Annotated in this window: 57 protein-coding genes (2 of these 57 only partly in view); 39 read left to right on the plus strand and 18 right to left on the minus strand. The window is 42.9% G+C overall.

Annotated features, from left to right (window positions below):
* From R7P36_RS00295 to R7P36_RS00405, 23 genes are all read left to right on the plus strand, one after another.
* Window positions 1–341, plus strand: partial view of a hypothetical protein gene (locus R7P36_RS00295; RefSeq protein WP_257968131.1) — the 3' portion only. It extends 220 nt beyond the left edge of the window; the window shows 341 of its 561 coding nt (coding positions 221–561); its start codon lies beyond the left edge, outside the window; the stop codon is at window positions 339–341.
* Window positions 342–350: 9 nt separating this feature from the next.
* On the plus strand, window positions 351–545 hold the full coding sequence (locus tag R7P36_RS00300; protein ID WP_029860027.1) for a hypothetical protein: 195 nt from the start codon (window positions 351–353) through the stop codon (window positions 543–545).
* A gap of 123 nt (window positions 546–668) precedes the next feature.
* Window positions 669–2,429: a terminase large subunit gene (locus R7P36_RS00305; protein ID WP_023667246.1), complete on the plus strand. Its 1,761-nt coding sequence runs from the start codon at window positions 669–671 to the stop codon at window positions 2,427–2,429.
* 9 nt (window positions 2,430–2,438) lie between these two features.
* Window positions 2,439–3,764 carry a phage portal protein gene (locus R7P36_RS00310; protein WP_042763796.1) on the plus strand — a complete coding sequence of 442 codons (1,326 nt, stop codon included), beginning with the start codon at window positions 2,439–2,441 and terminating at the stop codon, window positions 3,762–3,764.
* Window positions 3,727–4,575: an HK97 family phage prohead protease gene (locus R7P36_RS00315; RefSeq protein WP_005490062.1), complete on the plus strand. Its 849-nt coding sequence runs from the start codon at window positions 3,727–3,729 to the stop codon at window positions 4,573–4,575. Before R7P36_RS00310 ends, R7P36_RS00315 begins: the two co-directional genes overlap by 38 nt.
* Before the next feature lie 94 nt (window positions 4,576–4,669).
* Window positions 4,670–5,860: a phage major capsid protein gene (locus R7P36_RS00320; RefSeq protein ID WP_140272809.1), complete on the plus strand. Its 1,191-nt coding sequence runs from the start codon at window positions 4,670–4,672 to the stop codon at window positions 5,858–5,860.
* Window positions 5,861–5,875: 15 nt separating this feature from the next.
* Complete coding sequence (locus R7P36_RS00325; RefSeq protein ID WP_065870681.1) at window positions 5,876–6,424, plus strand: head-tail connector protein; 549 nt, start codon at window positions 5,876–5,878, stop codon at window positions 6,422–6,424.
* 12 nt (window positions 6,425–6,436) lie between these two features.
* Window positions 6,437–6,781, plus strand: coding sequence for a head-tail adaptor protein (locus R7P36_RS00330; protein WP_029848884.1), 345 nt, complete (start codon window positions 6,437–6,439; stop codon window positions 6,779–6,781).
* Window positions 6,774–7,382, plus strand: coding sequence for a hypothetical protein (locus R7P36_RS00335; RefSeq protein ID WP_065870680.1), 609 nt, complete (start codon window positions 6,774–6,776; stop codon window positions 7,380–7,382). The genes R7P36_RS00330 and R7P36_RS00335 overlap by 8 nt, the downstream gene beginning before the upstream one ends.
* A 2-nt stretch (window positions 7,383–7,384) precedes the next feature.
* A complete protein-coding gene (locus tag R7P36_RS00340; RefSeq protein WP_229617673.1) occupies window positions 7,385–7,753 on the plus strand; it encodes a hypothetical protein in 369 nt (122 codons plus the stop codon).
* A gap of 12 nt (window positions 7,754–7,765) precedes the next feature.
* The gene (locus R7P36_RS00345) at window positions 7,766–8,221 is read left to right on the plus strand and encodes a hypothetical protein (protein WP_005490045.1); all 456 of its coding nucleotides are present in this window, start codon (window positions 7,766–7,768) and stop codon (window positions 8,219–8,221) included.
* Window positions 8,222–8,287: 66 nt separating this feature from the next.
* Entirely contained in the window at window positions 8,288–8,623 is a 336-nt protein-coding gene (locus R7P36_RS00350; RefSeq protein WP_318121970.1) for a hypothetical protein, read from the plus strand.
* 44 nt (window positions 8,624–8,667) lie between these two features.
* The gene (locus R7P36_RS00355) at window positions 8,668–8,961 is read left to right on the plus strand and encodes a hypothetical protein (RefSeq protein WP_005490199.1); all 294 of its coding nucleotides are present in this window, start codon (window positions 8,668–8,670) and stop codon (window positions 8,959–8,961) included.
* A gap of 15 nt (window positions 8,962–8,976) precedes the next feature.
* A complete protein-coding gene (locus R7P36_RS00360; protein WP_318121972.1) occupies window positions 8,977–11,271 on the plus strand; it encodes a phage tail tape measure protein in 2,295 nt (764 codons plus the stop codon).
* Between the two features lie 11 nt (window positions 11,272–11,282).
* Window positions 11,283–11,864 carry a hypothetical protein gene (locus R7P36_RS00365; RefSeq protein WP_029860508.1) on the plus strand — a complete coding sequence of 194 codons (582 nt, stop codon included), beginning with the start codon at window positions 11,283–11,285 and terminating at the stop codon, window positions 11,862–11,864.
* An 11-nt stretch (window positions 11,865–11,875) separates the two neighbouring features.
* Window positions 11,876–12,415: a hypothetical protein gene (locus R7P36_RS00370; RefSeq protein ID WP_005490060.1), complete on the plus strand. Its 540-nt coding sequence runs from the start codon at window positions 11,876–11,878 to the stop codon at window positions 12,413–12,415.
* A gap of 2 nt (window positions 12,416–12,417) precedes the next feature.
* The gene (locus tag R7P36_RS00375) at window positions 12,418–12,816 is read left to right on the plus strand and encodes a DUF6950 family protein (RefSeq protein WP_005490225.1); all 399 of its coding nucleotides are present in this window, start codon (window positions 12,418–12,420) and stop codon (window positions 12,814–12,816) included.
* 3 nt (window positions 12,817–12,819) lie between these two features.
* Window positions 12,820–19,026 (plus strand): fibronectin type III domain-containing protein, encoded by a 6,207-nt coding sequence (locus R7P36_RS00380; RefSeq protein WP_318121974.1) that lies wholly within the window; start codon window positions 12,820–12,822, stop codon window positions 19,024–19,026.
* Window positions 19,027–19,029: 3 nt separating this feature from the next.
* Window positions 19,030–19,404, plus strand: a complete 375-nt coding sequence (locus tag R7P36_RS00385; RefSeq protein ID WP_029848922.1) for a hypothetical protein — start codon at window positions 19,030–19,032, stop codon at window positions 19,402–19,404.
* A 15-nt stretch (window positions 19,405–19,419) separates the two neighbouring features.
* Complete coding sequence (locus R7P36_RS00390; protein WP_159408380.1) at window positions 19,420–20,427, plus strand: radical SAM protein; 1,008 nt, start codon at window positions 19,420–19,422, stop codon at window positions 20,425–20,427.
* Window positions 20,427–20,957, plus strand: coding sequence for a hypothetical protein (locus tag R7P36_RS00395; protein WP_065870674.1), 531 nt, complete (start codon window positions 20,427–20,429; stop codon window positions 20,955–20,957). The genes R7P36_RS00390 and R7P36_RS00395 overlap by 1 nt, the downstream gene beginning before the upstream one ends.
* An 8-nt stretch (window positions 20,958–20,965) precedes the next feature.
* Entirely contained in the window at window positions 20,966–21,331 is a 366-nt protein-coding gene (locus R7P36_RS00400) for a D-Ala-D-Ala carboxypeptidase family metallohydrolase (RefSeq protein WP_079380211.1), read from the plus strand.
* Between the two features lie 165 nt (window positions 21,332–21,496).
* Complete coding sequence (locus R7P36_RS00405) at window positions 21,497–22,444, plus strand: bacteriophage abortive infection AbiH family protein (RefSeq protein ID WP_318121978.1); 948 nt, start codon at window positions 21,497–21,499, stop codon at window positions 22,442–22,444.
* 69 nt (window positions 22,445–22,513) lie between these two features.
* On the opposite strand, the gene R7P36_RS00410 is transcribed toward R7P36_RS00405, so the two are convergent.
* Window positions 22,514–23,269: a hypothetical protein gene (locus R7P36_RS00410; protein ID WP_318121979.1), complete on the minus strand. Its 756-nt coding sequence runs from the start codon at window positions 23,267–23,269 to the stop codon at window positions 22,514–22,516.
* Window positions 23,266–23,781 carry a hypothetical protein gene (locus R7P36_RS00415; RefSeq protein WP_258517090.1) on the minus strand — a complete coding sequence of 172 codons (516 nt, stop codon included), beginning with the start codon at window positions 23,779–23,781 and terminating at the stop codon, window positions 23,266–23,268. The genes R7P36_RS00410 and R7P36_RS00415 overlap by 4 nt, the downstream gene beginning before the upstream one ends.
* A gap of 886 nt (window positions 23,782–24,667) precedes the next feature.
* On the opposite strand from R7P36_RS00415, the gene R7P36_RS00420 reads away from it, so the two are divergent.
* The 11 genes from R7P36_RS00420 to rmf all read left to right on the plus strand — a co-directional run bounded on the left by R7P36_RS00420 (window position 24,668) and on the right by rmf (window position 41,918).
* The gene (locus R7P36_RS00420; protein WP_153645931.1) at window positions 24,668–24,994 is read left to right on the plus strand and encodes a MarR family transcriptional regulator; all 327 of its coding nucleotides are present in this window, start codon (window positions 24,668–24,670) and stop codon (window positions 24,992–24,994) included.
* Between the two features lie 72 nt (window positions 24,995–25,066).
* Entirely contained in the window at window positions 25,067–27,694 is a 2,628-nt protein-coding gene (gene pepN, locus R7P36_RS00425; RefSeq protein ID WP_318121982.1) for an aminopeptidase N, read from the plus strand.
* Window positions 27,695–27,759: 65 nt separating this feature from the next.
* On the plus strand, window positions 27,760–27,978 hold the full coding sequence (locus R7P36_RS00430; RefSeq protein ID WP_005377440.1) for a DUF2835 domain-containing protein: 219 nt from the start codon (window positions 27,760–27,762) through the stop codon (window positions 27,976–27,978).
* A 201-nt stretch (window positions 27,979–28,179) separates the two neighbouring features.
* Entirely contained in the window at window positions 28,180–33,021 is a 4,842-nt protein-coding gene (locus tag R7P36_RS00435; protein ID WP_086046766.1) for an NAD-glutamate dehydrogenase, read from the plus strand.
* 311 nt (window positions 33,022–33,332) lie between these two features.
* Window positions 33,333–34,343 carry a quinone-dependent dihydroorotate dehydrogenase gene (gene pyrD, locus R7P36_RS00440; RefSeq protein ID WP_005377443.1) on the plus strand — a complete coding sequence of 337 codons (1,011 nt, stop codon included), beginning with the start codon at window positions 33,333–33,335 and terminating at the stop codon, window positions 34,341–34,343.
* 168 nt (window positions 34,344–34,511) lie between these two features.
* Window positions 34,512–35,054: a cell division protein ZapC gene (locus tag R7P36_RS00445; protein ID WP_005377444.1), complete on the plus strand. Its 543-nt coding sequence runs from the start codon at window positions 34,512–34,514 to the stop codon at window positions 35,052–35,054.
* Window positions 35,055–35,540: 486 nt separating this feature from the next.
* Window positions 35,541–37,661: a bifunctional 23S rRNA (guanine(2069)-N(7))-methyltransferase RlmK/23S rRNA (guanine(2445)-N(2))-methyltransferase RlmL gene (gene rlmKL / locus R7P36_RS00450; protein ID WP_318121983.1), complete on the plus strand. Its 2,121-nt coding sequence runs from the start codon at window positions 35,541–35,543 to the stop codon at window positions 37,659–37,661.
* 21 nt (window positions 37,662–37,682) lie between these two features.
* Window positions 37,683–37,925: a glutaredoxin family protein gene (locus R7P36_RS00455; RefSeq protein ID WP_017821808.1), complete on the plus strand. Its 243-nt coding sequence runs from the start codon at window positions 37,683–37,685 to the stop codon at window positions 37,923–37,925.
* Window positions 37,903–39,822, plus strand: a complete 1,920-nt coding sequence (locus R7P36_RS00460; RefSeq protein ID WP_005377449.1) for an ABC transporter ATP-binding protein — start codon at window positions 37,903–37,905, stop codon at window positions 39,820–39,822. Before R7P36_RS00455 ends, R7P36_RS00460 begins: the two co-directional genes overlap by 23 nt.
* A gap of 7 nt (window positions 39,823–39,829) precedes the next feature.
* Complete coding sequence (locus tag R7P36_RS00465; protein WP_025766617.1) at window positions 39,830–41,563, plus strand: DUF3466 family protein; 1,734 nt, start codon at window positions 39,830–39,832, stop codon at window positions 41,561–41,563.
* A 181-nt stretch (window positions 41,564–41,744) separates the two neighbouring features.
* Complete coding sequence (gene rmf, locus R7P36_RS00470) at window positions 41,745–41,918, plus strand: ribosome modulation factor (RefSeq protein ID WP_005377453.1); 174 nt, start codon at window positions 41,745–41,747, stop codon at window positions 41,916–41,918.
* A 140-nt stretch (window positions 41,919–42,058) separates the two neighbouring features.
* Here the strand turns inward: rmf and fabA are convergent, their stop codons facing one another.
* Together fabA and R7P36_RS00480 are read right to left on the minus strand one after the other, a co-directional pair.
* Complete coding sequence (fabA, locus tag R7P36_RS00475; protein WP_005390081.1) at window positions 42,059–42,577, minus strand: bifunctional 3-hydroxydecanoyl-ACP dehydratase/trans-2-decenoyl-ACP isomerase; 519 nt, start codon at window positions 42,575–42,577, stop codon at window positions 42,059–42,061.
* A 70-nt stretch (window positions 42,578–42,647) separates the two neighbouring features.
* Window positions 42,648–44,288, minus strand: coding sequence for an AAA family ATPase (locus tag R7P36_RS00480; protein ID WP_005377458.1), 1,641 nt, complete (start codon window positions 44,286–44,288; stop codon window positions 42,648–42,650).
* Between the two features lie 210 nt (window positions 44,289–44,498).
* Between R7P36_RS00480 and matP the strand changes: the two genes are divergently transcribed.
* The 4 genes from matP to R7P36_RS00500 all read left to right on the plus strand — a co-directional run bounded on the left by matP (window position 44,499) and on the right by R7P36_RS00500 (window position 46,576).
* Entirely contained in the window at window positions 44,499–44,948 is a 450-nt protein-coding gene (gene matP, locus R7P36_RS00485) for a macrodomain Ter protein MatP (protein ID WP_005396497.1), read from the plus strand.
* 15 nt (window positions 44,949–44,963) lie between these two features.
* Window positions 44,964–45,275, plus strand: a complete 312-nt coding sequence (locus R7P36_RS00490) for a DUF3634 family protein (RefSeq protein WP_213899368.1) — start codon at window positions 44,964–44,966, stop codon at window positions 45,273–45,275.
* 114 nt (window positions 45,276–45,389) lie between these two features.
* The gene (locus R7P36_RS00495) at window positions 45,390–45,713 is read left to right on the plus strand and encodes a hypothetical protein (RefSeq protein ID WP_158173897.1); all 324 of its coding nucleotides are present in this window, start codon (window positions 45,390–45,392) and stop codon (window positions 45,711–45,713) included.
* A 497-nt stretch (window positions 45,714–46,210) separates the two neighbouring features.
* Entirely contained in the window at window positions 46,211–46,576 is a 366-nt protein-coding gene (locus R7P36_RS00500) for a phage protein (protein WP_047101098.1), read from the plus strand.
* Window positions 46,577–46,603: 27 nt separating this feature from the next.
* Here R7P36_RS00500 and R7P36_RS00505 read toward each other — a convergent pair whose 3' ends face one another.
* The 12 genes from R7P36_RS00505 to R7P36_RS00560 form a co-directional block, all read right to left on the minus strand.
* Window positions 46,604–47,158: an excalibur calcium-binding domain-containing protein gene (locus R7P36_RS00505; RefSeq protein WP_152665653.1), complete on the minus strand. Its 555-nt coding sequence runs from the start codon at window positions 47,156–47,158 to the stop codon at window positions 46,604–46,606.
* A gap of 37 nt (window positions 47,159–47,195) precedes the next feature.
* Window positions 47,196–47,906, minus strand: coding sequence for a phospholipase D family protein (locus R7P36_RS00510; RefSeq protein WP_047101101.1), 711 nt, complete (start codon window positions 47,904–47,906; stop codon window positions 47,196–47,198).
* A gap of 126 nt (window positions 47,907–48,032) precedes the next feature.
* On the minus strand, window positions 48,033–48,311 hold the full coding sequence (locus tag R7P36_RS00515; RefSeq protein WP_042520887.1) for a hypothetical protein: 279 nt from the start codon (window positions 48,309–48,311) through the stop codon (window positions 48,033–48,035).
* A gap of 566 nt (window positions 48,312–48,877) precedes the next feature.
* Entirely contained in the window at window positions 48,878–49,021 is a 144-nt protein-coding gene (locus R7P36_RS00520; RefSeq protein WP_020840617.1) for a hypothetical protein, read from the minus strand.
* Window positions 49,021–50,406 (minus strand): zonular occludens toxin domain-containing protein, encoded by a 1,386-nt coding sequence (locus tag R7P36_RS00525; RefSeq protein WP_318121984.1) that lies wholly within the window; start codon window positions 50,404–50,406, stop codon window positions 49,021–49,023. Before R7P36_RS00525 ends, R7P36_RS00520 begins: the two co-directional genes overlap by 1 nt.
* 4 nt (window positions 50,407–50,410) lie before the next feature.
* Complete coding sequence (locus R7P36_RS00530) at window positions 50,411–50,755, minus strand: DUF2523 family protein (RefSeq protein ID WP_017636216.1); 345 nt, start codon at window positions 50,753–50,755, stop codon at window positions 50,411–50,413.
* A 1-nt stretch (window position 50,756) separates the two neighbouring features.
* Entirely contained in the window at window positions 50,757–52,271 is a 1,515-nt protein-coding gene (locus tag R7P36_RS00535; protein WP_140204329.1) for a hypothetical protein, read from the minus strand.
* A 169-nt stretch (window positions 52,272–52,440) separates the two neighbouring features.
* Complete coding sequence (locus tag R7P36_RS00540) at window positions 52,441–52,686, minus strand: hypothetical protein (RefSeq protein ID WP_017636218.1); 246 nt, start codon at window positions 52,684–52,686, stop codon at window positions 52,441–52,443.
* Window positions 52,687–52,691: 5 nt separating this feature from the next.
* Complete coding sequence (locus tag R7P36_RS00545; RefSeq protein WP_005477619.1) at window positions 52,692–52,922, minus strand: hypothetical protein; 231 nt, start codon at window positions 52,920–52,922, stop codon at window positions 52,692–52,694.
* A 3-nt stretch (window positions 52,923–52,925) separates the two neighbouring features.
* Complete coding sequence (locus R7P36_RS00550) at window positions 52,926–53,285, minus strand: DUF1293 family protein (protein ID WP_193291559.1); 360 nt, start codon at window positions 53,283–53,285, stop codon at window positions 52,926–52,928.
* Between the two features lie 3 nt (window positions 53,286–53,288).
* Window positions 53,289–54,437 carry a replication initiation factor domain-containing protein gene (locus R7P36_RS00555; RefSeq protein ID WP_053303057.1) on the minus strand — a complete coding sequence of 383 codons (1,149 nt, stop codon included), beginning with the start codon at window positions 54,435–54,437 and terminating at the stop codon, window positions 53,289–53,291.
* Window positions 54,421–54,636 carry a hypothetical protein gene (locus R7P36_RS00560; RefSeq protein ID WP_005477640.1) on the minus strand — a complete coding sequence of 72 codons (216 nt, stop codon included), beginning with the start codon at window positions 54,634–54,636 and terminating at the stop codon, window positions 54,421–54,423. The genes R7P36_RS00555 and R7P36_RS00560 overlap by 17 nt, the downstream gene beginning before the upstream one ends.
* 197 nt (window positions 54,637–54,833) lie before the next feature.
* Here R7P36_RS00560 and R7P36_RS00565 point away from each other — a divergent pair, with 197 nt between their 5' ends.
* Window positions 54,834–55,202 carry a DUF3693 domain-containing protein gene (locus R7P36_RS00565; protein ID WP_137282007.1) on the plus strand — a complete coding sequence of 123 codons (369 nt, stop codon included), beginning with the start codon at window positions 54,834–54,836 and terminating at the stop codon, window positions 55,200–55,202.
* A gap of 173 nt (window positions 55,203–55,375) precedes the next feature.
* Here R7P36_RS00565 and R7P36_RS00570 read toward each other — a convergent pair whose 3' ends face one another.
* Window positions 55,376–57,097, minus strand: a complete 1,722-nt coding sequence (locus tag R7P36_RS00570; RefSeq protein ID WP_005377471.1) for an ATP-binding protein — start codon at window positions 57,095–57,097, stop codon at window positions 55,376–55,378.
* On the minus strand, window positions 57,087–57,671 hold the 3' portion of the coding sequence (locus R7P36_RS00575) for an FIST signal transduction protein (RefSeq protein WP_017634895.1). The gene runs 597 nt beyond the window's last position; the window shows 585 of its 1,182 coding nt (coding positions 598–1,182); its start codon lies off the right edge, out of view — the gene reads right to left on this strand; it ends in the stop codon at window positions 57,087–57,089. The genes R7P36_RS00570 and R7P36_RS00575 overlap by 11 nt, the downstream gene beginning before the upstream one ends.

Raw genomic sequence — 57,671 nt, forward strand, 5'->3', positions numbered from 1 at the left:
CTGCTCTCTGTGTAGCCTTTTTAGGTCTACCTTTGCCTATCTTCATTGGCGTTCTATTGGCTGTCACATTTGGTGGTCTCGCTGATGTGCTCGTGTTCAAGCGTATGGGTGAGTTCTTTACGTCTCCCATTAAGCGCATGGCGGTGAGTAACGCTGCTGCTACTTTGCTAGGTTCGGGGATTGTGTTCTTAGTGGCTTTCACAGACCTCATTTTCCCAAACAACGAACTAGCTAAACCATATCTACACGCTGTCACTGGATGGTTGACTCAATCGACCTTCATTTGGGCTTCAAGCCTCGTGATTGCGGCAATGCTTAACAAACTTAAACGTAAACAATAAAGGCTCGTTATGACTCTTCAAGAACTGGTACTAGAACAATTCCCTTCATTAGAAATGGACGGTATTCGTCATTTACCGCTATGTGACATTTTCACGATCACCTACAAGGGGCACTTGATAGGTTACTTCAATCCAAGACACAACGAATTACGTCTAGATCGTGATGAAATCAACAAGCTAACAGGAGGTGAGAACGGTGTGTAACTGCTCTGCTTTCTGTTCTTGTGAGTGTCTATGTGGTGCTTGGGACGATGTGCCATGTTCTTGTTGGGATTTCGAAGACCTTTATACGGATGAGGATGATGATTTAGAAGAATAAGGAGGTCTATGAACCCAACTAAAGCTCAAATTGAGCGTGTCCGTAAAGAGTTGGTAAACCATAACCTCACTGATGATGATCAAACCTACGAACAAGTCCACAAATACGCTGACGATATTCTATCCGGCAAAATCAAAGCGTGTAAGCAGGTAAGAAAAGCTGCTGAACGTCACTTCAAAGATATGTATCGGTCACTTTATGACCCTTCCTATCCATATCGTTTTGATCCCGTAAAGGCTCAACGAGTCATTGACTTCTACAAGTTCATTAAACACACGAAAGGTAAACTTGCACGTACTGTCATGAAGCTCATGCCTTGGCAGCAATTTTGTGTAGGTTCGATCATTGGGTGGGTTTACAAAGATACCGGCTTTCGACGTTTCAAACAGGCTAACATTTGGGTAGCCCGTAAGAATGGTAAGTCAACTCTCGCTTCAGGACTCGCATTGTACTTCCTCATCGGTGACGGTGAGACAGGTGCGGAAATCTACTCAATCGCTGTTAAGAAAGACCAGGCTAAGATCGTCTTTGATGATGCTGTCAGGATGCTCTCGATGTCTGAACTGAAGGAAGTCCTTACAGTAAAGCGTGACTCTATCGCGTTCGAGGCTGAGTTTGCTAAGTTCGTACCTCTCGCTTCAGACTCTAACTCGCTCGATGGTCTTAACACGCACTGCTTCATTGCAGACGAACTTCACTCATGGAAAGACCGTAACCTTTGGGGCGTAATGGAGACCTCAACGGGTGCTCGTGAGCAACCTATGGCGTTCTCTATCAGTACGGCAGGTTGGATCTTAGACGGTATCGGTAAGGAACTGTTTGATGATGGCGTGACCATCCTTGAGAACTACGGTCTAGAAGAGAACGTCTTCACCATGAACTACACACTAGATGATGGTGACAAGTTCAATGATCGTAATTGCTGGATAAAAGCAAACCCTTGTCTTGGTGTTTCCGTTAAGGAAGAAGATATTGAGCGTCTATGTCGTAAGGCTGAACGTATGTCTTCAGAACGGGCAAACTTCCTAACCAAGCGTTTGAACGTATGGGTAAACAACGCTGAAGCATGGCTGAACCTCGATAAGCTCTACCAATGTGCAGATGAGAACGCACGTTTAGAGGACTTTGAAGGTCGTGATTGTATTATCGGTGTGGACTTTGCCGATTACCTTGACTTGACCTCCGTTTGTTATCTGTTCGTCAACAATGACGGTACGTTTAACGTCTTCTATGAGAACTTCTTACCTCACTCCGCAATGGATAAGGTATCTGAGCAAATGAGACAGCGTTACTTGCGTCTCGATGATGAAGGTTATCTGAATATCCTCAACGTTGAATCAATGGATTATACAACGCTTGCAAGTGTTCTAACTGAAGCGTCCAAAAGGTTCAACGTCCAGACAATCGCCTATGACCCTTACCATATGACCGCTATTGCTACTCAGTTAGAAAAGCAGCGTCTTCCTATGGTCTCTATCACTCAATCTAAAGCCAACCTCTCGGAAGCTTCCAAGCTCCTAGAGCGTTACATCTATGACGGCTCCTTTATCTACAACGGTGATAAAACCTTTGAGTGGGCTGCGTCTTGTGCGGTGGTTAAAACAGATGACCGTTCGAATATTCAGGTGTTCCGTGAAAATCACAACACACAAAAGATAGACCCTGTGATTGCTACGATCATTGCTCTCTCAATGGCTGAGATTCAAGAGAAACCTAAAAAGTCTCCGTACTCAGGTAGAAGCGGAAGAGGTCTAATTGTACTTGGCTAAGGAGGTTGAATGGGTTTATTCAGCAGACTCTTTAAGGGTTCGCCTAAACCAGAAAGTAAATCCGTTAACCCCTATATTGACGCTCAACTAAGGAACGATGGTTCCCGTCATGCAGGAGTTAACGTCACTTATACAAGTGCCATGAGACAAGCTGATGTCTATACATGCGTTCGCATCCTCAGTGAGTCCATTGGCATGATTCCAATGAAACTATACAAGCAAAAGAGTGGGGTGTTTGAAGAGGTCTCTCAGAACACTCGTGACTACAGAATCTTTTGCCAAAACCCTAACGGGTACATGACTTCGCAGGAACTAAACGAGCATCTAGTAACTGCTTTGATGTTGAGAGGTCATGCTTTCCTTGAAGTTGTTCGTAACTCTCTGAACGGTGTTAGTGAACTTCTACCTATGCGTTATCTCGATCAAGTCAGCCTCAGTATGACCAATGAAGGTCTTCCTGTTGCTCGATGGGTTGATCATAAAGGTAATGGACAGGTCTCATACGCTCCGTTCAACGAGGAAGGGCTGCTGGACATTAAGCTTCAGTCCCTTAACGGCTTTCAAGGTATCTCTCCAATTGCTCTTATGGCTGAACAAATCGGTACGGCTATAGCAGCACAACGCCACGAGGCGAAAATCTTTGAGAATGGTACACGCCTAAGCGGTGTTCTCTCTACTGAAGACTCTTTAGACGATGAGGCTATTGAACGTCTTCAAGCGAGTTGGAACGGTGCTTATGGAGGTACGGACAACGCAGGTAAGGTAGCCGTGTTAGAGCATGGTCTGACTTACACAAACATCACCATGACTAACCAAGACGCTCAACTTTTAGAAATGCTTGGGTTCAGTCGTGAACAGATTGCTGCTGCGTTCCGTGTTCCTGTCCATATGCTCAATGACACTTCAGCACAGACGATGAATAACGTCGAACAGAATAACCTTCATTTCTTGAAGAACACCTTAATGCCGATCATCACAAAGTTAGAGAACGCTTACAACAAGCTGTTGCCTTCTAACATGGTCGTTCGCTTCGACACTCGGCAGTTCGTAAGGGGTGATATTCGTACTCAAGCTGAAGTAGCGGAGATCTTAATCAAGAACCGCATCATTAGTCATGAAGAGTCTCGTGAAATGTTTGACTTAGCTCCTGCAAACGAGAAGGAACTGTTCGTTATCCAATCGAACAACTACGTGTGGGGTACTAGAGAAGACTCACAGAAGTTAGCTGAAAGGTTAATGAACCCTCCTAAAGAACAACCAAAACAACAACAAGAAGAAACAGAAGGAGTTAATACCAGTGCTGAAGAAGAGCAAGGTAAAGACTCTTCAGTTTGATGTTGATGAATTAAGTAACGAAGGTGTTATTTCTGGTGTTCTTAATTACTTCGGTAATAAAGACCATGCAGGTGACATAACTCTCAAAGGTGCGTTTAAGCACAGTATCAAGATGATTGAAGAGAGTGGTCGTCACCTTGTCATGCTGTGGCAACACGATCCAGAAAAACCTATTGGCATTTGGAAAAATCTTCGTGAAACCTCGCGAGGTCTTGAGGGTGAAGGTCACATCAACCTTGAGACTGAACTAGGTCGTGAAGCCTACGCTCTAGCCAAACAGGGCGCACTTTCGGGTATTAGCATCGGGTATTGGGTAATTGATGAAGAATACGACTCGAAGACAAAAACAAACTATCTAAAAGAACTAGAACTTCGTGAAACTTCTCTAGTTACCTTCCCTTGTAATGAATTAGCACGAATTGAAGAGGTGAAGAAGATGAAATTAGACGAGAAGGGTTTACCAAGTGACGAAGAACTAAAATCGTTCCTAGTTAGCTGCGGTACAAGTGAAGAATTAGCTATGGCAATCGTAGCTAAGTACATGCCTGATTACGTCTCCCCTGAAGAAGAAGCACAGCGTAAAGCTGAAGCTAAAGAAGAAGTAAAAACTACTCTCGAAAGTCTGTGTGAAAAACACGGCTTGTCCCTAAAAGAAGCTCTAGACGCGATTGAAGGTGTTGATGAGGTTCGTGACTCAGATGTGATTGCTAAAGAAGAACAAGAAGACGAAGAGCAAGAACAGAAAGAAGAAGAACCAGAAGAAGACGCTGAAGAAAAGAGCGATTCCCTAGACGATTTCTTTACTAAATAAACCTCCCTTCCCATAGGAAGGAAAGCCTCACTTGGTGCTCTTTAAGGAGGGCGCTAAGGGATTCTTATAACTATAACAAGAGGACAGAATTTATATGAAATTTGATATTAAATCTATTGAGGAAATCACCAACACTGCTGAAATGAAGCAAGTAATGACTGAACTTGCTCACGCTCTGGCAGACGTTGAAGCTAAAGCTCGCGATGCGAAACCTGCTGAACAACTAGAAGCAGAAAAGAAAGCAGAACGCCGCGAAGTTGTCCGTAAATTCCTAAACTCTGCTCCTGCTAAAGCAAGCCTAGAGACCTACGTTAAGCAGCTTGATCTAACCTCTGCGTCTAACACCATCGAAGAGGAAATGTCTAAGGAGATCATCAAGCTTGCTGTAGCGAATGATGTCTTCCTATCTGAAATTGGCTCACAGACTGTATCGAGCACAGACTTCCGTCAACTTGTGCTGAAGAACCGTCCTGATGTTCAGCAAACAGGTGAACAGGATGGTGTGACAACGCCAGTATCAAACACTGGTACGCAAACCTACGTAGAAGTGTCTGCGCTGTTCGCTAAGATCTTCGCAATGCCTGTAATGACTCACGAAATCCTACGCGATTCTCACATCGACGTAGAGGGTGAGTTGATGGCTCTGATTGCTGAAGAGTGGACATTCAAGCTGATCGACATGCTTCTAAACGGTGACGGTCAGAAAGCTAACGGTATTCAAAACCTACGTGGTCTTCTTAACTTCCGTGTAGACCGCGCTAACTCTTTCGCTGAGTCTCTAAAAGCAGACGGTGATCGTAACCCTGATTACTACCAAGTGATCAAGACAGGTGTTGATGGTGCTTTCGGTGCAACTACTGAAGCTATCGAAGACTACTTCATCGACCTACAAGCGTCTCTACCTCAGAAGTACCAATCTTCAGCTAAGTGGTACATGAGCCTGAAGACGTTCAGCGAATTGAAGAAGCTACGCACTGAGCAAGGCTTCCCGATCATCGAGTTCGGTAAGTTCTCTATGTCAGGTGCAGCTTGGGGTGAAGGTTACATCCTGCTAGGTCGTCCTATCGTGATCGTGGATCAGCTACCTGTTTCTGGCTCTAACGCTACGCCAGTTATCTACGGTGATCTGAAGTCTGCGTTCAAGCTAGTTCCTCTAGCTGGCTCTGAGCACTTCCTGATTGACGACATCACAACTAAAGGTGCTCGTACAATCTACCTAGATCAACGCTTCGGTGAAATCGTAGGTAACTCAGACGCTATCCGTATCGCTCTGCAAGCTCTGTAATCGTGAGGTGCGATTATGGGTTATTCAGTTCTTAATCGCATTAACGAAGGAGTTGTAACTTACGAGCAAGCTGCTGCTCATCTAAGGGTATGGGACGAAGAAGATCGTCCCTATATTGAGTCCCTAATCGACGCAGCAATTTCCTCGGCAGAATCCTATATGAAACGCTTCATAGGGGAAACATGGGTATCCTTTACGCTTTCTAGCTTCTCACAAAGGCTACCCTTTCCTGACCCTTCGGAAGTCTATGATGTTCTCTACTTAGACAATGAAAACAACTTACGGGCAATTCCTGTAACTGATTTCTTCCTAGATCGTCTACGTAATCGGATCATCTATACGGGTTCCGTGAGTCAGAACGAAATGCAAAGCATTGAGGTAGTGGCTACTTTCGGTTGGGGTGCTGACAAAGTACCTCCTAGCGTTAAGCACGCTATCTTGATGTTGGTTGCAACTCTATACGAAATGCGTGAAGACGCTACGGTTGGTCAAGGTGTGACAGTTACTAAAGTACCTGTTACGCACCAATACCTTTTAAATCCTTATAGACATTATTCGGTTTAAAGGGGGTAGCAAATGAGACGAGGTGCGCTAAGGCATCGACTGCAAGTTTATGTTCCTACCTCATACGTCTTTGGTGGTGAGGTGGCTGAATGGTCTCTCTTAGGTAAACCGTTAGCTTCAGTGCGAGTCCTTGAGGTCTCAGAGACAACAAGCGGCACGAGCATTCAAGGTGTAGAAACGGTTGAGTTTACTGTTCCGTACTCAAAGAAACTTGAAGATAACCCTCACGATGTGGTGATTGTCCATCGAGGTGATGAGTATGACGTAACAGGTATCCGTAACGTTGGTTATCGTGACCGTGAACTTCGTATTCAAGCGAAGCGTTATGAGGGCACTAAGAGAGTGCCTAGTGTCTAAATATGGTTTAGTTACCTTTGACCTCTCATTTAACGGTGAAACCAACTTATCAGCCATAGAAGACGAAATGGTTAAGCTCTTTGGTGAGGTCGGTGCGGCTTATAAGAAGAAGAAAAACCACTCACTGACCGTTATCCAAGGTGCTCTTAAAGATGCACATCAAGTTATCTACAGGGAGTGTCTAGTACGCGCTCCCACTATACGCGCTGATGTTCTAGCAAATGAGTCTGTAGAAATGCGTGACGTTCATCTAGGCGATCCTAAATACATGGTCGAGCGTTCAGCTCACGGTAAGAAGTGGCTTAAAGACGGTATTGTTGCTCGAAGGATAGTTACCTTCAAGTATCCAGTATCCCGTTACGCTGCTGCTGTTGAATATGGTCGTCAAGAGTTCATGCAGGTTGTTAAGAAAGCTCCTTATGGAATTACAAAAGGGGAGACGGATTTCTGGCTTCGTAAAGTAGGAGCAATGGAAGCTCAACCTTTCTTAATACCGTCACAGAGAGACAAAGCAGATCAAGCGTTAAATATATTCGCATCGTCTTTATCTAATCGTTGGTTAAAGGTTCTAAGGAGACTCGAAAGAAAAAATAAGAGGTAAAGGTGGAATTAGAAATTATCAACTTCCTTAAACCCCACTTAAATAATATGGAAGGTTACATCACTCGGAAACCTGAAGGTGTTTCCATTCCTTTCTTCGTTATTGATTTGTCCGTTTCTCGTGGTGAATCTTTATATGGAAATAACGGCAAACCTCTAGGTTATGACTATGACCTACGAATTAATGTGGTTGATACCCGTTATATGTCTATTCGCTCTCTTAGAGATACTTTAATTCAAGTGCTAGACGGTTTTACTGGGAATATCGGTGGGGTAGATATTATTGACTGTCAATTAACAGATAGCACTTTAGGAATGAATTTAGATAAAAGCTATGAGGGTGTTCTTTTCTTCACAATAAAAACAAAATAAGGAGAAAAATAAATGTCAGGTATCGGTCGTGGTACTCGTGGTATTGACACGAAACTTTTATACAACCTAACAGCAGGTACTACTTCAGCTTCAGGTTTTACGCTTGAAGTTGGTGATATTACAAGTATCGGTGAGTTAAGTGATTCAGCGAGTACGTCAGAAGTAACCGTGTACGGTGAAGGTTACACAAACACATTCACAACGGTTAAGAACGTTGGACAGGTAGACCTAGAGTTTCTAGCAAACACGGAAGATGCAGGTCAGACCGCACTAGAAACACTATACGAAAACCAAGAGACGGCTTCTTTTGATATTCGTCTAATTCAAGGTGATCGCCAAACAGATTACATGTTTAACGGTCAGGTAAGTAAATTCGGTATTACTTCATCTGCTGATGATGTAGTGCGTTACTCAGTGTCTCTAGTAGTTCACGGTAAGGTGACTAAAGAGAATAAAGCGTCTGCTTAATCTTTAGGTTAATTAATTTTAGGGACTACTTAATGTAGTCCTTTTTTTATGTCACAAGGGGAAATAATGAATCGAAAAGAATTACTAAAACTTCTAACTAATAAACCTATTGAATTTGAAGTAGAAGGTTACGGTAAATATTTCGTTAAAGGCATGAACACAATGGATTATCTTTTTGCGGCTGCTCAAAGTGAAGCTGATGAAAACGGTGAAATGAATCAAGAAGGCTTTTTCGCTGCTTTAGTCGTTCGTTGTGTTCTTGATGAAAATAAAAAGCGTCTATTTAAAGACGAAGATATTGAAGTAGTGAAAGAAGCTGATATTTCATTTGTGCTTCCTTTGGCTTTGAAGGTTCAAGAATTATCTAATTTCACAAGCGGTGAAGAAGTAAAAAAGGGCTAGAAGACCTCCGTAATGACCCCTTCGAGGTCTTTTGTTTAGAATTAATGCTTTATTGGGGGCTAACCTACGAACAATTCAATGAACAGCCTCTAGCGTTAATCTACAGGTTATTCCTTCTAAACCAAATCAAACCTTTCCTTCCTAGTAACTCATGGATTCAAGCAGGAACAATCGCAGCAGCCACTTACAACTCAATGGCTGGACGCAAAGGTAAAGCTCTAGGTTATGACGATATTTTCCCATTCATGCGTGAAGACAACGCAGGGGATATTAGGGAAGGTCACGACGAAGCCTCACAGCAAGCACTACATCAAAAGTTAAACGCAATGTTTGGTTAATAAGAAGGAGGCTTGATGGCAGGAAGAAACGTTACTATCGGTAACGTCAACATTGCCATGAGTGCCAACGCAGCCAAACTAATCCAACAGACAGAACAAGCGCAGAAAAGCTTTAAAGCCTCTCTCAAGAAGATGATGAAGAATATCTCATGCTTCAACAGTAAGGTTGGGACTATGGCAGGTTCAATCCGTAACCTGTCAGGTTCTTTAACTCGCTTAGGTCTTGTTGGTACTGGTACAACGGCTGCGTTAGGTACGCTTGGTTATACGCTTTATGAGAACCAACGTGAAATGCAACGTATGGCTACAACGGCAGGGATGACCGTTGAGGAATACTCAAAGCTAACTCACGTTACAAACAGCTTAGGTCTTGAGAACGAGTACCTAGCTGATGCCCTAAAGGACTTGAACGTTCGTGTGGTTGACGCTGCTTCAGGCGGTGGTGCTCTAGTCGATTTCTTTCTGAGTATCGGTGAGAGTGCTGAAGATTGGATGAAGCTAGACCCTGTTCAACAGTTCTCTAGGTTCCAAGAAACGATCTCTCGCATGGATGCCAGCACAGCTAAGTTTTGGGCTGATGAGGTCAACGACAGTATGTATCGACTGTCTACAACGATGTCACGTAGCGGTAGGACGCTTTCAGACTTCGTTAATGAAGCTGACAGTTTAGGCGCAGGTACAAGTGGTAAGTACATCGGACGTGTGAACGAAATGTATGAGTCGTTCCATCGTTTGAACATTATCGTTCGTGAGATTGCCTACACGACAATGGCTCTCTTCAGTAAGACCTTAACGTCCGTCTTTGATGAAGCGGTACGTACCTTCAAGGGTATGGTCGATGAGGGCGAGACAGCAGGTGGTGTGATCTTCAAGCTGAGTAAGCAGATCGCAACGAATATCTTAGAGGTTATTCAGACCGCTACTGTTCAGATTCAGAAGTTTGTTTACAAGGTGATGCTTCTTCTAGGGAAGATTGATTCTAGCTTCCTAAGTGACCTTAAAGATCAAGCTCTAATTGATTTGATTGAGGTTGAGAAGAAAATCTCAGATATTGAGGAAAGAATCACTCAAAGTAAAAAGTCCTCTGGTTTACGTTCAAGTGCTATTTTCGGTCTTGACGTTGAGAACCTTAACGAAAAATTAGACGACTTAAAACGTAAGAGAGACGAATTAAATAAAGAGGTCAATTCTGGTTATATTTCAGGTCTAATTGAAGAGATTAGCAGCGTTAGTTATACCGTACCGAAAGAAGCTACTACAGAAATAAACAATCAATCGGAAGCTCGTCAGGTATTAAACGATAATATTCGTGAAGGTGTTGCCATTATTGAGCAACTGAAAGAAACACAGGATTTAAGCTCAAAGGCAGCTTTAAGAGAACTTCAAGTTCAGAAAGCAAAAATTAAAGCAGCTAAAGAATATTACGAAACTATTAAGCTGACTGATGGTAATAGGGAAGCTCTACAGCAGCGTATTAAAGACGCGAACAATGCTTTAAAGTCAATTTCCGAGACAGAGAAACAGCTTAAAAAGAAAATAGCTGATGAGGAAAGAGAACAAGAGCGTAAAGATAAAGACGAAAAACTAAAAGATGAACGCTCTTATTTAAATGCTCGTCTCCGTATGGCTAAAGAGTTTTATAACAACTCTCGAATGGAAGCCAAATATAACTACGAGTTACAGAAGTTAGATTACGACGAACAGCTAAAGAATGAGTTAATTACTAAAGAAGAACACTCAAAATTACTTGAGAACTTAGCGTTACAGCGCGCTCATAACGAAATCGCTATTGAGACAACTAAGTACGCACAAGTTCTTGATGGTATGAGTTACTTCTTCAATGAAAGTAAAACAATGGCTAAGGCAGCGTTCGCTCTAACTAAAGGTGTAGCTCTTAGTGAAACTCTTATTGCTCAGTATCAAGCGGTTGCTCAAGTTTGGGCTTCTAAAGCCACTTGGTACGAGAAGGTGTTCCAATCGGCTCAAGCTGCGGCTGCTGTAGGTTCAGCTATAGCAGGCATCCAAGGCGTACAAGGTCAGTTCCACAATGGCGGTCAGATTCCACGTGACGGTACTTACTACATGGAAGGTGGTGAGATCGTTATCCCTAAAGACCGTGTAGGCGAGTACATCGACGCTGTAAACAAACAAAACGAAGGTCAGGGCGGTGGGACGATTATCAACTCCACGATCAACATGGGTGCAAACCTCGTGGATGAGAAAGTCATGGCTCAAGCCTTGGCAAAACAGCAATCAACTATCGCCGCTCTCGTGAGAAAAGAACAGAAGAAACGTCCACTACGTAACTAGGAGGTCTATTCATGGTGAAGACCATTCCTACGCAGTTGATGATCACTGATGTTTCAATCACTAACTATCATCGGGTTTATTCCACTGAGTCTATTTCGGGTATCCAATATCGAAGAGATTCAGGCGTTCAGTGGTTTAAAGGAAGTATCACGCTGCGTGCTTATGGCTATGAGAACGTGAGGCGTTTAAACGGTTTTCTAGCCAGCCTTAAAGGGAAACTTAACGAGTTCGCACTTCCTCTAGGGGGTGCTTACTCAAATCCTCAACTAGCGGTAGAGCCTTACCTCAACGGTAATCACTCAACGGGCAATACCACAATTTCATTCACATACAACGGCACTGCTATCACAGCAGGCTCAGTCTTCAATTTACCTAACGATTCAAAGCTATACACGGTTGTGGAAGACGTAGGGGGTGACGGTAACTACACGATCATTCCTGCGTTACGCACTGACCATGTGAACCTCGAACAAGCAAACTTCAAAGCTCCCATTATCACAGCGTTATTAGACGGGAACGAAACAACGATTGAACACGAGGGCAACGGTCAGCTCGCCTCCGCAACTATTTCTTGGTCTGAATCATTGAAATAAGGAGTAACTATATGTCACAGCAGCAGATCTTACTTGTAGAGCTACGTTACAAAGATCACTCTAATGGGGAAATCACGCCAGTAAGACTCACAAGCGCACCTTTCGATGTAGAACATGCAGGTGTTACGTGGTCTGCTGCGGGTGATCTCCTTTCTATAGGTAAGACAGAAAGTACGTATGAATTAATTACTGATGGTCTTGAAATAACGCTATCAGGTATTAACCAAGCGTACCAAGCAATTATTGAACGTCATGGTTTTCGTAACGCTCCTGTTGACGTTTTACTAGCAACGTTACCAGAAAATACAAACGTAGTTAGTTCAGCTAAATATTATCATCGTGGATTCGCAATGACTCCCGTAACTGAATTTGATGAGTCTACAGGTTCTATTACCGTTGCTTTTGAAACTCAATCAGCGTTTAAAAACCTAGAACTAAATAACCAATTAATGACTACTTCATTAGCTCATCACCAATCTTTACATCCTAACGATAAATTCTTCCAGTACACAGCAGATACCTCACTAGGTGAAGAGAATTGGAGAGATTAATAATGTTTGAAAAAGCTAAGGAAATAATCGAAGAACATAAAGGCAAAGAACATATTAGAGGTGAGAGGGATTGTAACCTTCTCATCCTTAAATTATTCGATGAAGAAAACTACAACAAAATGAAAGGTCGATATACGACTATTAGAGGCGGTGTAAGAGTCTCTAAGAAAGTATATGGCGTTCGCTCAATGCTTGAATATTTACAGAAAAACGAAAGCTTCAAAGAAATACCTCAAGGCTATCAAAGACCTCTAGACGTAATAGCGTTTAAAGGTCAGCACAACTTATATATCAGCTTAGGTAATAAATGGTTTGGCGTAATTGAAGGTGACGTTTTTGGTTTTGTTTCTCCTGAGTTTTATTCGAAGGAGGACTACTTAGTTTATAGAAAGGAGATTTAATTAGTGGCAACAGTAACAGCAGTAGCAGCTTGGATTTCTGTGGCTGTCTCGGTTGGTACGGCGGTGTACGCAATGACGATGACACCGGACTTAGACAAGAAAAGTAGTAACGCAGGTACGAAGATCACAAAGAACGGTACACAGTCACCTCGAAATCGCGTGTACGGTACGGCAATCGTAGGTTGTACCTCTGTTTACTCTAACGTTCTAGACCGTGACAGATCTTACCGCCTTGATGTTTTCTCAGTGGGCGGTATCGGTGAGCTAACACTACACAATGTTTGGATTGATGATGTTCGTATGTTTGAACAAAACCTTTCCTACAATTCATCACCTTACGATGCCTCTTCAGGTATCTTCAACTCTGGACAGATGCGTCCCCGTTACCGTAAATCTGATAAATTCCAGATGCAATGGCGTTCAGGTCACGAGAATCAAGTAGCCGCTCAACTAGCGGTGGATAACAGTGACGGTGAATGGACGACAGATCATAAAGGTTCAAAAGTACCTCATATCGTAATCTTTGCGGATTACACCACAGACCAAGATTACGTCTTCTTCAGTGACCGCTACAACATTACTGCACTTGTGACAGGCGGTGCGGTTTACGATCCCCGTGAAGCAGATAACGACTTCGAAGTCCCTACAACATGGACAGGTAAAAGCTCTAACGTAGCTCTAGCGGTTTATGACTATCTGACTTCCACATACTACGGTATGGGTATTAAGCCAGAATACATTGACGAAGCTTCGTTCGCTTACGCTGCGAGTTTCTGTGATGCTAACGGTCTTGAAATCAATTCAGCGATTCGTGCAGATGATTCATTCGCTGAAATCCTTCAGGACATGCTTATTTGTTGTGGCGGTTCGTTGGTTATCTCGAACGGTAAAATCAAGTTTTTAGTAGAGGAACAGGAGCTAGTAACTCTATACGACTTAAACGACGACTTAATCGTTAAGGACTCGTTGCGTGTGAGTCCAGCAGCTACTTCAGATTACTACAACGTAGTTAGTACCACGTTCAAATCAGAGATTAACCGAGATAACGACGACGACTTCATTATCCCTGCTGATGTCACTACAGACGAAAGGGTTCTTCAAGATGGCGAGGTGATCACCAAGTCTATCAAGATGCCTTACTCTCGTGACGCTTTCGAAAGTGAGGGTGGTGTTGTTAACAACGGTGTTAAGTACATTACCAACGTTATCTATAACAAGGCTAACTTCCAATCAACAGTAACCTTTGATCTAGACCTCCACGATTTCCCTATGTTAGAGCCGTTGAGCGTTATCTCGATTACTAACGAGGCTTACGGTTTTGATAAGAAGAAGTTCCGTGTGTTGTCTCTAGAGATCTCTACTGATTCTGACCGATTCAACATTGCGAGAATCAATGCGATTGAATACGACGATTCAATCTATACAGGTACTTTAGGAGGTGCTACAAGCCTACCAAGACCTCGACCATTAGATGAAATCCAGCCACCTAAGAACCTCACGTTCAACCTAGAGGCGTTCGTTATTTCTGGTTATGGTCTTTTACGTTGGGAACACGGTTCATTCACTCCAAGCACTGCTTACGATATTGAATACCGCCTTGCAACACAGACTGAATGGACTCGTTATCGTTCAGCGCATAAAGGTGACAATATCGCTATGTATGACCTAAAGGGTGATACTTACGATTTCCGTGTAAGAACATACGATATGGTTCTAGGCACGTCAGAGTGGGTTGAGTTGTCTTCTATTGAAGTTGCTCCTAACTACACATTACCTGCTGTTACAAACCTAAAGGTTGATACATCAACGCCTCACTTCCGTTTCACTTGGGACGATATGAGTGATGTGACAGTAGACAACATGCCAGACCCAACGTCACCTACAAGCGGTGGTTCTACTGGTCGTGTTGCTGATATTTTCAAACACTACAGAGTCCAGCTACACGTTGACGGTGTTCTCTACGTGAACGAGACGTTAACCACTAACCAGTTCACTTTCTTCTATGAAGACAACAAGGCGTTGTTTGGTACGGCTAAACGTGAGGTCACTCTTACGGTAGTCATGGTGGACAAGTACGGTGTTACTTCAGCTCAGAATAGCTTGGTTGCCTCTAACGATCAGTTGGGAGTGGCTACAGGTATCAAGACGACTAACACTAATGGTAACGCTACGATTGAGTGGGAGCCTCGTAACGAACCAGACTTTGAAGGTACGTTAATCTTCGTGTCCTCAGTTAGTGGGTTTACTCCTAGCGATTCAAACCTACACGCTGTTCTAGGTAAAGAGTCTTTCTACGTTTACAACTTCGACTCTGAAGATAAGAGTGATCGCTACATGCGTATTGCTCACTTCGATACGATGGGGCGTGACTCAGTTACTTATAGTCCTGAGATTGTCCTTTCGTTTAACGGTGCAATGGACGCTAAGTTAATCCGTCTAATCTCTGAGTCTCAAGTATTCGCTATTGATAAGTATGGTACGCCTTCGCGTGATTCCATTAAGTTCACAGCGTCTACTCAAAACACAACAGGGGATGTTACATGGACAGTTAACCCTTCAGTGGCTCTTACCACTACTGCTAACCCTAACGAGCGTGTCTTGTCTTACTCAAACATGGGTAATCACGAGCAAGTAACGGTTACAGTTAGTTGTGACGGTGTAACTGATGTGGTATCCGTCTATAAGGTTCGTGATGGTCAAGACGGTAAGGACGGACAGGACGGTCAAAACGGACAGAATGGTCAAGACGGTAAAGACGGTGACACTATCTATGAGCAATACCGTTACGGTCAGGTGGTTACTCCTGATGCCTCATGGACACAGTGGGGTGAAGATATGCGCTCTACTGATATTTATCGTCAAACACGTTTAGTGACTAATGGCGTAGGAGGCAATCCTGGTAATGTCCATCGTATCTCCGGTATTGACGGTAATAATGGTCAGGATGGTGAGCGCGTCTTTGTGATCTACCATAAGAATCCTGTAGGTCTAGCTAACCGTCCATCAACGCCTACAGACAATTGGGCTAACGAAGGTTGGAGTGAAGACTCTCAAGACGCTCACTGGATGAGTCAGAAAGTAGCTAAAGCCATTGATGAAGAGTTAACGTTCTGGTCTTTCCCGATTGCCTTAACGGGTGATAAAGGTGAGGACGGTGTGGTCGATTACGATCAGGTTAACCAGACCATTAGTGATGAAGTCTCACAGCTAATGCCTCTAACCTTAGTAGCTCGTAACGGCTTAGCGGCAGGTAACGCAGTAGAGGTAAAAGGCTTAACAGTAACCAAGACCGAGGGTGGTAGCTCTAACGGCTCTCCTGTACACACTGTAGAGCAATACGCAGGCGGTGTGGCTTTCAGTCTTAAACTCGAAGATGCAGACCTCTACGGTAACTTTGGTTTGTGTGACGATCAGCGTATCACAGGCGATAACATAGGTGTTCTGAACGCTCATTTCCGAGTAGAAAGTGACGGTAAGGTTTACTGTCGTCAATTCGCTACGACTTACTTTACGACTACTTGGGCGGCAGGTGACGTAATCACTCTTATCTATAACGGTAAGACTATGATTTGGAAAATCAATGGAGTTGAAATTTATCGTCGTGATTACTCCTTTAGTGAGCCTCTAGGTGGATCTATTTGGCTTGGTAGACTGACTGCTAAGGTGAGTGGTATTTCTTTAGTTCCTCTAGAGGGTGCTGCTATCTTGGCTGATGAGGCTCGTGCAGGTGCTATTGTAGATGCTATCAGTGATCCTCGACTATCTAACGAAGGTCTTACTGCTCCTACAACGGGTTTATTCGCTAACCCTCGGTTCTACATGGATGCTAAAGACGGTCGTCCTCTAGGTGCTTATGCTTGTTACGGTGACGCTACGCCTAGCAGCATTACGCGATCTGATGACTCAACACATCCAGAAGCCTTAGTGATTTATAGCTCTAGCGATACATCTACAGCAGGTGCGCTTACCGCGTTCCCTGTAAACCCTAACCAACGTTATAAGATCCGATTACGTTGGCGTTCAGGTGCTAATAATGGTTCTGGCGTTTACTTCCGTGTAGCAGAGTTAGATAGTGAATTACCTGCAACGGCTAAGTTCATTTCAGGTAACGAGGTGTTTGAATCTGGCGGTGTACAGGGGACACGACAGCTTACAGGTTTCTATGAGAACCAAGCATTGTCTACCGCGTGGGTTGATCAGGAGTTCACTTACACACCTACAAGCACAGCTAAATGGGCTTCTCTCATGTTCCTTAACTGGACAGGTAACACGGGAACCCTACGAATCGCTGAGTGTACTATCACTCCGATTACAGGTGCGTTAGCTAGTAAGGACAGCCTAACGGCAGCAGAGGTAGGTGCGGAGACTCCTGAAGGTGCTCAATCAAAAGTGGACTCTCGTATCCCTGCGTCACAGGCTGAAAAGCTAGGTAATATCACGGGTTCTAGTGGTCTCTCTTTCTATAAAAAGATTGTTGTAAATGGGGACGCTGATACCTATTACCCTGTGATCGTTCATGGAGGGCACCAAGACGTACTACGTACAATTAAAATCTGGCGTAGGTACAACGAAACTGCTCCTGATACATGGAACACATCGACCCATAAAGGTGCCTTGATGTTCACGTGGTTAGGTAACTTTGGTGGTTGGGGTGGTGCTCGTTACCGCTCAACAATCCTAGAGTACGGTGAGGCTTATTCCAACATGATCGCCCACTGTTACCGCTACAATCATTCACAAGCAATGGTGTTCTTCCTGCGTGGAGGTGGTGCGGTTTATCATATGGGTTCAGATCAGTCCCTTGGTGGTGTTGAGCGCGAGAACCCTTCAGGCGGTGGTTCTGGTATCTACTACAGCAGTAGTATCAAAAGCTTTGTCTCTTCATACTCAAGCAGTAGTGATGTATATGCTCCGGCTCCTATGTCTTCTCCTGATTTGGACGCTCTACGTGACCAAATGAAGACACAAAACTCGCTAGGTCAATACATCAAGAACCTAAATGCAGATAACATCACGGCAGGTAAGGTATCTGCTCAGTACGTACAAGCTGATGTTTACGATGGTACGCTGGTTAACGCCTCGAACATTAACGTAGGTCAGCTAAACGCTAAGCACATCAACACGGAAACCTTCACGGGAACCAGTGCGTTATTCGGTGCGGAAGTGCAGGGTGGTACGATTACTGGTGCAGTAGTACGTACTTCATCTTCGGGTGCTCGTGCAGAAATGCGTGAGACAGGCTACAAGTTCGCTGCGTATGACGATAACGGAAACCCTACGTTCTACGTAGAGAATGACGGTTCGGTTGTCATGAAGGCAGGTCGTATTGAATCCGATGTTCTAGATACTATCGGTAGCTCTTCTAACATCGTTTCTTGGGTTGGTGAAACAGCACGAGGCGGTGAGATCAAGATAGATAGAAGCAACATAATCAACAACACGGTTGAATACTTCCCTCTACCTGCGTTCATCACTACTGGTGAAGTAGGTCTTCTAACAGCTCGCTTGTTTAGTTCTGAAGGTCTATTGATCCAAAACGAACAATCAGCGAACTGGGGTGAACCTGCTCCTGCTCAGAAGACACTAGCATCTACAGACAGTCCACGTATCCACTTGGTTAACACTAATGATGGTGTAATAACTGACTTAGGTTACATGCAGATCAGCTACACGACTCAATCAGGTAACGGTACTTACAACGAGAAGTACAACACTGGTACTTATGGTTGGCGTAAAACCTACGCGCACTTCTACCTAGAGAGTGTACCTGCTGATTTCAAAGTGAGTGGTGGTACAAACCTTCAAAACTACAAAGTTCGTGTTCTTACTTCCCATATGGAAACAGGTGATACTTTACGCGCACAAGCGGCAACATTCGATGTCCTTGAGTACGTAGAGGAAGCTGTAGGTGGTCGTTATCTTCCTCACAGCTATAAAGTTGTTTGGGAAGGTTACGCTACCACTGTAACTAACGAATGGGGAGAAGGTCTGTACCTAATCATAGGTATGGATAAAGGCGATTGGCGTAGATGGGGCTTTGTGTTTGTAGCTGATAAGAACGAGAACGTAGACCTATACGCTTACGAAGATGAAGCAAGGACGATCTTCGCAACGTACAGTGCAGCTTACGTTGAGTATCGCTATGACACAAATATCTTCCGTAACTCTGAAGGTTACGTTTGTAAAATCCTGAAACTAACAGGGAGATAATTAATGGCAGACACGTATGAATCTCTTCTAAACAAGGAGGTTCATACTGTCTACTTCTCAAAGGCTAATCCTGTCGAATATCAAATCTATCCCGTTCCTTCAAACTTGGATGATTGGTACATCTATGAAACTACTAGCCTCAAAGAAGTAGGCGGTATGATGTATGACCCCTCAACGGGTACTTTAGTACCTGCTCAACCTTCTATAGAGGATACGCTACGTTGGCGCAAAGAAGCCTACGAACAAGAAGCTGACCCTCTATATCTCGATGCTCAATTCGATATAGCTACAGGTCGTAAGACAGAGGAAGAGGCTCTACAGCCTTGGATCGCTAAAGTAGCTGAAATCAAAGAAAGATACCCTCTACCAAACGAATAATTAAAGGAGGTCGTCTTGTATTACGACAACGTATCTTACCAAGTTCAAGTGACTAACGATTGTTTCTTGGCTTGTGACTACTGCATGACAGCAGAAACCAACATGAGAAAACAAGTAGCCTCAACGGATACCGTTAAGAGACTGCTCAACGCCTCTCTAGGTTTTCGTTCTGTCTACATGGTGTTTCTAGGTGGTGAGCCTCTAATGGCTGGCAAGGGATGGTTTGAAGAAGCCTTCTCACATATCAACCAACAAGAACACCTTTTGGTTAACTCTCGAATCTACACGAATGGACTTCTACTCGATGATGAATGGGTTGATCTCTTCAAGCGTAATAAGTGCCAGATTGTTTTTAGTTACGATGGTCTAGGTAACGGAAAGAAAGGAAGCAAGCGCGCCTTAGAGAAGCTTACTACTTATTCTGATGCAATCACCTATGCCTCTATGACAATGAGTGAGAGTAACTATAAGAGTCTCATTGATTGCTATAAGCAGGTCTCAGAAGCAGGTGTTAAACGCTTTGCTGTTCAGTTCGATATTTACGCGAACAGTGAGTTAATGACTTTGTTTGGTCGTGAGGTTTGTAAGCTGTTTGAGTACATCGAGGCTAATCCTAATGGTGCTAAGTTCTCAACGTACAATGACGCTCGTTTCGTTATGACAGGTAAGGGAAGACCTCTATCTAACGAGTTCGATCTGACAGTCATTAACAACGACTACTGTATCAATGCAGACGGTAACATCACTCTAGGTGTTCCCGATTGTTTAGACCCTGAGTGGCAGCTAGGAAACGTTAAGGACTTAAAGCACGTTAACGATCTGCTTTTCAGTGACGTTATGCGTCAAGTTAATCGTGACTATATCGAATCACTAAACCTAATTGGTGATCTCGCTAAGGTGAATCACTTGACTCATGGGGGCGGCTTCTTCTTTGACAAGAAGGGAATCATGCCAATGAATCGTCCCAACATTCCTAAGCTTCATTGTTACCGTGAAATCCTTCGATACTTCGGGGAGGTCTAATGGCAAACATCCTAGCTATTCGTCAATTTGAAGAAGGTCAGGCTATTGGCAGTGAATGGCTCAGTAAGGATTACAGAGTCGAATTAGCCACTGAATCTGACCTCGAAATCGCTGATTCACTCTACGAATCAATCAAGAATCTACCTATGGGAGAGAGCTACTTTAGAGATTACATCAATCACGTGAAGAGTATCAGTGGAGACCCTTTCTGTGACGTTAAGTATCTCATCAAGAAATCAGATGGAAACATCGTAGGTTATCTAGGTCTCGATACCAACAAGAGAACCATCAACGATTTCGCCCATATCCCTCTCATAGAAGACTATGACCCATTAATCACTCTATACATCAAGCAATGGCTAAAGATCCATCCAGACTACGACAAGGTTTATTTCGTGATGCGTTATGGACGCACAAAGACTTCACCAATAGATAAACACTTAGGGGTAGTGATGGTTGGTTGTATCAATCCAGATATGCCAGATGAGCATGGTAGCCACTGCTATTACATGCGTACAGAAACACGCTAAGGAGGTTTATGTCACGTTGGAAAAACTTTTCTGACAACGAATTGAAATGCCGTTGTGGTTGCGGTCAAACTAACCCAAACCCTGAGTTCATCGAGTTGATGAACATCGTCCAGTTCATGAGGGACTTCCTCAAAGTACCTCTTCCAGTATCCTCCGCTTATCGCTGCGAAAACCATCCAATAGAACGAAAGAAAGTAAAAGCAGGTTGGCACAACAAAGCAGCTATTGATCTCAAAGTATCACGTGAGGTTGCTCATAAGGTCTTAGAGCTGGCAATGAAACTAGGCATTAAAGGTATTGGTGTGAATCAGAAAGGTGATCACCGATTCATTCATTTAGATATGCGTCCTGATCGTATGATTTGGTCGTACTAGTTCGACTTGATAGTCAACTTTTTGCAATAGTGTAGCGTTGTTTTATACTGAAATTCAGATTCATTTAATCAAGTTATGAATCGGATGGAAGTGGAAAATGACGCTACTAAAAAGAAAGTATGTTAAGCGTTAAACGTTTATATTTATAAGAATAATGAGGCAATAATGCAACGTCTTTATGTTATCGGGAATGGCTTTGATATACATCACGAGCTTCCTACTAAGTACCTGCTTTTTAAAGATTACTTAAAAGAAAACAACAGAGTCTCTTATGATAATTTTATTAATAACTTCTTTAGTTATGATAGAGATGAAGACCTTTGGAATCACTTCGAAGAAAGCCTTTCTAACTTAGATTCTGAAAAAGTAATTGACGATCTTAGTGACTATTTACCTTTCTTTAGTGCTGACTTTAAAGATAGAGATACGGGTGCTTTTGATATTGAAATCAATAACTTTGTGAATTCAATAACCTCCAAATTAAAGACGAGCTTTATAGAGTTTATTAAAGATGCTGATACTAAAGGGGAGCAAGAGAAAAAAATAAATATAATTATCAAAGATTCTAAGTTTATAAGCTTCAACTATACTTCGACCTTAGAAAAATTATATTCTGTCAACGAGGCGGATATTCTTTATATACACGGTAATGTACATAAGGACAATGAAGATATTGTATTAGGTCATGGCGTAAACCCTTCTGAAATAGAGTTCAGTAATTATGCTTCCAACATGGATAATAATGGGGTTTTTGTTGAGGATGGTTGGCTTTCTTGCGAGTCGGATCTTACTATGACGGCTTACAATGATGGTGCGCAGACCTTAAGAGAGTACTATTTATCTTCATTCAAAAACACAGAAAAAATATTGGAAGAGAATGAAGACTTCTTCAACTCACTCCACAGTGTTGAAAAGGTTTATGTATTAGGTCATAGCCTGTCTGATGTGGATTTACCTTACTTTATTAGGTTGGCGAAAAGCTTACCTAGAGCAGCTAAGTGGGCTGTGTCATATTTTACTGAAGACGAAAAAACAACTAACTTCTTCAAGGTGATAGATTTGGGAGTTGAAAAAGATAACATTGAGATGATCAGAATAAGCGATTTGATATAGATACATATCAACCGAGCGCGAGCCACTACACATTGGTATTATAGGGAGTCATAATGACTCCCTTTTTTATCACGCTTTGATTTCCTTGAGTCTTCTACATACCGTTGATTGGCTAATGCCTAGTTCCTTAGCGATTAAACGTTGAGACATACCAGACTCAGACAACTCACGAATCCTACAATCCTCCTGATTCACTGATTCAGCCTCTACGACTCGTTCAGTTCTCGTCTCGATCACCTCTTCGTATTCCCTCACAGTTTCTTTCTTAAACTCCATCGACAAGAGGAAGAAAGCACACACATCAACTACTACAGCAATCAAGATATAAAGCCAGTTACTAGCCGCTACGACACTCACTCCGGTTACTTGAGAGATTGTCTGTACCATCCCATAAGAAGCACTTAGGGTAGGCTTTTCAAGCACCAATAAGTCACGCTGTAACGTTTCAATTTCATCGTTAAGAGTAAGAGACTTAGTGATGTATCCTTCAGAGATATAAGCCGTTCTCGCTGCTTCTAGAGCCTCTATGTTACTCTTTAAGGTCTTCACCTTATTCTCGTATTGTTCAACCGTGTTTTGTGTGTCCTGCATACCGTTCTGAAGAGAACCGATAGATGCACCGATTGATACGACGCTAAGAACAACGCAAAGGAAAGCTCCCGTGATTGTCTTAGAGAGGAACGCTGAGTATTTCGTTACCTCAATAACTAAGGCGGTTAAACCAAACACTACAGCCATGTAACCGTGACCTAGTGAAGACAAGATCATAACGGACAACACAACGGAAATCATACAGGCTAGGGCAGAGGTCATTTTGATGATCATAGAGAGTCCTCCCCATAACCGTCCTCCCCATAGAAGCTCATAGGGATACCTTCTTCAGCTAACATTTCGTTGATAGCTAGGTCGTGGTAGTAAGACTCTTCAGCGTTAAACTCTACGCCTTCCTCAACGTTTTCTACAGGCTCTTTACCTGCGTTTACAGCGATGTTTAGGAACTTTTGGAATACTGCTTTAACCTTATCACAAGCCTTTGTAGAAGCGTCTAGAGAGGCTTTACGTAGTTCTTCTAGTTTCTCTAGGTTCACATAGTAAAGGTTCGCACCTTTGAAGCCTTGGTTGTAAGCAATTGAGATTAGACCTAGTGACTCAAGCTTACGTAGAGCGTTCTGGATAGTACGACGAGTGTAACCTTGCTTGTCTGCAAAGAAGTTGATGAATTGCTGGATAGATTGGCTAAAGCATTCTAGACCGAACTTAGTCTTGAAGTGGTTGTCTAGGAATTGGATTTGTTCGAATACTGCTGATTCTGATGGTGTTAGTTGAGTTAGACGCATGGTGTGTGTATCCCATAACGAAGAAAGGCACTGACTAGGGGTATCTCAATCAGAGTCACATACACACACAACTCTCCGTGGTATTGGTTATTTCCACGTGTCACCCTAATACAGTGCCTTCCAGAAATCCTACTACAAGAGGGTTGATAGCCCACTCATAGATAAATTTCTCAATTCGTGAATGAACATGATTAGCTCACTCACTGTGTGTATGTCTTTAGATGCGAGTTATTATACGAATATGAGAAGAAAAAACAATAGAAAAACCTGTCCCTTATTAAAAAATTATATGTTTATTTCTTTGTGTTTTGTTTTTTATGTTTTCTCTTTAAGGGGCGCAATTCACGGAAAACCTATGTGTTATCAGTTAACGATGCTGAATTAATCCAAACTTATTCAAGAAGAATCCACAGTGTTACACACAAAGTTATCCACAAATGCAAGTGCGCTATTATTAACTAATTTGATAACAACTGTATGCATTTTATTCAGATAGTGAATTTTAGAAATTGCTTAATTTTAGACTAGTTGCACCAAAAGTGTGATCTCTGTCTCAATGCTATTTCTTGCGTATGTATATTTGATCACTTAGCATCCATACGATCTCTTTGAGGACTTGTCTTAAAAGGTTGTATAATGTTAAATAACGACGTAACGGAACTTGTTGTAGAGACCATCCTTCCTCAGTGTGAAAAAGAAGAACTATTAGGTATTGAGTCTCTAAATGTGGTTAGGTTTTGGTATTTTGTACCAAACGATTTGAAAGAATTTTTCGTAGATTTATGGCAACTTGGGATAGTCGAGTGCCTTATACACTTTAAAGGTTCTTTGTTCGCAGGATGCTCACACAAAGAACTAGATAGGTTTGATACTGAAGGACAATTAGATGCAAGTAGAATTAAACAGAGGATTAAAGCTTTCAGCAGTTCTTAGAGAATATATTCCTGATTCTACTCCTAACGGTTTAGCTATTTTCATTGTAATAGCTCAGAAAGAAGGTTTGGCTGCTGGGGACTTGGTAACTGAACTTGATATGCCTAAATCAACTATAAGCAGAAACTTGAGAAAGCTAGGTGATCGCTTCTCGCCAAAACAAGCGGGTTTAGACCTCATTAGATTAGAACACGACGAATCAGACTACAGGGTTCGTAGGGCATACCTCACGAAACGAGGAAAAGAGTTCTTGTCAGCAATCAAATTAGCGTTAGCATAACTACACGAGGGGGCTTCATGCTCCCTCTTTTTTATTTTCATAAAGTCACAGATACACACTCAAAGGGATAAAATGGAATTAAATACACCCCAAACGTTATACCGTCACGATTATAAGAAACCAGACTATACCATCGAGGCTATAGACCTTACGGTTGATATTCGCGAGGACTACACGGAAGTAACCTCTAAGTTAGACGTAAAGCTAAACAATAAGGAAGGTAAAGGTCTTCCTCCATTGGTTCTAGATGGAGTCGAGTTAGAGCTATTGTCCGTTGAGTTAGACGGAGAGAAGCTAGACGAAACTCGCTACGAACTAGGTAAAGAAACCTTAAAGCTTCAACCTACAAGTGATCTCTTCACGGTAACTACAGTTGTACGTATAGACCCAAATAACAACACATCATTAGATGGTCTTTACCTAGCGGAAGGCGTTTACTGTACTCAATGTGAAGCTGAAGGTTTTAGAAAGATAACTTACTTCCTAGACCGTCCAGACGTTCTCGCTACGTACACTTGTACAATCATTGCGGATAAAGAGAAGTTTCCTGTTCTACTAAGTAACGGTAATCCTAAAGGGGAAGCCGATCTAGAAGGTGGACGACACAGCGTTACCTATCATGATCACGTTAAGAAACCTTCTTACTTGTTCGCATTGGTAGCAGGTGATCTAGCTGCTCTAGAAGATACGTTCGTTACTATGAGTGGTCGTGAAGTTGCCTTGAAGATATTCGGTACGCCTGAAGCAGTAGAGAAAAGCCACCATGCTATGAACTGTCTGAAAGCAGCAATGAAGTGGGACGAAGATAGGTTCGGTCTAGAGTACGATCTTGACTCCTATTTTTTACTAATTGTTGATTTCTTCAACATGGGTGCAATGGAAAACAAAGGCTTGAACATTTTTAACTCAAAATATGTGCTGGCGAACGATCAAACTGCGACAGATCGTGATTATTTAGGCATCGAAGCTGTGATCGGTCATGAGTACTTCCACAATTGGACTGGAAACCGTGTCACTTGTCGTGACTGGTTCCAACTAAGTCTAAAAGAAGGCTTAACCGTATTCCGTGACCAAGAATTCTCTTCTGACTTAGGCTCTCGTGCTGATAACCGTATTGATAACGTACGTATTATTCGTGGTCCTCAATTTGCGGAAGATGCAAGCCCAATGTCTCACCCGATTCGTCCTGACAAAGTCATTGAGATGAATAACTTCTACACGCTAACGGTGTATGAAAAGGGCAGCGAAGTTATTCGTATGTACCATACACTCCTTGGCGAAGAGGGCTTCCAAAGAGGAATGAAACTTTATTTTGAACGTCACGATGGTACCGCCGCGACGTGTGAAGACTTTGTTTCTGCAATGGAAGATGCCACCGGTGTTGATTTAAAACAGTTCCGTCTGTGGTACAGCCAATCGGGTACACCAACGCTGCGCGTAAATAGCGAATACAACGCTGATGCAAAAACTTACGCACTAACGGTAGAGCAATTTACGGAGCCGACGCAAGACCAAGCAGAAAAACAAGCGCTGCATATCCCGTTCGATATCGAGTTGTATGATTCGAAAGGTCAAGTTATCCCATTGATGAGTAACGGTGAATCTGTTCATAACGTGCTGGATATTAAACAAGATAAGCAAACGTTCGTATTTGAAAATGTCGAAGAACAGCCAGTGCCATCTTTGTTGCGTGAATTCTCGGCACCAGTCAAATTAGAATACGATTACAGCGATGACGAGTTAGTCTTCTTGATGAAGCACGCAACGAACGATTTTGCTCGATGGGACGCTAGCCAAATGCTATTGGCTAAATACATTCGTCAGAATGTGAAAAACGTTCAAGCGGGACAAGAAGTATCGCTTTCTGAAGGTGTGATAGATGCTTTCCGCGGTGTGCTGTTGGATGAAACGCTTGAGCCAGCTTTCATTGCTCAAGTTTTCTCTATGCCTTCAATCAATGAGATTACTGGTTGGTACCAGCAAATTGATATCGATGCCGTAGACAAAGTGCTAAACAGCATTACAGTGTCACTTTCCAACGAGTTAGAAGATGAGCTAAGTGCGACTTATCACACGCTTAAGCAAACAGAGTATACGATCGACCATGCTGCTATTGGCAAGCGTGCTTTACGTAACCGTTGCCTTCAGTACCTTGCACATACGGAAAAAGGTAATGATTTAGTCAACGCGCAGTACGCATCTGCAAATAACATGACAGATACGATTGCTGCGATGAGTGCTGCAAATAACGCTCAGCTAGAGTGTCGTGAAGCACTTATGGCTGATTACAGCGATAAATGGAAGCACGATGGTTTGGTTATGGATAAGTGGTTTGCACTGCAAGGTAGCAATCCTGCAGAGGATGCTCTTGAAAAAGTAAAAGCAACCATGAACCACGAAGCATTTAGTTTGAAAAATCCGAACCGTACGCGCAGCTTAATTGGCTCGTTCTTAAGTGCGAACCCTGTACGTTTCCATGATAAATCCGGTGTAGGTTACCAGTTTGCCGGTGAAATTCTTCGCCAACTAAATGATTCGAACCCACAAGTAGCTTCTCGAATGATTGATCCTTTGCTTAAGTTCCGTAAATACGATGAAGCTCGCCAAGCAATGATTCGTGCAGAACTTGAAAAGCTCAAAGCAATGGATAATCTTGCTAAAGATCTATTCGAAAAAGTGACTAAAGCACTAGACGAATAGTAAACAACACAATAGGGTGGTCATTAAGGCCACCTTATTTGTTTATGTCACTTAGTTTTCACTTCATGAACTATTACTACTTCAATCTCAACATTTCATATCAAACGTTTTTATCTCATTATTCTGGTGCGGCAAGTGTTGTTCAAGTTGTCACACACAACGGTTTGCGTTTGCAGTTACCCGCCGCGAGATTTAGACCATTTCTTAGTCAATTGGGCGTTAGAGGCCAGTTTAGACTAACAACTGACCAAAATAATAAGTTTCTTAAGTTAGAAACTCTGTGATGTATTGTATTTGCAGAGAGTTAAATAGGAATCTTAGTCACAGAATCGGACATTTCACCTCTTACCACTACGATTAGTTGTTAAACATTTGTAATTATGCTTTTACAATGGGCACATGCATTACCTATGCTTAGTTTCTAAGGTAACAACCTAGCTACTAAGTCCCCCTACAAAACAACAATTCTAATGTGGAGTGTGAATATGACCGCGCGTGAAAATGTAGTGCCGGTTCTGCTTGAAAAGGTTTACCAACTGATTCAAGACAAACTCGAGCTTTCTCACCAAACGCTTGTAACTAAACTTGCTCAACACTTATTCAGTAACATTGCTGATGATGATCTAATTCAGCGAAACGAATCCGACCTTTATGGTGCTGTCGTTAGCCTTTGGCACCATATCAATGAAAAAAAACCAGAAGAGATTTCGGTTCGAGTATTTAACCCGACCGTAAGTCGTCAAGGCTGGCAATCCACACACACAATCGTAGAAATTGTTGTTCCAGATAGTCCATTCTTAGTGGACTCAGTCAAAATGGCTTTAGCACGTTTGGATCTTGTTTGTCACCTAATGTTGAATAACCCAACACAGATTCAGCGTGATAAAAAAGGCCAAGTTACAGACGTAAACGGTGAGGGTGGTGTTCTTCAATCACTTTTCCACATAGAGGTAGACCGCCTTACTAGTAAAGACGAGATGCAAGCGCTTAAAGAAGAGCTGTTAAGAATTCTATCTGATACTCGCTTAGTCGTTGATGACTGGAAGCAGATGGTTGATAAGCTTAAGTTTGTTACTGATGAACTTGAGAAAAATAAAGATCGTGTTTCTATCCAAACGGATCGTATGGATGAAACGATCGCATTTCTTCGTTGGCTAGAAGATCATAACTTTACCTTTATGGGTTATAAAGATTATGACTTAAAAGAGGTCAATGGTGATACCGAACTTGTTCCTGCTAAAGAAAAAGGACTAGGTCTGTTTGCTGATGACAAGCGCGTGCGTAGCGTCAAGCTCTCTGAATTATCAGATTCAGCGCGATTAGAAGCGAAAAAACCATACGCTCTGATCATCACCAAAGGTAACAAAGCATCTCGTATCCACCGTCCGGCTTATACTGATTACATCGGTATTAAGAAGTTTGATGAAAACGGTAAAGTAATAGGTGAGCATCGCTTTACTGGTTTATATACCTCCGCCGTTTACAACCAAGCGGTACAAAGTATTCCTTTGATCCGCGAAAAAGTTGACCGTATCCTTGAAGCAAGTGGATACCGTCACGGATCATACTCATACAAAGCATTGCACAATATCTTAGAAAACTACCCACGCGACGAGTTGCTTCAAGCTAATGAAGAAGAGCTGCTTGAGGTAGGAATGGGTGTTGTACAAATGCAAGATCGTGACTTGCTGCGTTTGTTTGTTCGTAAAGACCCATTTGGTCGTTTCTTCAGTTGCATGGTTTATGTCACTAAAGATCGTTACAACACAGAATTGCGTCGTCAAACTCAACGCATTCTTAAGCAGTACTTTGGTTGCGAGCAAGAGGTTGAATTTACAACGTACTTCTCAGAAAGCCCACTAGCGAGAACACATTACATTGTTCGTGTAGACAATAACAACATTGACGTAGACGTGAAAAAGATCGAGCAAAATCTAATGGAAGTTTCTACCTCTTGGGATGACAGACTAAAAGAATCCATCATTGCTAACTTTGGTGAAAGCAAAGGCCTTCCTCTTTCAAAAGAATATATGAGTGCGTTCCCTCGCTCATACAAAGAGGACATGATGCCAGGTTCTGCGGTTGCAGATATCGAGCGCTTAGAAGCGTTAAGTGATGATAATAAACTTGGCATGTTGTTCTACCGACCTCAAGAAGAGGGTGCAGATTCCAAAGCTGTCCGCTTAAAGTTATACCATCGCGATGAACCAATTCACCTTTCTGACGTAATGCCGATGTTGGAAAACCTTGGTTTGCGTGTGATTGGCGAATCGCCATATGAGATCGAGAAAAACAACGGGCAGACTTTCTGGATCCTTGACTTCTCTATGCTGCATAAGAGCGAGAAAACCGTTGACCTTCGTGAAGCTCGTGATCGTTTCCAACAAGCATTTGCTGCCATTTGGGCGGGTAATCTTGAAAGTGATGGTTTCAACCGATTGTTATTAGGTGCGTCTTTATCTGGCCGTGAGATTTCCATTCTTCGCGCTTACGCACGATACATGCGCCAAGTCGGCTTCCCATTCAGTCAGCAGTACATCGAAGACACGCTAAGCCACTACCCAGACTTAGCGACAGGTCTAGTCAAGCTGTTCACCAAGCGATTTGATCCGAAACACAAAGGCAGCGAGAAAGGCCAAAACGATCTAATTAAAAAGCTAACAGAGCAGTTGGATCGTGTAGAGAGCTTGGATGATGATCGTATTATTCGTCGTTATATTGAAATGATCATGGCGACGCTTCGTACCAACTACTACCAAGTAGACGAGAATAAGCAGCCTAAGCCTTGGTTATCTTTGAAAATGAAGCCAAGCGATATTCCTGAGATTCCGCAGCCTGTACCTGCATTCGAGATCTTTGTTTACGCACCAGATATTGAAGGTGTTCACCTTCGTGGTGGAAAAGTGGCTCGTGGTGGTTTGCGTTGGTCAGATCGTCAAGAAGACTTCCGTACGGAGATTCTTGGCTTAGTAAAAGCGCAACAGGTTAAGAACACTGTAATTGTACCAGTTGGTGCAAAAGGCGGCTTCGTTTGTAAACGCCAGCCATCTCTCACCACTCGTGATGAAATTTTTGCGGAAGGTCAGCGTTGTTACAAACGCTTTATCCGTGCACTGCTAGATGTGTCAGATAACATCATTGAAGGAGAGGTGGTACCACCACAAAACGTTGTTCGTCACGATGAAGATGACCCATATCTAGTAGTGGCTGCCGATAAAGGCACAGCAACCTTCTCAGATTTGGCAAACTCTGTTTCTGCAGAATACAACTTCTGGCTAGGTGACGCATTCGCTTCAGGTGGTTCAAACGGTTACGATCACAAAGCAATGGGTATCACCGCAAAAGGTGGTTGGGAATCTGTTAAACGTCACTTCCGTGAAATGGGCATCAACTGTCAGACCACTGATTTTACTGCAATCGGTGTAGGTGATATGGCAGGTGACGTGTTCGGTAACGGTATGCTGTTATCGAAGCATATTCGATTGCAAGCTGCGTTTAACCACATGCATATCTTTATTGATCCAAATCCAGATTCAGCCAGCAGCTGGGAAGAGCGTAACCGCTTGTTTAATCTGCCAAGATCAAGCTGGGAAGATTACAACAAAGACTTGATCTCTCAAGGTGGTGGCATCTTCTCTCGTCGATCAAAATCGATCCAGTTGACGCCAGAAATTCAGAAAATGTTAGGTACGAAGAAAGCATCTTTAGCGCCTAACGATCTGATAAAGATGATCTTGAAAATGAAAGTCGATCTGCTTTGGAATGGTGGTATCGGCACTTACGTTAAATCATCAACAGAAACTCATACAGATGTTGGCGACCGTGCTAACGACATGCTGCGCATTGACGGCCGTGACTTAAGAGCCAAAGTGGTTGGCGAAGGTGGTAACTTGGGTATGACTCAGCTTGGTCGTATCGAATACGCACTAACTGGCGGTCGAGTGAACACGGACTTCGTTGATAACGTAGGTGGCGTTGACTGTTCGGATAATGAAGTCAACATCAAGATCTTCCTCAATGGACTGGTTTCAAATGGCGATCTTACGGTTAAGCAACGTAACCAAATTCTAGAGTCTATGGAAGACGAAGTGGGTGAAATTGTCTTGGATGATGCTTACCGTCAGTCGGAGTCGATCTCTGTTACTGAACAGCAAGGTGTTGGCATTGTTAAGGAGCAAATTCGATTCATCCACACTATGGAGAAAGCAGGGTACTTGGATCGTGCTCTCGAATACATCCCTGATGATGAAACGCTAATCGAGCGTGAAAAACAGGGACTAGGTCTGACTCGCCCTGAGCTATCAGTGTTAGTTGCCTACGGTAAAATGGTACTTAAACAGCAACTTGTTACGGATGAAATCGCAAATGATGAATTCCATGCAAAACAACTTGTTGAATATTTTCCAAGTGCGTTACGACGTAACTATAAAGATCAAATGGTTAATCACCCACTGCGAGCTGAAATTATCGCTACAGCATTGGCTAACCAGATGGTTAATGAAATGGGCTGTAACTTCGTTACTCGTTTGCAAGAAGAAACTGGTGCAAGTGTTGTCGATATTGCCAACGCTTACAGTGCAGCTAGAGAAATCTTTGATTTAGAAGCAATCCTCAAGCAAACTCGCAAACTTGATAACGTTGCGACAGCGCAAGCTCAATACGAAATTATGTTTTACGTGCGCCGAGCACTGCGTCGAATTGCACGCTGGTTGCTTCGTAACCGTAGCGGCAAATGCACGGTCGGTGAGTTGATTGCTATCTACAAGCAAGATGTCAATGTTATCACTGAAACCCTAGACACTATGTTAGTTGAGTCTGAAGTTGAAGAACACAATGAGTTGGCTCAAGGTTGGATAGAGAAAGGGGTTGAAGAGAAACTCGCTCACCAAGTTGCCCGCTTATCAAGCTTACAATCTGCACTGGATATTTCATCAGTAGCAAGTGAAACAGGTAAAACGGTTGAGCAAGCATCGAAACTCTACTTTAACTTGGGTGACCGTTTATCGTTGCATTGGTTCTTGAAGCAAATTAATAGCCAAGCCGTTGATAACAACTGGCAAGCACTTGCTAGAGCGGCATTCCGTGAAGATCTGGACTGGCAACAACGTCAACTTACCGCTCAGGTACTGACTTGTGGCTGCTCAACCGAAGAGCTTGACGTGATGGCTGCGCTAGAAGATTGGATTGAAACTAACGAGCAATCGTTGCACCGCTGGGAGAGTATCTTAAACGAGTTCAAAGTTGGCTCAGTACACGAATTTGCTAAGTTCTCTGTAGCACTTCGAGAGCTAGTACTTTTAAACCTCAACTGCTCATCGAAAGAGTAGTGGAATAATCAAGTCATAAGTAAAAGCCTCGTTATTTAACGGGGCTTTTTATTATCTATTATTCACATTTGGAACGAAAATAGTTACATTGTCACATTGAGTTGAAATTAAAACAGAGTGAAATCGATTGCTTTTAAGCGGTTAGTTACGATTTTTATCGCAGAAACTTGATTGTAATTGTTTGTTTTATATTTGAAAATCTTATAAAGATATAGGTTTTTACTTATTACGTTCATTTTCATTGAAATACGATGAAAAACGGTAAATAATATTGTCCCGTTTATACGGGGCTTTTTTCTTTCGGAGGCACAATGCTTTACCGTCTAGCCAGAACTGGCTTTTTCCAACTCGATGCCGAGAAGGCACATGATCTTGCAATCAAGAACTTCCAACGCTTTAACGGCACACCACTTGATCTCTTTTACCGCCAACAGTTACCAACTCGTCCAGTTGAGTGTATGGGTCTAACATTCCGTAACCCTGTTGGTCTTGCGGCTGGTTTAGATAAAAACGGCGAATGTATTGAAGCATTTGATGCCATGGGCTTTGGCTTTGTCGAAGTCGGCACTGTAACGCCACGACCACAACCAGGTAATGATAAACCACGCCTATTCCGTTTAGTGGAAGCAGAAGGGATCATCAACCGCATGGGCTTTAATAACCTAGGCGTTGATAATTTGATCGAGAATGTTAAACGAGCAAAATTCAATTGTGTTCTCGGAATTAACATCGGTAAAAATAAAGATACGCCAATTGAGAAAGGGGCAGAGGACTACCTGATTTGTATGGAAAAAGTGTATGAGTATGCTGGCTATATTGCAGTAAACATCTCATCGCCAAACACTCCAGGTCTTCGTTCACTTCAATATGGTGAAGCGCTTGATGAACTGCTTTCCGAATTAAAGGCGAAACAAGCGGAGTTATCAGAGAAATACAACAAGTATGTCCCGTTAGCATTAAAGATTGCGCCAGATTTAAGTGACGATGAAATCTGCCAAATCTGCGATTCTTTATTGAAAAACAATATAGATGGTGTGATCGCGACTAACACAACTTTGGATCGCACGATCGTAGAAGGGATGAGACACGCCAATGAGGCAGGTGGCTTGAGTGGTCGCCCTGTGCAATCACGCTCTACGGAGGTCGTACGTAAGCTTCATGAAGAGCTTGGAGACAAACTTCCAATTATCGGTGTTGGTGGTGTAGATTCCTATGTTGCAGCCAAAGAAAAGATCATGGCAGGCGCTAAACTTGTTCAAGTCTACACTGGCTTTATTTACCACGGCCCTGGTCTCGTACGTGATATTGTTAAGAATCTTTAACATATACATCAAAAACTACTGAAAAATCAGTACCTGTTACATAAAAAAGAGGACTTTGTTTCCTCTTTTTTTTTATCCGTTCGTTTGTAGAATTTAAAAATCACGAGTAGGTAATTAAGCGTCTTACCTCTTTACCACTGATTTAACTAGTCAAGAGAGAACGGAATAATGCTTAAACCCAGCGACAAATGGAATTGGTATTTTGACGAGCAAAAAGCTTGCTTAATGCTGGATCTGGGGGAGGAAATGATTTTCCAAACCAATCTATCCCGAAAATTGTTGGTTAACTGTGCCTTCTCAAACAGTGAATTTACCGTTGATGACGCCAGCGCATTTCAAACGTTTAATGAGCGCATTCGCTGTCTCGATATCAGTGAATATCGCCAAGCTGAATTAACACTGTATTGTGTTGCTGCAAAGCGTTTTCATAAACCTGTACAGCCTAAGAGCTGGTTCTTCGATGCACAGTCCTCTGATTATGAACCTCAAGAAGGGGACATGGTCTTTCTCACAAATCAATATTCTGATGGTATGTTCATCGTTCTAGAACCAGGCGAAACATCGAGCTTATGTGCTTATGTTAACCAAGAAGCCTTTGTTCTTGATGGCAATAAGGCGCTTCAATTTGGGCAGCCGATTAAAGTAATGCATGATCGCATGGCTTGTGCAAACCACCTCTTTGCAATGACCCCTATGGCAATGGTGGGTTAAAGCTGTTTAATTTTTCTTTATTTCGTTCCTTTGTTTGCCTTAATCGACCTTATTGGGTCGATTTTTTTTGTCCTTTCCTCTGACACTCCAATCCGAAAGACCATGAAACTGTTTGTTTTCTATGCATGCAAACATGAAGCTGGTCACTTTTATTTTACTTATTTCAATTTGATTACTCCTTTAATTAGGCAACCTATCGCCTAAAACAACCCTATTTATTCCCCTATAAAGGGTATTTGTAAGTAATTTACACCAACCAACCCCGACTGGTATATACCAAAATGCATGTAAATAAGTATTCACTTCTTCTAAAGGAAACAAAATATGTTCATGAATGAAAAACATTCAAACTAAAGATGTTGAAAGTTTTAGATCATTTGAGTGGTGATGATTTGAACTAACGGGTGGGAAAATACCTTTAAAAACGAGGCATTGATCGTAAAGTCAGGTATAATTGAAGCCATTTTTTATCAGCGAAAGAACACTATGAATCAATATCTCGCGGTAACTTCAAATGGCATGGAAAATTTGCTTGTTGAAGAACTGACTAAACTAGGCATTGAAAATGCGAAACCAGTACAGGCAGGCGTAAAATTTAAAGCGACAAACGAACAGGTTTATCGCTGTTGTTTGTGGAGCCGTTTAGCGTCTCGATTTGTACGTGTTTTATCTGAGTTCACGTGTAACAACGACATGGACTTGTATCTATCCACTTCCACTATTAACTGGGTTAACCCATTTCATAGCTCTAAACGCTTTGTTGTGGACTTTAACGGCACAAACCGTGAGATTAGAAATAGCCAATACGGGGCTATGAAGGTCAAAGATGGCATCGTAGATTGCTTTGAGAATAAAGGCTTGCCACGTCCTAATATCAGCAAAGAACGCCCAGATATTCGTATTCACGTTCGTTTGCACAAAGATAAAGCGTTGCTTGGGATAGACATGGTAGGTAGTGGTCTTCATCAGCGTGGTTATCGACCAGAATCGGGTCGTGCGCCATTACGTGAAACGCTTGCTTCTGCGATTATCATGCGTTGTGGCTGGGATGGGCATCAACCACTACTCGATCCAATGTGTGGTTCTGGTACTTTGCTTATTGAAGCGGCAATGATGGCAGCCAACATGGCACCTGGCGTTAAGCGCAAACAATGGGGCTTCGAAGTTTTGGAAGACTTTGAACCGGAGACCTGGGCTGAGATTAAATCAGAGGCTAATGTTCAAGCTAGACGAGGTGTCAGGAAAGTTGACGCTAAGTTTTTTGGATTCGATAACGACCCCAAAGTATTAAAAGTCGCTCAAGAAAACGCCCGCAGAGCAGGTGTTGAAGAGTTGATTGAGTTTGCGCAAGGTGATGCTGCAACTATTACTCGTCCCGCAGGATTTGAACACGGTGTTATCGTTTCAAACCCACCTTACGGTGAGCGTCTAGGAACTGAGCCGGGGCTGATTGCGCTCTATACCGCATTCGGTGGACAGCTAAAATCTGAGTTTGGCGGATGTAAAGCATCTATCTTCTCTAGCTCAGACGAGCTCTTGAGTTGCCTTCGTATGCGCGCTGATAAACAGTTTAAATTGAACAATGGTGCGTTACCGTGTCACCAAAAGAACTACAGCATTGCCGAGCGCAACGCTGATGAAGTGAAAGGTGCAGATACTAACATTCAAATCGCACCAGACTTCTCAAACCGTTTGAAGAAAAACATTGGCAAGATTGGCAAGTGGGCGCGTAAAGAGAAACTAGACTGCTATCGTATCTACGATGCAGACCTTCCAGAATACAACGTAGCGATCGACGTGTACGGCGATCAAATTGTGATTCAAGAGTACGCAGCACCTAAGAACATCCCTGAAGAAAAAGCCAAGCGTCGTCTAACGGACATTATCCGTGCGACGATTCAGGTGACCGGTGTCGAAGCGAACAAAGTTGTACTGAAAGTTCGTGAGAAGCAGAAAGGTCGAAGCCAGTACCAAAAATTAGGTCAGGTATCAGAGACGCTCGAAGTAAACGAGTACGGTGTGAAGCTGATCGTGAACCTTCATGACTACCTAGACACAGGCCTGTTCTTGGATCATAAGATCACTCGTCGTCGTCTTGGCGAAATGGCACAGGGTAAAGATTTCCTTAACTTGTTTGCTTACACTGGTAGTGCAACAGTGCACGCTGCAGTTGGTGGTGCGCGTTCCACTACAACTGTCGATATGTCAAACACCTACTTGAACTGGGCGAAAGACAATATGCAGCTTAATGGCTGTGTAGGGCGCCAACATAAATATGAACAAGCGGACTGTTTGCAATGGCTAGAAAACGCAAAAAGTGAGTACGACTTGATCTTTATTGACCCACCTACGTTCTCTAACTCTAAGCGTATGGAAACATCATTCGATGTACAACGTGACCACATTAAGCTAATGAAGAACCTCAAACGTTTACTGAGAAGTGAAGGCACAATCGTATTTTCAAATAACAAACGTCACTTCAAGATGGATGAAGAATCACTCGCTGAATTGGGTTTGAAGGCTCAGAATATTTCTTCTCAAACGTTACCATTAGATTTTGCGCGTAATAAACAGATTCATAACTGTTGGCTAGTAACGCACGCGTAGTATAAACAAAAGGATTAATACGTGCTGATATTGTATAGCACGGAGGGATGCCATCTTTGTGAGATGGCATTTGCTCTAGTAGACCAAGTCGGTTTGGCCGAGCAAACAGATATCATCGATATTGCGTTCGATGATGTACTATTTTCTCGTTACGGCGTCACAATACCCGTATTAAAATATCAAGATTCTGAGTTGAACTGGCCGTTTGACTTAGAACAACTCACACATTGGTTGGATAATAATGGCATTACTTACCATTCATAACGCACAACTTGCATTTGGTGACCACCCATTGCTAGACAAAGCGGAGTTCGCTCTTCAAGAAAACGAACGCGTTTGTTTAGTTGGTCGTAACGGAGCAGGTAAGTCCACGTTAATGAAAGTGCTTGCCGGCGACATTTTGTTGGATGATGGCAAGATTCAAATAACTCAAGACGTAGTAGTTTCTCGGCTTGAACAAGATCCACCGCGCAATCAAGAGGGTACGGTTTACGAATACGTATCTGGCGGTTTGGCTGAAATCGGCGAACAATTGAAGATCTATCACGATCTTCTCGATCTTGTTGCTCAAGACCCAAGTGAGAAGAACATTAACCGTTTGGCGAAAGTTCAAGAGCAACTTGATCATTCTAACGCTTGGCGCTTTGATGACCGTGTTAAGAACGTACTTGGCGCTTTAAAACTAAGCCCAGAAACCAAACTGACCGATCTATCCGGTGGCTGGCAACGTAAAGCTGCTTTAGCTCGTGCGCTGGTTTGTGATCCTGATGTATTGCTTCTTGATGAACCAACAAACCATCTCGATGTGACAACGATCGAATGGTTAGAGAACTTCTTAAAAGACTTCAAAGGCTCGATCATCTTTATTTCTCACGACCGTGCATTCATCAAGTCGATGGCGACACGCATCGTTGACTTAGATCGCGGTCAATTAGCTTCTTTCCCTGGTAATTACGAACAGTATTTGAATGACAAAGAAGAAATGCTTCGCGTCGAAGAAATGCAAAATGCTGAGTTCGATAAGAAACTAGCGCAGGAAGAAGTGTGGATTCGTCAAGGCATTAAAGCACGTCGTACTCGTAATGAAGGCCGTGTTCGAGCCCTTAAAAAACTTCGTGAAGAGCGTCGTGACCGTCGTGAAGTTCAAGGGAAAGTTAACCTAAACATCGATGATGCTTCTCGTTCAGGTAAGATTGTATTTGAAGCAGAAAATGTATCTTTTGCTTACGAAGGCAAGACAATTGTCGACGACTTTAGCTTTAACATCATGCGTGGTGACCGTATTGCACTTATCGGACCAAATGGCTGCGGTAAGAGTACGGTACTTAAATTGCTACTAGGGCAATTGGAAGCGCAGTCTGGTCGTTTACACTGCGGAACAAAATTAGAAGTCGCGTACTTTGATCAGTACCGAGAGATTTTGGATCCAGAAAAGACAGTGATCGATAACTTAGCGGATGGGAAACAAGAAGTAATGGTTGGGGGACGTCAGCGTCATGCGCTGAGTTATCTTCAAGACTTCTTATTTGCACCTAAGCGCGCCAGAACCCCGGTTAAGGCACTTTCTGGTGGTGAGAAAAACCGATTATTGCTAGCCCGTATCTTGTTGAAACCAAACAACTTACTTATTCTTGATGAACCAACTAACGATTTGGATATCGAAACGTTGGAACTTTTAGAAGAAATGCTTGCCAATTATCAGGGTACATTATTGTTAGTGAGTCACGACCGTGAGTTCGTAGACAACACAGTAACAACCAGCTGGATTTTTGAGGGTAACGGTATAATCGAAGAGTTCGTTGGTGGTTATCATGATGCTAAACAGCAGCGTGACCAAGTTCTTGCTTCGCGCAGTCAGGTTGAAAAACCAACAAAGAAAGAGAAAGTGGTTGAGGAAACTCCCAAAACTACGCAACCTAAGAACAATTCGAAGAAGTTATCGTATAAGCTGCAAAGAGAATTAGAGGCTCTACCAGCTAAACTTGAACAATTAGAGTCGGATATCGAGAGCCTTCAGGAGCAAGTGAACGATCCAGAGTTCTTTGCTAAACCTGTAGAGCAAACTCAGCCGGTATTGGAACAGCTTGCTGCATTAGAGCAGGAGTTGGAAATCGCATTCGAGAGATGGGAAGAACTCGAAGCAATGCAACAGGATAGTTAAGAATTCAATGAATTGTAGTAATAAATTCAAATTGACCGCCATTGCAATGATGGTTGGTACCACAATGAACGCACAGGCGGCATTGTATCAAGTTGTTGAGGTTTCACCTCAGGATCATGGTTCAAACGGTGACTACCAAACGGCTTACGGGGTTGCAATTCAACAGGGCAATGCAGGTACAGATCCTTCAACAGGTTCACCTTTCGCTCTAGGCTGCTTTGATGCAGCAGCAAACTGCACGCCAGAGCAGTTTAAACTTGCAATGGAAACTCGCACTACACCGATTTCAGCGACACAAGCCGTGGATGGGAACAGCTATCGTGAAGAAATCCCATTCGGATTAGACGCTGGCTTTTATTACATCCAAGAACTCAAAGACTTTGAGCGTTACTGTTACAACCAGCTTCGCTATTCCACCTGTGACTCATGGGCTTCAGTAAACTGGACGCCGTGGAATAAAGAACGTAGTAAAGACTTTACTTCTAATGCGTTAGCGTTCATAGAAGAAGATTCTGCTGCTTATAAAAATGAATATAACAATGTTATCAACCAGCTTACCGAGGATGGTGCAGCTGTCGGTAATCAGAGTAAAGTTAGCACAGAAAATACTTCTACATTAGAAACACGAAATACCGTAGTTGCACCAGTAGAGCCAAATATTCTTACTGGCGATGGTGACGCAAGTGTTGTGCAAAGCCATGCTTGGAGCACAGACGGCAATTTTACTGTTGGCAGTGTTTCTCGAACAGCAAGCAATACCAATGGATCTCACCACACATCAAAAGCAGCGATTTGGGATCAAAGCGGAACCGTCAGTGAATTGGCTTGGCCAAGTGGCACATCTAAAGATGGAGAAAGGTTAGCTCAAGGGAGCATGCGTGACCTTGTCACTGATGGAACTACGGTCTATGGCGTAGGTTACAACACTTACAGTGATGATAACTACCTGAATGCGACTGTTTTTGTCGGAACTCTAGAAGCCGAAGGTAGCGTTGAAAACGCAACTTGGAAAAACAAAGTTGTTGTAGGAGCTAGACAGCGCGAGGGTGATGATACGGTTCATACAAACTCACGATTAACCGACGTTAACTCTAATTTTGTTGCTATTGGTGAAGCAAAACGTTCGGGCGGATACTTAATGCCAACGGGCTCTGCTCCGAATCGTCTCTTTATCGTAGATGATGTTCGTAAGGATTCTATTAGCGCTTTTTACCCAACTACTGGCATTTTCTTTAGCGGTGCGGGCGGTAAGATGGGCGGTATCAACTCTTACAATGAAATCGTCGGGCAACTTGATGCAGAAACGACTCGTGAAGACGATGGCAAGCCACGTCGTAAGCGCGGTTTTATCTATCCATATAGCCTAGGTGGCGAGACTAGTGAACGTGCTGCAACATTGTTTAATGGAAAAGCTTGGTTCCTAGACAGTTTGACTAATGGCGGTGATTACTCTGAACAAAACAATCAGTTCCGTATTATCGACGCAACTGATATCAATGATGCAGGTGTGATCTCTGGTACAGCTATGAAATGTGCAGGTGGTTATAGCACAACAGCAAACAATGCGACATGTAGCTCTGAAGAGCAAATTGTAGCAGTCAAACTAGTACCTATTGCTGACGCAACTAAGGACGACATCGTATCTCGAAGCATTGACTCAACGACGACAGAGCGTCAAGGTGCAGGCCTTGGTTGGTTAGCTTTGACCATGCTTGGATTGTTTGGGTTCCGTAGAAAATAGTTAAAAATCGTCAGTAATTTTTAAATCAAGCAGATGCTCACACATTTGAGTCTCTGCTTTTTTTATGCCTTGAGAAATTGCCTACTTTGATCGATTCTTATAAGTGGAGTCATAAAAACTCCATCAAAGTTTCACAATAACAGCTGTACGTTAGTAAATGGACCTGTATGAGGAATTAACTATGAAGAGACAAAAGCGTGATCGCCTAGAACGAGCTCAATCTCAAGGCTACAAAGCTGGGTTGAATGGAAGGTCTCAAGAGGCTTGCCCATATCAACAAGTTGATGCTCGGTCGTATTGGTTAGGTGGTTGGCGTGATGCCAGAGATGAAAGACAATCTGGTCTCTACAAATAAACTCTCCACATACAAAAAGAAGGATTCGAAAGGGCTCTACGGAGCCTTTTCTACATTATAGGGACATAGGGAAGTAGGTTAACACTCAACAACAAAAAGGCTCCTAAATAGGAGCCTTAATAAATCGATTAAAATCGTGATTAGAAGCTTGAAGTGTCTTGGAACAAGCCAACTTTCAAATCTTTTGCTACGTAGATTTCTTTGCCGTCCACACATACACGACCGTCGGCCAAACCCATCACAAGTTTACGGTTTACAACGCGTTTCATGTGGATTTCGTACGTCACTTTTTTCGCTGTTGGCAGGATCTGACCTGTAAACTTCACTTCGCCAACACCCAGAGCACGACCTTTTCCTTTGCCACCAACCCAGCCAAGGAAGAAACCAACAAGTTGCCACATCGCATCAAGGCCAAGACAACCCGGCATTACTGGGTCGCCAGGGAAGTGGCAGTCAAAGAACCACAAATCTGGAGTAATATCCAATTCCGCCAAGATCAAACCTTTACCAAAATCGCCTTCAGTCTCAGACATTTTAGTAACACGATCCATCATTAGCATGTTTGGCGCAGGAAGCTGAGGGTAACCAGGCCCAAACAGTTCGCCTTGGCTAGAAGCAAGTAGATCGTCACGGTTATAAGAATCACGTTTGTTTTGCATTATCAATTACTCCAATTTTTGATAGCTGCATCTTAGTGAACACGTGTACGCTAAACAACTCCGATCAGTACTAGACAAACCAGTTTTTGATGCGCTGCACAATTCCTTCTGGATGCTCATGTCTTTCAAAGTTTTCAATACGTTCCGCTATTTTGCCAATAATGCTATCGTCTTCACCTCTAAAAGGTTTATTCATTACAATCGGAATAGCTTCATCTACGGTAGAAACGGACCAAATATGGAACTCACCATTTTTAATGCTTTCTATTACATCTTTATGTAATGCAAGGTGTTTAAGGTTTGATTTTGGCATCACAACACCTTGATTTCCTGTAAAACCTTGATGTTTACAAACCTGATAAAAGCCTTCAATTTTTTCGTTCAAGCCACCGACGGCTTGCACTCGACCAAACTGATCAACAGCTCCTGTAACCGCAACTTGTTGATTAATTGGAGATTCAGATAAAGCACTCACCAAGCAACAAAGTTCTGCAAGAGATGCGCTGTCACCATCAACTTCACTATAAGACTGTTCAAATACGATGGAGGCAGAGTAAGGCAGTGGTTCATCCAGTTTCAGAGCAGAGCTCAAGAAAGCTTGCATAATCATCATGCCTTTTGCATGTAGATTGCCTCCAAGCTCAGCTTTGCGCTCAACATCGGAAACATCGCCATCACCAAAATGAATTACACAAGATATTCGTGCAGGCTCACCATAGCTGACAGGGTGCCCAGCCATATCAATAACGGTTAGGCCATTGATTTGACCAACTTGTTCCCCAGTTGTCTCAATGATGACTTGTCCATCTAAAATATCGTACACGGCACGCTGAGGAAGGTAAGATTCTCGGTAATACTTGTCGTCAATCGCTTTATCTAACGACTTGTAATCTAATGCGTGACCATCACTGAACTGGCTGGCAAGCGTTAGAAGTTGAGAGTGCCACATTACTCCTAAAGGCAGATAATGTTGATCTTCAGTAAATCTCATACCGGCTAGCAACAATCTTCTAAAACCACATTCAGTTAAGTGAGGCAGCTGATATTGAGAACATATCCAGTTCACCAAACCAAAGTAATCTGTCAAATTCTGCTCTGACAGATGAATATCTTCTTCAACTTCCGTATACATGGCAAAGCCAGAACAGAAGTCTTCATCGATGTATTCTAGCTCTGCTAACTGACTTCTTTCTCCTGTTACAATCAGTTTTACATCATAAGCTTTAGCTTGCGGTACTGAAGTAGGTAAACGAGTAGGGCTTAGGTTCAGTGGCTCGATAAGGTTTTGTTGAATTGCAGACTTTATATTTGGCCAAAGCCCTGGGTTAGCCAAAATTAGATTAGCCGGTACTATTAAGTAACCGTTATCTGCCTGTGAAATTAAACCAGGTTGGAAGGCAATATCACCACTTACATCAACACTGTAACGGTCAAATAAACGTTTGGCATCAAGTGATTCCGAAAAAACTATCGCAGCGTTAGACTGGCTCTGAAGAGCTTTACTGATGAACTCTCTATATACAGAATTATCTACGCAGTTAATGAGTAGTACTCGCGTCAATCCGGAAATTTTTGAAAAACGAGATATCGTTGCCGACATTCTCGGTTGGAGATCAGTAAAAGACTTCTTTGGTAACGAAGGTGCAGACTTTAAAAGTGCTTCGTACTGCTCAAGTGAAGGTGTTACGTCTTGCCAATTAAGTTGGTTCATTAAAATTCATCGTGATTCAATCTTGCCGACATTATAACGAAACGGACTATAACACCCTAGCACCAATTTGGTTTGCTCTCGGCATTCAACTCTCAATGAACAATACTTAGACAAATGAGTGATCAACATCGATACTTCTAAGAGTTTTATTTGCCCAAGTAAACCATCTGGGTTACGCTGTCACTAGGTTATGTCTATGGGTCGGAACAAATGAAATATCAACAGCTTGAGAATCTAGAATGTGGGTGGAAATGGAAGTATCTCATCAAAAAATGGAAAGATGGTGAAGCGATTACCCGACATATTGATACAAGCGAAGCAGATGCAGCGGTCGCAGAACTAAAACGCCTTGAACACGAGCCTACACTTGTCTTGGCTTGGATAGAAAACCACATGTCAGAAGAGTTAGATAATAAACTCAAGCAGGCTATCCGAGCAAAACGGAAACGTCACTTCAATGCAGAGCAAGTCCATACAAAGAAGAAATCCATTGATTTAGATTACCGAGTTTGGGAAAAGCTTTCTAGTAGAGCGAATGAACTTGGTTGTACGTTATCTGACGCAATTGAATATTTGCTTTCCGAAGCGTCGAGAAGTGAAAAAGCGAGTCAAAAAGTTACCTCAATTAAAGAGGATTTGAGTAAATTGCTATCTAGCTAGGATAGGGAGTGCCAAATGTTATATGTAATCTTAATTGCAGCCATCGTGATCTTTTGGTTGATCGCAGTCGATAGGCCGGTGTTAAAAGTAAAGTTCGATAATGGCCATATTAGTAACGTAAAAGGGCATCTACCTCCTTCTTTCAAACACAACTTACAGGATATTAGTGAGCATAACCCGTTTACTGGTGAAATGAAGGTGTATAGCCAACGAACAGGAATGCGCTTAAGCTTTTCCAAAGGCATTCCCAAAAAAGTTCAACAGAGGATTCGTAACGTTTTTCCGCACCAGGGCTTCAAAGTAAACAAAGGCAAGAAGCGCGCTTAATTACATATCAGTTACTTCATCATGTTAAATGGGACGCAATGTGGCGTCCCATTTTCGTATCTACAGAAAAATTACTTATCATTGAACAATCAACAACATAAACGGACCAAAACGATGAGATACGTTGTAACTTTAATGATATTGATCTTTGCAAGTAATTCAGTTTTTGCTGACGATTCAGAAACGAACCTGTTGGCTAAAAAGATTAAGACTAAGCTTCAAAAGAAAGTAGACAATAAGTTTGATGGCTATCAAGGTTATTGTGACGTCATGATAGAAATGGAGCACAAAAGTAAAAACGCAGTAATAAAAAGAGTAACCAGTAGTGGTGACCAAAAAGTGTGTAGGTACGTTAAGTCCAACTTGAAGAAAGGAAAACGCTATCGTTACAAATTCCCCGAAAAGTACATTCGCCTCCATATAACCACAGGCTTATAAATGTTTCAGAACGCCTTGATTAAGAGCGAGTGAACTGAGCTCGTGATTTTTGGCAGATTTCGTTGCGGAGCGATTAGAACGAGGCGAGTATGAAAGGCTTTTTTGTTTGGTAGCGCTTAAGTTAGTAATCGTGATGCCATTGAATGGCAAATTCAGTGAGTTGGCCATCATCACCATACATAGATTGATTCAGGTACTTACGGAAGAACACGCCAGTAAGTCGAGGACTACGCGCGCATCAATTTTCAATAAGAGATTTGATTTGCTTCGTAAGCATAACCACAAACAAAACTAGCGATTGCAAGTCCACAGGAACCTCGGTTAAAGCCTCAAAAGCCAACAATGTTGTTAATCTTAGGATGACATTTTAAAGTGTCTAAAACCGGACATTATTGCTTTGAGTTTACACTCTCCTCAGTGCGCATTATGGGCGCTTATGTTGAATACGATTGCATATGCGTATCCTATAAAATGTCTCTCTTTTGAGGGGCAATTCAATGAAGTATCACGAAATGACTAAAAACTATATTTTTCGTGAATTTGAATGTGGTTTAACCGTCGAAGAAGCTGCCAAACTTTGTTTGAAAACTGTGAGGACGGTCAAGGAATGGGACAAGGGGAAATCCATTCCTCCAGAGTGTAAGCGCTTGATGAGGATGAATAAGGGTAGGGAATTGAGCTCTTGTGAAGATTGGGAAAACTTCGTAATGAGGCATGATCGATTAGAGCTTCCAACAGGGCAGCTGGTTACTGCGCAGCAAGTTTTGGTTGGAGTCGCCTTATTAGAGTTAGGTGCATCAAATGATATTGGTATTGCGCATCAGATTCTGAAGTATGCGAGAGTATTAAAGAAAATCATATAAAAAAAGGCTCCAAATGGAGCCTTGTAATCAACGACAACGTGTATAACCACTGACATAAGTACCATTTTTTCTTCGATACCCACGAACATAATGACAGTTAGTACCTTTTACTTTTCTGCTATTGGTATCTGTTGAATAATATGAGCTCCAAAGGTTTGACTCACAAGGCTTCCCATCTGAGTCTCCATCTAGGTAAGTATGGCCTGAATGAAATAATGACTGTGCCATCGCTTTTGTTAATTGCTCACATTTATATCTTACTTTGTATGAAGCTTTGTCTAGGTAATCAACACTGGCTGCACGATCATCATACATATATGTTTTATTACCAATAGGACTATAACCATCAACATCGATAAACTTACAATCTTTGCCACCGATTGAAGAGCATTTATCAATGGCTGTTGTAATGGCTGTTTCGACATTGGGATTCGATGAGGAATATGCGATAACGCCATTAGAGCCAACAGCTATGGACTTATGGCCAGGTAGATCCTTATATTCACTGAAGTTAGTGGAGGTGCAACCTATCAAGCTAAGGGCGGCAGCTAAACTTAACATAGCTCTTATTTTAATCTTCACGTTTGCTGTACTCACTTTAAAATATTGAACCAAATAGTTACGATACTTCCAAGGACTCTGGCCAGACAAAATATGGACCGAAACGTTTACTGTATTTAAACTCACCACCTGAGGATTTACCTTCATCGGTTAATGAGTGCTTTCCGTCATCTAACGTTAAGTATCCTTTATTAACACACAAGCTGAGAAACTCATCTGTTTTAAGTTTGTGCTTTTTAGCTAACTTAGAGGAGCTGAGTTTAATTAGTTCATTATCTGTAACAGGCTTTTCAGTAAGTTCCGTATCTAAATTAGCAGCTTGAACTTTCTCTAACGAGATTCTAACTTCATCACTAATACGAATGATACGTTGAGCTTCCTCGTACGAATCTTTGTAGACATTGGGGTCTTCGTCACGGTCAATGAAGATACCCATTTCATTATTGTTTACTTGGCTAAACTCATAGAGGTTTAAACTTGTAATGATACAAGCACTTTCATTCATGTAGCACTTTGCATGGAGGTTTTTGCAAAAACTGGTACGCACAAAGGAGAGACCTTTTAGCCAGTTAATCTCATCAGGTTGTAGTTCGCTTTTGCCATAAACAATTCGAATGTCTATCTTTAATCGGTCTTTGTCTTCCAAAAGCTCTCGAATACGATCATTAAGCTTAAGAAATGGGCTGATGAGGATTAGCCTTTCAGAAGCGTTCTTTATCAGTTCTTCGAGGTAGTAGTTTGTTGCACTTGTATTTAAAAACTTAGCCATTTCATATCCTTGACATATAAAACCTAGCGCACATAGGCTACGACTAAGAAAATACTGAATCAAGTAGCAAAGATAAAAAACGCGTGGTCAAATGCCGCGCGTTGCGAATCACTCTTGAACAGTTAGTCAAGCGATCTTTTCAAAACCTGTTGTTCGTAAGTAGTCCCAGTAGTTTTGATGTATTGAAATACTTACTTGTCGTAGTTGTTCAATGTCAACTCCCTCAGCTAACTTGATGATCACACTATTATTTTCAACGACAGCACTTTCAACAATATCTAGCTGATTAAAATCATCAGCGAAAGCAGCTACATACATTTGGTAATCTTCTGGTTCCGGCATAAACGGACACTGTGCATTCACATCATCTTCAGTAATTTCTTTCAAACCTAATCTATATTTCATTATTACTCCTTAATTACCTAAAGGTCATCTAACGCTTGTTATACGACTATTAGTTTCCTGTTATGCGCACATTGTGCAGTTTCCTTGCAATATGCTCAACAGATGGCTTCATAGTTTCAATAAGATAAATTAATTGCATAAGTGTTTTGTTATTTATTATAGCCTAATCAAGATTTAATCGAACCGTTGAAGCATGGTGGAATTTACCCCCGTAATACAGATTCGGGGGTTTGACCTCCCGCCGCACGTCGCGCAATCGTCCTAGCCCGTCCTCACTTGCTCCGCGCGTCCGTCGGAGAGAACCCAGAAAAGAAGAGTAAGCATTGCTCGACACTCGCAAAGCTTTGATGTTGTGAGTATGCAGCGTTCCGGTAGGTTAACGCGCCTTTGGTGTGGATAGTCTCTGCGAGGCTGGTCTAGCAGGAAGGAGGGCGGCAGCATCCAAGTAGCTTTGGGCTGCTAACCGCGCCGATTAAGTAATGAGGCTAGGTTTTGCTAAGGTGGGCGGCTTGGTGCCTCGTCGTCGCTCCGCAACTCCTTATCCCTGCGGGGCTGGCACCGTGCCTTTAATTGAAGTAGTCGACCAGTTTCCCTAGGAGGTATCTCGCAAGGTCATACACGAGCACCACTATGACTGCATTCACTATCGAGAGATGATCAAACAACTCGATGATTTCAACGAGCTGTCCATGCGTTACGTATTCATTCATTAGGTTTCGTCTCCACTAAACAAACCGCCAACGGGTTTGAGTTCAATATCTTGCTCTTGCCGTTGTGCATATTGCTCATACGGCGAACACGTGACATAGAAATTGGATGCGCCGCGAGACAGCTGGACGAGGCAATCGTCCAGATATTCCATCTTGACGCCCAACTTATTTAGGAATCCGTCATCGAGGTAAGTCACACCACGCGGTGTGACAACCTCAAAATGCACGTTGACGTGTATCGAGGTGGCTTTATGCCAACGTTCCACGGCAGAAACATAGATACTTTCTGAGTTCGCCAGTGGGAACCAAGCAGGAACGGTGCCTACGTCATGATAAGACTCATTCCCGCAACCAGAACCCGTACAGCCAGAACCACTAGAACCTATGACAGAACCAGGCGAACCACTTTGACCAGGACGTGCTTGACCTTGCGAAGTCGAAACGCCACTTTGCTGCGAAGTTTGATGAAGCTGCGTTCCTTCCGCAGTTGTCGTCTCAGAATCAGAAACCATACCAATAAGCGCATAAACTAAGTACCCAAATGAAAGCACGACCAGTGCCATAGCTGCTAAGAATTTCGGGTTAAGAAAGATGTTCTTTCCAAGCCCCGACTTGGTGATTTGCCCCGTGACGGTCGAGGCGTAGAGTAGGTGGACATCAAGCGGCACCTTGAGGTTATAAACCACATCGTCTTTGCTTGGTTTGGTGACCGTTCGAGTTGGGTCATGCTCCAAAATGCGCGGTTTCCGGTTGGAAAAGAAGATCCCATCTTTACCCTTATGTTGCTTGGCCAACTCCGCAACACCTTTTAACTCTTTCGGGATTTGAGCAAAGTCAGGCGTGAGCAACACAATGTCCCAGTTGTAGTGCCGGTGCTCCATAAAGGCGTTGTTAAAGTTCTCGGGATAGATGATGCGTCCTTGCTCATCAAAACGTGTGCGTTGGCAATCATCTATCTCGCCATTGTCCAAGCTGGATGTATCAATCGTTAGCCAACGAGAGTGAAAAAGCTCGGAGAATCCTTCCGGTAAGTGAGGCTCAAAATCAGTAAAAGGGCGCTTGTGTATGTTCGCCATTTTGAAACCTGCATTGACCGAGAAGATTTGCTGACACTCATCAATGAGGATGAACGCCCCAATGGGCGCCCAACAGAAAAAGTATTTCCAAAGCTCGAAGCCTTCAGGATTGCGAGAGCTAATGCGAATGAGCCGAGCTGTATCAGGAAACTTCTCACCAAGGCGTTGTTCAATCACTTCAAGTGGTTGCATGCCATGAATGTTGGTAATGCAAATTCGACCTTCACGCAGTGCAGGCAATAAGTCAAACCACACGGCGCAAGCCGATTTGTAAGAGCCACCGTGACCGTATCGAAATGAAGTAGCCATTCAATCACCAGTTAAAGAAACGCATAACTAAAGACGTAGCGAACGCATCAAAGATGACACGTAGCCCAGAGGTGACGCCGTATTCGGTCAAGATATAACGGACATCAGAGGGAAGCGCATTAAAGCGGTCTTCGACAAGCGTATAGACGCCATATTCTTCGAGCAGCAGCTGCGCAATCTTGAGTGCGATTTGTATCGAGGCAATCTTGATATCGAACCATACTGAGATAAGCCACATCGCGCCGTATTCAAACACGTTCTTTATCCATTCAATCGCCACATCAAAGAAGTCGAGAAAGGTTTGCCCAATGTTGGCAATAAACTCTAATGCTGAGTAGATGTATTCCATGTTATTTACTCCGATTACCAAACAGAACCCAAAGGGCGATTAAGGCACAAATGAACAGCACGACAGGGCGCACATACCCCGATACCGCATCAAAACGCTGTAGTCCTGATTCAACGGTTGCGCCTTTGATGTTAAAAGACTTGTCGCTTAATGTGCCGTTATTGAAGTTGGTGCCGATAGTGATTAAGCCTTTGATGTCGTCCACATAGCCTTGGATGTATTCGGCTTTTTCATCTATCGTGGTTTGCAGGATGGCAAAGTCTTCTGCCGTGAAGATTTCGCCAGTGATAGCGGTGCCCGTAGGTGTACCAAACTCAGAGCCTGTCAATAGACCCTCAATCGCATTTAAGCTGCTATCGAGTTCGCCCACGGAATCACCAAGCCCTTTTAAATCGTTACGAATACCAATGGTGGCGTTGGTATTGTTGTTCACCGCCGTAGTGATGTCGCCGTTGGCCTGTTGGATGAGTGCCTTGGTGTTTTTATAAATCTTGTTGTCATTGATTTGCTGCTCTTGAATGGCTTGAGTGTTATCAACCAAAGAGCCTTTCACATCAATGACCGCGTTGGTGATGTCCGCGTGTGACTGGTTGATATCGACGTTAAGATCATGAATGCCTTTGTTCACATCCACGTTAAGCCCTTTAATAGCAGAAAGGACTGCCGTGTCTGTCGATTCATCCGTATCAGGGTCTTCTACGTCCGGTTTATCATCAACGACACCGGGATTGACCGTGTTGGTTGAATCATCGGGTAGGACACTTGGGTCTTCAATCTCGCCTGTTGGGTCGTCAGGGTCATGGGTTGGGTCTTCCGGTTCATCGGGTGGAATGATGGGTTCATCCGGTCCCTTATCGCCCCAAAACAAAGTACCACCTTCACACTGACGACCAGTGAACGCGAACTTGAGAGAACATTGAGAGTCGGGCGTGTACTGTCCATCAGGAACGCCAGTACAAATAATGGTAGATTCGTTTTTGGTCATTTCGCATCGAGTGGCACCGTAGTCACCGTAGCAAGCGCCCGTCACCAGTTCGCCGTAAACCGCAGGGTGCCAATGCAATTTCACTGTATCACCAATGGACTGTTTGAACTGGCAAGCATCCATACATGAGCCGTCTGGGTTTTCGCCAAGTTCACATTCAGGAACGATAGGTTCACAGGTGTAACCATCACCATCCTCTACTTTTTCATGGTCTGCTGGACACTTAGCGGTACGATGAAGAAACGTTGCAGCGTGATACCTCGGGTAACTGGGACTGGTTGTGTTACAAATAATCATCAAAGCGAATTTACTACTCTCTATAGAGCATGATGTCGTATAGAAGTCTTTGTAGTTAACAAACTTATTTTCATAACAAGAAACATACGAGTAAGGGTTAACCCTTTTACCCAAGGACAAGTTACAGTTAGGATAAGCGGCAACATCGCTAGCGCTGTAAGTTGGTTGAACTGCGCTTGCATTAAGTGATAAGAACAAGCACGAAAACAAAAGTAAAAAGAGTGACTTATTCACATTTGCACCATTAAAAAAGGGAGCCGAAGCTCCCTTTATCCGTTGATTAGTGAGTATTGATGCCACTCACAAAGCCGTGGAGGAATGCCCCCGCAAAGGCAACACCTAGAACGATAGCGAGAACATCTCCAAGTAAATTACCCGATAAAGGAGGCATAGAGGTGAACCGTTAGCGACGCAAGAAGCCAACAACCATGGTCACACCAAAGCCCAGCGCAGCCATACCAATCAGACCCGCAACAACCAGTGATACGTTAGCTTGACCACCGGATACCGCAGAGTTGATTGCGCCCGTGATATCGACTTCAGCGAACGCCGGAGAGACAGACGCAGCCATCAGTGCAGCGCCAGCTGCGGTCTTTTTGTTTACTACTGCGTGTTTTACGTTATTTACAACAAGTTCTAGTTTTTTCATAAGATTTACCTTTTACTCATAAGGCGAACAACACGACCCACCCAGTGACCAACGACCATGTTGATCAAGAGCACGCCACTGACATACAGGAACAAGTCTCCGTTAAATAGGACTGGCTCCTTATATTCTTGGTAGTCCACCGCCGAAATCAGCACGTATTCTTGGCAATCCGCAACAGGCGTTTTCGTTGCTTTCAAATTGCCATACTGGTTAACGACAGTGACGCATACAGACATTTTTTAGCCTTGAACGGGTTTCATTGAAGCCTCGAAGTGCTTCTTAATTTCTTGGTCGACTGGAATAAGCTCAGTCACGATAGCGCCCGCCAATGGATCGTCTGGATTAATCTCCAAGCGCAATTGGTATTCACGGCGAGGAACGAGAGCACCAGTGCGCTCAAGAAGCAGGGCATATTCATGGTCAATCATCAAAGGTTGATCCCATTGGGGATTCACATCACCGGATTCACCGATAGTGCGGCGTTTGAATTTCTCCGAGTTGATTTCACGTAGAGGTCGTGACACGTTCAGTTGAGCACTGTCACCACGTGCTGAGTTCCAAGTGATATCCATGCCAAGTACAAAAACGGATTTAGCCATTTGTTAAGTCTCCAATATGTGAGTCACCAACTTGCCGTAGGTATCGGGGAAGGTGAATTTCGTTCCATCACGGACAAGGGAACCAACGACGGTTTCAATGTCGCCCTCATGGAATTCGATAAGTGAATTAAGGATTTTCCCGTACTGGCGGCGCATCCAGTGCGCAGAGGCCAACAGGTCTAACGCCGCGCGTTTCGTCGGGACGGGTTTGGTATTGAATTTCTTTGCAGTAGAAATCGAGGCGGCGAAATCATTGAGCGCGGCATACGCGCCAGCCGGATTCAGCAACACATCAACATTCCATTTTTTAAGCTCGACCTCAGAGCGATACCAGACAAGGCCAGTGTTCGCGAGTTTCTGCTCAAGAGCCTTGTTGTAGATACGCCAGTAAATGCGCGAAGTACGCGAACCAATTGAGTATTGTTCTTTGGTGTAAATCGGTTTCCCATCTTTGCCGATACTGGCAATGGTCATATCTTCATGAAGCACAGGACCACGACCACGTTCAGCCGTTCTGAAACAGTCGTCACGCCACGCCTTGTAAGCGTATTCGCAATCAAAAATGCCGTCGTAATCGTCATAGGCCAAGTCAACACGCGCCAGAGTTTGCACACCAAGTACATTGGTCAGCCAGTCATGCAGCGACCACGTAGGACGACGGGCAAATACATGCTTGCATCCCGTTCCGTTGATTTGGAAATGCACCGTGTCATTGTTACCGCCGATACCAACGAAGCCGCAGAAGTCCTCACCATCTGGCGACGTCAGTTTCATGGATTCGGTGTAGAACTGGAAACCCAAACCGCGAGGCGCAGACAACGACAACCCAAGCACTTGATTGGTGAAGATGCGCAAGCAATCTTCCAAGTAGTTGCGGTAACAGAGTTCAAACGCTTTGTTGTACGCTTCAATTTCTTCAGATGTCTTAGCGACCGTCGGATTAAACACAGGTGGAGCAGGGAACTTAGGCGCTCGACAGTGACGCTGTAACAGTCCTGATTTGGCAAAGCCTTTGTATTCTTCATGCTTGTGCAATCGACGAACCGCATCATGACAATGGCGTAAGTCTTTCACGGCAAACGTAAAACACAGGTAATCAATATGAACGCTTTGCTCATCGAACTTTTTGAGGATGTTAGTTGCAGTAGTCATCGAACACCCCCAAATTGATACGTTGTTCAACAGTCGTGTTGGTGATAGACACCAACTCATAAGAAGTGAACTGAGAGGAAGCCCAAGACTCAAGGTGAGACATGGATTTAAGCAAATCCCATTCGTCGCAACCTTTGACCAACACAGACACCGTGTAGTCAGGCAGCAAGTCGTAATAGATGATTTGAGCTTCGTTCATGATTACTGAGCCTCAACCAAAGCTAGGAGCCCAGCTAACATACATAACAGTTGAAGTGGCTTGTTGCGTTCCATGTTGACGGCTCCAGTACGAAATATTTCGTATAGTTAATACGAGATTTTTCATAGTGTAAATACGATAAATCCCGTACATATAAGCTAGAATCAAGAAAAGAAATTGAAAGGCAGGATTGGAAAATGTACACAAACAAGCTCATTGATGCCTATAAAGAGCAGATGAACTACGTGCAATACAAACAAATCGCGCCAGACTTAGGCATAAGTCCTCAAATGCTTACTGATGTGCGTAAAGGAAGAACGTATTTAAAAGAAAATCAGATACTTATGCTTGCCGAAGCTATCGGTGAAGACAAAGAAAAGGCTCTGATTGGCTTAGCGATGGATAAAGCAAAAACGCACGAAGCGCAGACACTATGGCAGAACATAGGAAAAAAGTTTAACGGACTTGGATTATCAAGCATTTCAATGGCTTGTGCTGGATTGGCCTTAGTGATTGCAAGTCCACAGGAACCCCTATATCAGTGCGCATTATGTATATTATGTTAAATTACATGTTGCCGTATACTAAATGCTGTCTGAGTATGCTCCTATTCCCCTGCAGATTTTAAATTTAAGGGCCTTACTGTGAGCATTAAACATAATCGTTATTTACCATAAAATACTTAATATAGATCTTAATAATCTATCGATTGTTAAGATCTATATTAACGCCTTTTTACTTATTGAAATGACTGTATAGCTTCAAAGATATCTTGTCTTCTAACTGGCTTGGAAATGAATCCGTCCATACCGGCATCCAGGCATTTATCTCTATCGCTTTCTAGCGCATGTGCAGTTAACGCTATAATTGGGGTCCTGAGACCTTTATCTCGAATAAGTCTTGTTGCGGTAATTCCATCCATCACTGGCATCGAGACATCCATGAGAATCAAATCGATTAAATCCTCATTCTCTTCTAAAAATGTTAATGCCTCTGCTCCATGGCTTGCGATATGAACATTATGGCCAAGCTTATTTAAGATAAGCTTTATTACGAACTGATTCGATTCGGTATCTTCTACGACGAGAAGTTCCATTGCTTTTGTCGGTTGATTGGTTTCGATTCTAACTGGACGATTTTGATTACAACGAGTCAAAACTGGAATCGAAATCGTAAAGGTTGAACCAACATGCTCATCACTTTTAACGGCAATCTTTCCACGCATCATTTCAACTAAATGCTTGGTTATTGCGAGCCCCAGTCCTGTACCACCGAAGCGTCTCGTGATGGAACGGTCTCCTTGATGAAATGCCGTAAACAAGTGCTCTTGCTTTGCTTTAGATATACCAATTCCAGTGTCAGATATTGAGATCACAAGTTCAGCATCTTGCTCAGATACAGAAACTTTTACTTCACCTTCGTCTGTAAACTTTATTGCATTCCCTATTAGATTAAACAGAATTTGAGATAACCGCGTGGAGTCAATCCAAAATTGTTTGTCATTAGTGACAGTACAGTTGAGCTTGAATTTAAGATTTTTCTTCTTAGCGATTTGTTTTTGCTGAGAAATAACAAAAGTGACAGTGTCTCTTAAGTTAATCCATTGTTCATTGAGCTGAAAGCGACCTGACTCGATTTTAGAAAGATCAAGAATGTCACTGATTATCGCGAGAAGTAACTCTGCAGAGCACTCCATTTGGCTCAAAGCATCAATTTGTTCTTCTGACAAGGTTGATTGCTTCAGTATATCTAGCATTCCAAGAACGGAATTTAAAGGGGTTCTTATTTCATGACTCATCATCGCTAAGAACTCCGACTTAGACCGGTTCGCAAGCTCTGCTTCTTCTCTTGCTTTAGCGAGCTGAGTTGTTCTTACTTCAACGATACGTTGTAACTTCTCTTTGGTCTCGATATCAATGACCGCCCTTTCAATTAAGGGACGAAACCGCCTCAAGGTTTCCTTATTCTCTATGCTAAAGTGCCCTTTCTGAGCTCCAATAAGTAGGATTACGGTTTGCGTTACTTCTGAACGTATACCAGTTAAAACGACCGAGTTTACATGGCTTTTTATAAAGCTGTTTAAGTTAACAAACTCAGCGAGTTTATCTGGCTCGAACAGTAGAATGCATTCACCATTGAGAGCTCTTTGATAGGTGTTACCGTGTAACCAGGATACATTATCAAATACGCTATTAGTTGATATCAATGTCTTGAAGGGATATCGTTCACCATCACGAGTCAGTACAATAAAATCATCGAAGTTGATGTACTTTTTGAGGACATTGTTTAATCCCGTAAATATCTCATGCCGATTCTTTGCCTCACTCATCGCAGATATCGCGGAAAGAATGGCCTTGTTTTCATCAGCGAGTAGTCGTTCTCTTTGTCTAGCCTGCTTTAGCTCAACTAACGCTTCTTGAAGCGCTTCCTGTTGATATATGTCTAAGTATTTATCTTTCATAAGGTTTATGGAATATAGCCGATGAAATCATCAGGTTTCCATGTCCATTCTCACCACCAATAAATCTACCTTGCTCGCCGAAAGTAAAAGGGCAAATAAAAGGCAAATGTTCTAGTTCTTGGTTAATTTGTTCACAAACGCTATTCATGTCTTGCATTAAGTGCAACATGGGACCTGCGCAAAAGATATTTATCACTCCAATTTTTCGAGACTCTTCTAATTTTTGGTTAAAAGCGGCATTGACGACTTTTGCAGCGCGCGCAACGAGATGCTCACGACTTCCTTTCATTAATGTGAGCTCGTCACCCTCTTCTATTCGTGTAAACAACTCGATTCCACCATCTGGCGTCTCACGGATCGGATGGGATAACTTGTAATATGGGCGATCATAGAGATGACCTGCGATCCGCCCTAATGGATAAGCACTCGAGTTTGTAAACAGCATATTATCTTTACCTACTTGGTTATCCTGGTGATTTGTCCACCTTCTATAAACATTGAGCGCAGGTTCGTTATCAATTTCAAGTAAGCATCTATCGTTGGTCTTGGTTGCAACACCTTTGATATTAGTTGG

The sequence above is a fragment of the Vibrio sp. 397 genome (assembly GCF_033339395.1).
In the GTDB taxonomy this organism is placed as follows: Bacteria; Pseudomonadota; Gammaproteobacteria; order Enterobacterales; family Vibrionaceae; genus Vibrio; species Vibrio alginolyticus.

What these genes read in the sequence shown, in the direction of transcription:
- R7P36_RS00300 (WP_029860027.1), top strand. Translation starts at nt 351, where the DNA reads ATGACTCTTCAAGAACTGGTACTAGAACAATTCCCTTCATTAGAAATG.
- R7P36_RS00305 (WP_023667246.1), top strand. Translation starts at nt 669, where the DNA reads ATGAACCCAACTAAAGCTCAAATTGAGCGTGTCCGTAAAGAGTTGGTA.
- R7P36_RS00310 (WP_042763796.1), top strand. Translation starts at nt 2,439, where the DNA reads ATGGGTTTATTCAGCAGACTCTTTAAGGGTTCGCCTAAACCAGAAAGT.
- R7P36_RS00320 (WP_140272809.1), top strand. Translation starts at nt 4,670, where the DNA reads ATGAAATTTGATATTAAATCTATTGAGGAAATCACCAACACTGCTGAA.
- R7P36_RS00325 (WP_065870681.1), top strand. Translation starts at nt 5,876, where the DNA reads ATGGGTTATTCAGTTCTTAATCGCATTAACGAAGGAGTTGTAACTTAC.
- R7P36_RS00330 (WP_029848884.1), top strand. Translation starts at nt 6,437, where the DNA reads ATGAGACGAGGTGCGCTAAGGCATCGACTGCAAGTTTATGTTCCTACC.
- R7P36_RS00345 (WP_005490045.1), top strand. Translation starts at nt 7,766, where the DNA reads ATGTCAGGTATCGGTCGTGGTACTCGTGGTATTGACACGAAACTTTTA.
- R7P36_RS00350 (WP_318121970.1), top strand. Translation starts at nt 8,288, where the DNA reads ATGAATCGAAAAGAATTACTAAAACTTCTAACTAATAAACCTATTGAA.
- R7P36_RS00355 (WP_005490199.1), top strand. Translation starts at nt 8,668, where the DNA reads ATGCTTTATTGGGGGCTAACCTACGAACAATTCAATGAACAGCCTCTA.
- R7P36_RS00360 (WP_318121972.1), top strand. Translation starts at nt 8,977, where the DNA reads ATGGCAGGAAGAAACGTTACTATCGGTAACGTCAACATTGCCATGAGT.
- R7P36_RS00365 (WP_029860508.1), top strand. Translation starts at nt 11,283, where the DNA reads ATGGTGAAGACCATTCCTACGCAGTTGATGATCACTGATGTTTCAATC.
- R7P36_RS00370 (WP_005490060.1), top strand. Translation starts at nt 11,876, where the DNA reads ATGTCACAGCAGCAGATCTTACTTGTAGAGCTACGTTACAAAGATCAC.
- R7P36_RS00375 (WP_005490225.1), top strand. Translation starts at nt 12,418, where the DNA reads ATGTTTGAAAAAGCTAAGGAAATAATCGAAGAACATAAAGGCAAAGAA.
- R7P36_RS00385 (WP_029848922.1), top strand. Translation starts at nt 19,030, where the DNA reads ATGGCAGACACGTATGAATCTCTTCTAAACAAGGAGGTTCATACTGTC.
- R7P36_RS00395 (WP_065870674.1), top strand. Translation starts at nt 20,427, where the DNA reads ATGGCAAACATCCTAGCTATTCGTCAATTTGAAGAAGGTCAGGCTATT.
- R7P36_RS00400 (WP_079380211.1), top strand. Translation starts at nt 20,966, where the DNA reads ATGTCACGTTGGAAAAACTTTTCTGACAACGAATTGAAATGCCGTTGT.
- R7P36_RS00405 (WP_318121978.1), top strand. Translation starts at nt 21,497, where the DNA reads ATGCAACGTCTTTATGTTATCGGGAATGGCTTTGATATACATCACGAG.
- R7P36_RS00410 (WP_318121979.1), bottom strand. Translation starts at nt 23,269, where the DNA reads ATGATCATCAAAATGACCTCTGCCCTAGCCTGTATGATTTCCGTTGTG.
- R7P36_RS00415 (WP_258517090.1), bottom strand. Translation starts at nt 23,781, where the DNA reads ATGCGTCTAACTCAACTAACACCATCAGAATCAGCAGTATTCGAACAA.
- R7P36_RS00420 (WP_153645931.1), top strand. Translation starts at nt 24,668, where the DNA reads ATGCAAGTAGAATTAAACAGAGGATTAAAGCTTTCAGCAGTTCTTAGA.
- pepN (WP_318121982.1), top strand. Translation starts at nt 25,067, where the DNA reads ATGGAATTAAATACACCCCAAACGTTATACCGTCACGATTATAAGAAA.
- R7P36_RS00430 (WP_005377440.1), top strand. Translation starts at nt 27,760, where the DNA reads ATGAACTATTACTACTTCAATCTCAACATTTCATATCAAACGTTTTTA.
- R7P36_RS00435 (WP_086046766.1), top strand. Translation starts at nt 28,180, where the DNA reads ATGACCGCGCGTGAAAATGTAGTGCCGGTTCTGCTTGAAAAGGTTTAC.
- pyrD (WP_005377443.1), top strand. Translation starts at nt 33,333, where the DNA reads ATGCTTTACCGTCTAGCCAGAACTGGCTTTTTCCAACTCGATGCCGAG.
- R7P36_RS00445 (WP_005377444.1), top strand. Translation starts at nt 34,512, where the DNA reads ATGCTTAAACCCAGCGACAAATGGAATTGGTATTTTGACGAGCAAAAA.
- rlmKL (WP_318121983.1), top strand. Translation starts at nt 35,541, where the DNA reads ATGAATCAATATCTCGCGGTAACTTCAAATGGCATGGAAAATTTGCTT.
- R7P36_RS00460 (WP_005377449.1), top strand. Translation starts at nt 37,903, where the DNA reads ATGGCATTACTTACCATTCATAACGCACAACTTGCATTTGGTGACCAC.
- R7P36_RS00465 (WP_025766617.1), top strand. Translation starts at nt 39,830, where the DNA reads ATGAATTGTAGTAATAAATTCAAATTGACCGCCATTGCAATGATGGTT.
- rmf (WP_005377453.1), top strand. Translation starts at nt 41,745, where the DNA reads ATGAAGAGACAAAAGCGTGATCGCCTAGAACGAGCTCAATCTCAAGGC.
- fabA (WP_005390081.1), bottom strand. Translation starts at nt 42,577, where the DNA reads ATGCAAAACAAACGTGATTCTTATAACCGTGACGATCTACTTGCTTCT.
- R7P36_RS00480 (WP_005377458.1), bottom strand. Translation starts at nt 44,288, where the DNA reads ATGAACCAACTTAATTGGCAAGACGTAACACCTTCACTTGAGCAGTAC.
- matP (WP_005396497.1), top strand. Translation starts at nt 44,499, where the DNA reads ATGAAATATCAACAGCTTGAGAATCTAGAATGTGGGTGGAAATGGAAG.
- R7P36_RS00490 (WP_213899368.1), top strand. Translation starts at nt 44,964, where the DNA reads ATGTTATATGTAATCTTAATTGCAGCCATCGTGATCTTTTGGTTGATC.
- R7P36_RS00495 (WP_158173897.1), top strand. Translation starts at nt 45,390, where the DNA reads ATGAGATACGTTGTAACTTTAATGATATTGATCTTTGCAAGTAATTCA.
- R7P36_RS00500 (WP_047101098.1), top strand. Translation starts at nt 46,211, where the DNA reads ATGAAGTATCACGAAATGACTAAAAACTATATTTTTCGTGAATTTGAA.
- R7P36_RS00510 (WP_047101101.1), bottom strand. Translation starts at nt 47,906, where the DNA reads ATGGCTAAGTTTTTAAATACAAGTGCAACAAACTACTACCTCGAAGAA.
- R7P36_RS00515 (WP_042520887.1), bottom strand. Translation starts at nt 48,311, where the DNA reads ATGAAATATAGATTAGGTTTGAAAGAAATTACTGAAGATGATGTGAAT.
- R7P36_RS00520 (WP_020840617.1), bottom strand. Translation starts at nt 49,021, where the DNA reads ATGAATGAATACGTAACGCATGGACAGCTCGTTGAAATCATCGAGTTG.
- R7P36_RS00525 (WP_318121984.1), bottom strand. Translation starts at nt 50,406, where the DNA reads ATGGCTACTTCATTTCGATACGGTCACGGTGGCTCTTACAAATCGGCT.
- R7P36_RS00530 (WP_017636216.1), bottom strand. Translation starts at nt 50,755, where the DNA reads ATGGAATACATCTACTCAGCATTAGAGTTTATTGCCAACATTGGGCAA.
- R7P36_RS00540 (WP_017636218.1), bottom strand. Translation starts at nt 52,686, where the DNA reads ATGAAAAAACTAGAACTTGTTGTAAATAACGTAAAACACGCAGTAGTA.
- R7P36_RS00545 (WP_005477619.1), bottom strand. Translation starts at nt 52,922, where the DNA reads ATGTCTGTATGCGTCACTGTCGTTAACCAGTATGGCAATTTGAAAGCA.
- R7P36_RS00550 (WP_193291559.1), bottom strand. Translation starts at nt 53,285, where the DNA reads ATGGCTAAATCCGTTTTTGTACTTGGCATGGATATCACTTGGAACTCA.
- R7P36_RS00555 (WP_053303057.1), bottom strand. Translation starts at nt 54,437, where the DNA reads ATGACTACTGCAACTAACATCCTCAAAAAGTTCGATGAGCAAAGCGTT.
- R7P36_RS00560 (WP_005477640.1), bottom strand. Translation starts at nt 54,636, where the DNA reads ATGAACGAAGCTCAAATCATCTATTACGACTTGCTGCCTGACTACACG.
- R7P36_RS00565 (WP_137282007.1), top strand. Translation starts at nt 54,834, where the DNA reads ATGTACACAAACAAGCTCATTGATGCCTATAAAGAGCAGATGAACTAC.
- R7P36_RS00570 (WP_005377471.1), bottom strand. Translation starts at nt 57,097, where the DNA reads ATGAAAGATAAATACTTAGACATATATCAACAGGAAGCGCTTCAAGAA.